At 67.1% G+C, this 57,093-nt stretch carries 51 protein-coding genes, 1 pseudogene and 1 riboswitch (2 of these 53 cut by a window edge); of the genes and pseudogenes, 34 read left to right on the top strand and 18 right to left on the bottom strand.

The genetic code is table 11. The features are described 5' to 3' along the window. The 5 genes in view from paaA to paaE are tightly spaced (at most 5 nt apart) and all read left to right on the top strand, a layout consistent with a single transcriptional unit that may run on beyond the window. Nucleotides 1–828 carry the 3' portion of a 1,2-phenylacetyl-CoA epoxidase subunit PaaA gene (gene paaA / locus MF407_RS09105; RefSeq protein WP_239702084.1) on the top strand. Its footprint begins 213 nt before the window's first position, so the window shows 828 of its 1,041 coding nt (coding positions 214–1,041); the start codon falls outside the window, past its left edge; it ends in the stop codon at nt 826–828. Then, entirely contained in the window at nt 825–1,121 is a 297-nt protein-coding gene (gene paaB / locus MF407_RS09100) for a 1,2-phenylacetyl-CoA epoxidase subunit PaaB (RefSeq protein ID WP_129624937.1), read from the top strand. Before paaA ends, paaB begins: the two co-directional genes overlap by 4 nt. Beyond that, entirely contained in the window at nt 1,121–1,900 is a 780-nt protein-coding gene (gene paaC, locus MF407_RS09095; RefSeq protein ID WP_239702083.1) for a 1,2-phenylacetyl-CoA epoxidase subunit PaaC, read from the top strand. The genes paaB and paaC overlap by 1 nt, the downstream gene beginning before the upstream one ends. 5 nt (nt 1,901–1,905) lie before the next feature. Then, nucleotides 1,906–2,400, top strand: coding sequence for a 1,2-phenylacetyl-CoA epoxidase subunit PaaD (paaD, locus tag MF407_RS09090; protein ID WP_345770848.1), 495 nt, complete (start codon nt 1,906–1,908; stop codon nt 2,398–2,400). Beyond that, entirely contained in the window at nt 2,397–3,512 is a 1,116-nt protein-coding gene (gene paaE, locus MF407_RS09085) for a 1,2-phenylacetyl-CoA epoxidase subunit PaaE (RefSeq protein ID WP_239702081.1), read from the top strand. Before paaD ends, paaE begins: the two co-directional genes overlap by 4 nt. A gap of 117 nt (nt 3,513–3,629) precedes the next feature. Here paaE and MF407_RS09080 read toward each other — a convergent pair whose 3' ends face one another. From MF407_RS09080 to MF407_RS09070, 3 genes are read right to left on the bottom strand one after another with little or no spacing between them, the layout of a single operon-like run. Beyond that, the gene (locus tag MF407_RS09080) at nt 3,630–4,793 is read right to left on the bottom strand and encodes a phospholipid scramblase-related protein (RefSeq protein ID WP_239702080.1); all 1,164 of its coding nucleotides are present in this window, start codon (nt 4,791–4,793) and stop codon (nt 3,630–3,632) included. 39 nt (nt 4,794–4,832) lie between these two features. Further along, complete coding sequence (locus MF407_RS09075) at nt 4,833–5,762, bottom strand: dihydrofolate reductase (protein ID WP_129624942.1); 930 nt, start codon at nt 5,760–5,762, stop codon at nt 4,833–4,835. Then, nucleotides 5,759–6,571, bottom strand: a complete 813-nt coding sequence (locus tag MF407_RS09070) for a thymidylate synthase (protein WP_129624943.1) — start codon at nt 6,569–6,571, stop codon at nt 5,759–5,761. The genes MF407_RS09075 and MF407_RS09070 overlap by 4 nt, the downstream gene beginning before the upstream one ends. A gap of 187 nt (nt 6,572–6,758) precedes the next feature. On the opposite strand from MF407_RS09070, the gene dapA reads away from it, so the two are divergent. Next, the gene (dapA, locus tag MF407_RS09065; protein WP_129624944.1) at nt 6,759–7,646 is read left to right on the top strand and encodes a 4-hydroxy-tetrahydrodipicolinate synthase; all 888 of its coding nucleotides are present in this window, start codon (nt 6,759–6,761) and stop codon (nt 7,644–7,646) included. Next, nucleotides 7,643–9,325: a ribonuclease J gene (locus MF407_RS09060; protein WP_129624945.1), complete on the top strand. Its 1,683-nt coding sequence runs from the start codon at nt 7,643–7,645 to the stop codon at nt 9,323–9,325. Before dapA ends, MF407_RS09060 begins: the two co-directional genes overlap by 4 nt. An 82-nt stretch (nt 9,326–9,407) precedes the next feature. On the opposite strand, the gene MF407_RS09055 is transcribed toward MF407_RS09060, so the two are convergent. Then, nucleotides 9,408–10,793: an aminotransferase class V-fold PLP-dependent enzyme gene (locus MF407_RS09055; protein WP_239702079.1), complete on the bottom strand. Its 1,386-nt coding sequence runs from the start codon at nt 10,791–10,793 to the stop codon at nt 9,408–9,410. Between the two features lie 70 nt (nt 10,794–10,863). After that, a riboswitch (SAM riboswitch) is annotated at nt 10,864–10,978 on the bottom strand. A 472-nt stretch (nt 10,979–11,450) separates the two neighbouring features. Between MF407_RS09055 and MF407_RS09050 the strand changes: the two genes are divergently transcribed. The 3 genes from MF407_RS09050 to MF407_RS09040 are packed head-to-tail and all read left to right on the top strand — an operon-like array spanning nt 11,451 to nt 15,483. Continuing rightward, on the top strand, nt 11,451–13,970 hold the full coding sequence (locus MF407_RS09050; RefSeq protein WP_129624976.1) for a DNA translocase FtsK: 2,520 nt from the start codon (nt 11,451–11,453) through the stop codon (nt 13,968–13,970). Nucleotides 13,971–14,008: 38 nt separating this feature from the next. After that, the gene (locus MF407_RS09045) at nt 14,009–14,653 is read left to right on the top strand and encodes an ion channel (RefSeq protein WP_129624947.1); all 645 of its coding nucleotides are present in this window, start codon (nt 14,009–14,011) and stop codon (nt 14,651–14,653) included. Between the two features lie 56 nt (nt 14,654–14,709). After that, nucleotides 14,710–15,483 (top strand): hypothetical protein, encoded by a 774-nt coding sequence (locus tag MF407_RS09040; protein ID WP_239702078.1) that lies wholly within the window; start codon nt 14,710–14,712, stop codon nt 15,481–15,483. On the opposite strand, the gene MF407_RS09035 is transcribed toward MF407_RS09040, so the two are convergent. Both MF407_RS09035 and MF407_RS09030 read right to left on the bottom strand, forming a co-directional pair. Then, on the bottom strand, nt 15,484–16,515 hold the full coding sequence (locus MF407_RS09035; protein WP_129624949.1) for a MauE/DoxX family redox-associated membrane protein: 1,032 nt from the start codon (nt 16,513–16,515) through the stop codon (nt 15,484–15,486). A gap of 21 nt (nt 16,516–16,536) precedes the next feature. Then, on the bottom strand, nt 16,537–17,721 hold the full coding sequence (locus tag MF407_RS09030) for a dipeptidase (protein WP_129624950.1): 1,185 nt from the start codon (nt 17,719–17,721) through the stop codon (nt 16,537–16,539). A gap of 73 nt (nt 17,722–17,794) precedes the next feature. Between MF407_RS09030 and rimO the strand changes: the two genes are divergently transcribed. The 4 genes from rimO to MF407_RS09010 all read left to right on the top strand — a co-directional run bounded on the left by rimO (nt 17,795) and on the right by MF407_RS09010 (nt 20,864). After that, complete coding sequence (gene rimO / locus MF407_RS09025; protein ID WP_239702077.1) at nt 17,795–19,252, top strand: 30S ribosomal protein S12 methylthiotransferase RimO; 1,458 nt, start codon at nt 17,795–17,797, stop codon at nt 19,250–19,252. Further along, nucleotides 19,249–19,950: a CDP-diacylglycerol--glycerol-3-phosphate 3-phosphatidyltransferase gene (gene pgsA / locus MF407_RS09020; protein ID WP_275578221.1), complete on the top strand. Its 702-nt coding sequence runs from the start codon at nt 19,249–19,251 to the stop codon at nt 19,948–19,950. Before rimO ends, pgsA begins: the two co-directional genes overlap by 4 nt. Next, nucleotides 19,950–20,432: a CinA family protein gene (locus MF407_RS09015; RefSeq protein ID WP_129624952.1), complete on the top strand. Its 483-nt coding sequence runs from the start codon at nt 19,950–19,952 to the stop codon at nt 20,430–20,432. Before pgsA ends, MF407_RS09015 begins: the two co-directional genes overlap by 1 nt. A gap of 135 nt (nt 20,433–20,567) precedes the next feature. Further along, on the top strand, nt 20,568–20,864 hold the full coding sequence (locus MF407_RS09010) for a helix-turn-helix transcriptional regulator (protein WP_239702076.1): 297 nt from the start codon (nt 20,568–20,570) through the stop codon (nt 20,862–20,864). Nucleotides 20,865–21,164: 300 nt separating this feature from the next. On the opposite strand, the gene MF407_RS09005 is transcribed toward MF407_RS09010, so the two are convergent. The 6 genes from MF407_RS09005 to MF407_RS08980 all read right to left on the bottom strand — a co-directional run bounded on the left by MF407_RS09005 (nt 21,165) and on the right by MF407_RS08980 (nt 30,135). Continuing rightward, on the bottom strand, nt 21,165–21,941 hold the full coding sequence (locus MF407_RS09005; RefSeq protein ID WP_129624954.1) for a DNA-formamidopyrimidine glycosylase family protein: 777 nt from the start codon (nt 21,939–21,941) through the stop codon (nt 21,165–21,167). A 6-nt stretch (nt 21,942–21,947) separates the two neighbouring features. Beyond that, on the bottom strand, nt 21,948–26,564 hold the full coding sequence (locus MF407_RS09000) for an ATP-dependent helicase (protein ID WP_239702075.1): 4,617 nt from the start codon (nt 26,562–26,564) through the stop codon (nt 21,948–21,950). Between the two features lie 119 nt (nt 26,565–26,683). Then, nucleotides 26,684–27,238 carry a carboxymuconolactone decarboxylase family protein gene (locus MF407_RS08995; RefSeq protein ID WP_239702074.1) on the bottom strand — a complete coding sequence of 185 codons (555 nt, stop codon included), beginning with the start codon at nt 27,236–27,238 and terminating at the stop codon, nt 26,684–26,686. After that, the gene (locus MF407_RS08990) at nt 27,235–28,083 is read right to left on the bottom strand and encodes an SDR family NAD(P)-dependent oxidoreductase (RefSeq protein ID WP_239702073.1); all 849 of its coding nucleotides are present in this window, start codon (nt 28,081–28,083) and stop codon (nt 27,235–27,237) included. Before MF407_RS08990 ends, MF407_RS08995 begins: the two co-directional genes overlap by 4 nt. A 58-nt stretch (nt 28,084–28,141) precedes the next feature. Then, on the bottom strand, nt 28,142–29,167 hold the full coding sequence (locus MF407_RS08985; protein WP_129624958.1) for an agmatine deiminase family protein: 1,026 nt from the start codon (nt 29,165–29,167) through the stop codon (nt 28,142–28,144). A gap of 2 nt (nt 29,168–29,169) precedes the next feature. Next, nucleotides 29,170–30,135, bottom strand: a complete 966-nt coding sequence (locus MF407_RS08980; protein ID WP_239702072.1) for a nitrilase-related carbon-nitrogen hydrolase — start codon at nt 30,133–30,135, stop codon at nt 29,170–29,172. Nucleotides 30,136–30,198: 63 nt separating this feature from the next. Here MF407_RS08980 and MF407_RS08975 point away from each other — a divergent pair, with 63 nt between their 5' ends. The 7 genes from MF407_RS08975 to trpS all read left to right on the top strand — a co-directional run bounded on the left by MF407_RS08975 (nt 30,199) and on the right by trpS (nt 37,165). Continuing rightward, on the top strand, nt 30,199–30,435 hold the full coding sequence (locus MF407_RS08975; RefSeq protein WP_239702071.1) for a DUF3046 domain-containing protein: 237 nt from the start codon (nt 30,199–30,201) through the stop codon (nt 30,433–30,435). A 246-nt stretch (nt 30,436–30,681) separates the two neighbouring features. After that, nucleotides 30,682–31,812, top strand: a complete 1,131-nt coding sequence (recA, locus tag MF407_RS08970) for a recombinase RecA (RefSeq protein ID WP_239702070.1) — start codon at nt 30,682–30,684, stop codon at nt 31,810–31,812. Nucleotides 31,813–32,021: 209 nt separating this feature from the next. Then, nucleotides 32,022–32,531, top strand: a complete 510-nt coding sequence (locus tag MF407_RS08965; RefSeq protein WP_239702069.1) for a regulatory protein RecX — start codon at nt 32,022–32,024, stop codon at nt 32,529–32,531. Nucleotides 32,532–32,709: 178 nt separating this feature from the next. After that, a complete protein-coding gene (gene miaB, locus MF407_RS08960) occupies nt 32,710–34,242 on the top strand; it encodes a tRNA (N6-isopentenyl adenosine(37)-C2)-methylthiotransferase MiaB (RefSeq protein WP_129624124.1) in 1,533 nt (510 codons plus the stop codon). Between the two features lie 39 nt (nt 34,243–34,281). Continuing rightward, complete coding sequence (locus tag MF407_RS08955) at nt 34,282–34,653, top strand: VOC family protein (RefSeq protein ID WP_239702068.1); 372 nt, start codon at nt 34,282–34,284, stop codon at nt 34,651–34,653. 63 nt (nt 34,654–34,716) lie between these two features. Continuing rightward, nucleotides 34,717–35,937, top strand: a complete 1,221-nt coding sequence (locus MF407_RS08950) for an MFS transporter (RefSeq protein WP_239702067.1) — start codon at nt 34,717–34,719, stop codon at nt 35,935–35,937. 157 nt (nt 35,938–36,094) lie between these two features. Then, complete coding sequence (gene trpS / locus MF407_RS08945) at nt 36,095–37,165, top strand: tryptophan--tRNA ligase (RefSeq protein ID WP_239702066.1); 1,071 nt, start codon at nt 36,095–36,097, stop codon at nt 37,163–37,165. 19 nt (nt 37,166–37,184) lie between these two features. Here trpS and MF407_RS08940 read toward each other — a convergent pair whose 3' ends face one another. Beyond that, a complete protein-coding gene (locus MF407_RS08940; protein ID WP_239702065.1) occupies nt 37,185–38,027 on the bottom strand; it encodes a phosphotransferase in 843 nt (280 codons plus the stop codon). Between the two features lie 123 nt (nt 38,028–38,150). Here MF407_RS08940 and MF407_RS08935 point away from each other — a divergent pair, with 123 nt between their 5' ends. Together MF407_RS08935 and MF407_RS08930 are read left to right on the top strand one after the other, a co-directional pair. Continuing rightward, nucleotides 38,151–38,639: a hypothetical protein gene (locus MF407_RS08935; protein WP_239702064.1), complete on the top strand. Its 489-nt coding sequence runs from the start codon at nt 38,151–38,153 to the stop codon at nt 38,637–38,639. Next, on the top strand, nt 38,636–39,622 hold the full coding sequence (locus MF407_RS08930; protein ID WP_170221769.1) for an IS3 family transposase: 987 nt from the start codon (nt 38,636–38,638) through the stop codon (nt 39,620–39,622). The genes MF407_RS08935 and MF407_RS08930 overlap by 4 nt, the downstream gene beginning before the upstream one ends. A gap of 61 nt (nt 39,623–39,683) precedes the next feature. On the opposite strand, the gene MF407_RS08925 is transcribed toward MF407_RS08930, so the two are convergent. Beyond that, nucleotides 39,684–40,853 (bottom strand): RtcB family protein, encoded by a 1,170-nt coding sequence (locus MF407_RS08925; RefSeq protein WP_239702063.1) that lies wholly within the window; start codon nt 40,851–40,853, stop codon nt 39,684–39,686. Between the two features lie 174 nt (nt 40,854–41,027). Beyond that, nucleotides 41,028–41,150: a hypothetical protein gene (locus tag MF407_RS15605; RefSeq protein ID WP_255407401.1), complete on the bottom strand. Its 123-nt coding sequence runs from the start codon at nt 41,148–41,150 to the stop codon at nt 41,028–41,030. Nucleotides 41,151–41,219: 69 nt separating this feature from the next. Between MF407_RS15605 and MF407_RS08920 the strand changes: the two genes are divergently transcribed. The 3 genes from MF407_RS08920 to dapF are packed head-to-tail and all read left to right on the top strand — an operon-like array spanning nt 41,220 to nt 43,298. Next, nucleotides 41,220–41,495 (top strand): acylphosphatase, encoded by a 276-nt coding sequence (locus MF407_RS08920; protein ID WP_129624119.1) that lies wholly within the window; start codon nt 41,220–41,222, stop codon nt 41,493–41,495. Then, nucleotides 41,488–42,414 (top strand): tRNA (adenosine(37)-N6)-dimethylallyltransferase MiaA, encoded by a 927-nt coding sequence (miaA, locus tag MF407_RS08915; protein WP_239702062.1) that lies wholly within the window; start codon nt 41,488–41,490, stop codon nt 42,412–42,414. The genes MF407_RS08920 and miaA overlap by 8 nt, the downstream gene beginning before the upstream one ends. Next, complete coding sequence (gene dapF, locus MF407_RS08910; protein WP_239702061.1) at nt 42,411–43,298, top strand: diaminopimelate epimerase; 888 nt, start codon at nt 42,411–42,413, stop codon at nt 43,296–43,298. The genes miaA and dapF overlap by 4 nt, the downstream gene beginning before the upstream one ends. Here the strand turns inward: dapF and MF407_RS08905 are convergent. After that, a complete protein-coding gene (locus MF407_RS08905; RefSeq protein WP_239702060.1) occupies nt 43,282–43,893 on the bottom strand; it encodes a methyltransferase in 612 nt (203 codons plus the stop codon). The genes dapF and MF407_RS08905 overlap by 17 nt on opposite strands. 102 nt (nt 43,894–43,995) lie before the next feature. Between MF407_RS08905 and hflX the strand changes: the two genes are divergently transcribed. The 3 genes and pseudogenes from hflX (at nt 43,996) to MF407_RS08890 (ending at nt 48,422) form a co-directional block, all read left to right on the top strand. Next, the gene (gene hflX, locus MF407_RS08900) at nt 43,996–45,486 is read left to right on the top strand and encodes a GTPase HflX (RefSeq protein WP_239702059.1); all 1,491 of its coding nucleotides are present in this window, start codon (nt 43,996–43,998) and stop codon (nt 45,484–45,486) included. A gap of 34 nt (nt 45,487–45,520) precedes the next feature. Then, complete coding sequence (panD, locus tag MF407_RS08895) at nt 45,521–45,937, top strand: aspartate 1-decarboxylase (protein WP_239702058.1); 417 nt, start codon at nt 45,521–45,523, stop codon at nt 45,935–45,937. A gap of 128 nt (nt 45,938–46,065) precedes the next feature. Continuing rightward, a pseudogene (locus MF407_RS08890) lies at nt 46,066–48,422 on the top strand (ATP-dependent DNA helicase). A gap of 14 nt (nt 48,423–48,436) precedes the next feature. On the opposite strand, the gene purU reads toward MF407_RS08890, so the two are convergent. Next, nucleotides 48,437–49,303 (bottom strand): formyltetrahydrofolate deformylase, encoded by an 867-nt coding sequence (gene purU, locus MF407_RS08885; protein WP_239702057.1) that lies wholly within the window; start codon nt 49,301–49,303, stop codon nt 48,437–48,439. 87 nt (nt 49,304–49,390) lie between these two features. On the opposite strand from purU, the gene holA reads away from it, so the two are divergent. Together holA and rpsT are read left to right on the top strand one after the other, a co-directional pair. Continuing rightward, nucleotides 49,391–50,350: a DNA polymerase III subunit delta gene (gene holA / locus MF407_RS08880; RefSeq protein WP_239702056.1), complete on the top strand. Its 960-nt coding sequence runs from the start codon at nt 49,391–49,393 to the stop codon at nt 50,348–50,350. A 215-nt stretch (nt 50,351–50,565) separates the two neighbouring features. Beyond that, a complete protein-coding gene (rpsT, locus tag MF407_RS08875) occupies nt 50,566–50,826 on the top strand; it encodes a 30S ribosomal protein S20 (protein WP_129624111.1) in 261 nt (86 codons plus the stop codon). A 233-nt stretch (nt 50,827–51,059) separates the two neighbouring features. On the opposite strand, the gene MF407_RS08870 is transcribed toward rpsT, so the two are convergent. Further along, nucleotides 51,060–52,298, bottom strand: a complete 1,239-nt coding sequence (locus MF407_RS08870; protein WP_239702055.1) for a geranylgeranyl reductase family protein — start codon at nt 52,296–52,298, stop codon at nt 51,060–51,062. A 263-nt stretch (nt 52,299–52,561) separates the two neighbouring features. On the opposite strand from MF407_RS08870, the gene leuS reads away from it, so the two are divergent. The 3 genes from leuS to MF407_RS08855 form a co-directional block, all read left to right on the top strand. Then, nucleotides 52,562–55,432 carry a leucine--tRNA ligase gene (gene leuS / locus MF407_RS08865; RefSeq protein WP_239702054.1) on the top strand — a complete coding sequence of 957 codons (2,871 nt, stop codon included), beginning with the start codon at nt 52,562–52,564 and terminating at the stop codon, nt 55,430–55,432. A gap of 34 nt (nt 55,433–55,466) precedes the next feature. After that, complete coding sequence (locus tag MF407_RS08860) at nt 55,467–56,336, top strand: DegV family protein (protein ID WP_239702053.1); 870 nt, start codon at nt 55,467–55,469, stop codon at nt 56,334–56,336. 91 nt (nt 56,337–56,427) lie between these two features. Then, nucleotides 56,428–57,093: the 5' portion of a helix-hairpin-helix domain-containing protein gene (locus tag MF407_RS08855; protein WP_239702052.1), read on the top strand. It continues 381 nt past the right edge of the window; 666 of the gene's 1,047 nt are visible here — the first part of the coding sequence; its start codon is at nt 56,428–56,430; its stop codon lies beyond the right edge, outside the window.

The following is a 57,093-nucleotide window of genomic DNA, read 5'->3' as shown; positions in this document are numbered from 1 at the left end:
GAGATCATCGGCATGCAGCCGGAGGGCAACTGGATCACCCGCGCTCCGTCGTTGCGGCGCAAGGCGATTCTCATTGCGAAGGTGCAGGACGAGGCTGGTCACGGTTTGTACCTGTACTCCGCAGCCGAGACACTCGGTGTCGATCGCAGCGAGCTGCTCGACAAGCTGCACTCGGGTCGGCAGAAGTACTCCTCGATCTTCAACTACCCGACGGTGTCCTGGGCCGACGTGGGTGCGATCGGCTGGCTGGTCGACGGCGCCGCGATCATGAACCAGGTGCCGCTGTGCCGCTGCTCCTACGGTCCGTACGCCCGCGCGATGATCCGCGTCTGCAAGGAGGAGTCCTTCCATCAGCGCCAGGGCTTCGAGTCGCTGTACACGATGTCGCAGGGCACCGAGCGTCAGAAGGCGATGGTGCAGGATGCTGCGAACCGCTGGTGGTGGCCGGCGCTGATGATGTTCGGGCCGCCTGACACCGGTGAGCATGCCAACGAGGGCCGCACCGCGCAGTCGATGGCCTGGGGCATCAAGCGCTTCGCCAACGACGAACTGCGTCAGAAATTCGTCGACATGACCGTGCCGCAGGCGCAGAAGCTCGGCATCGAACTGCCCGACCCCGACCTGAAGTGGAACGAGGAGCGCGGCCATTACGACTTCGGTCCGATCGACTGGGACGAGTTCTGGCGCGTGCTCAAGGGCGACGGACCATGCAACGAGCAGCGGATGAGCCACCGGGTCACCGCGCACGAAGAGGGTGCGTGGGTGCGTGAGGCCGCCACCGCGTACGCCGACAAGCAGCAGGCACGAACGCAGGGAGCAGTGGCATGACCGATGTCGACAAGCGCGAATGGCCGCTGTACGAGGTGTTCGTCCGCAGCAAGCGCGGCCTGTCACATGTGCACGCCGGTTCGTTGCACGCACCGGACGAGGAGATGGCGCTGCGCAACGCCCGTGACCTCTACACCCGTCGCCAGGAGGGCGTTTCCGTCTGGGTGGTGAAGGCCTGCGACATCAGCGCGTCCAGCCCGGACGAGCGCGACAGCTTCTTCGACCCGGCGGTCGACAAGGTCTACCGGCACCCGACGTTCTACGACGTTCCCAAGGATGTCGAGTACCTGTGATGGAAAAGGTTGCCGCGCAAACGGATTCGACGACCGCTGACTACCTGCTCGGCCTGGCGGATGATGCCTTGATCTACACCCAGCGTCTGGGGGAGTGGGTCTCGCGTGCTCCGCAGATCGAGGAGGACATGGCGCTCGGCAACATCGCGCTCGACCAGCTCGGCCAGGCGCGCGCGCTGCTCACCCGCGCCGGCCAGGTCGACGGCACCGGCCGCGACGAGGACGCTCTGGCCTACCTGCGGGACGAACGCGAGTTCCGCAACGTCCACCTCGTCGAGCGCCCTCGCGGCGACTTCGGTTTCGAGATGGCACGGCTGCTCTGGTTCTCCGCCTACCAGTTCGAGTTGTACTCCGCACTCGTGAACAGCACGGACGAAGTCGTTGCCGGCGTGGCTCGTAAGGCGATCAAGGAGGTCACCTACCACCGCGACCACGCCACCCAGTGGGTGCTGCGCCTCGGCGACGGCACGCAGGAGTCGCACGAGCGGATGCGGGCCGGTCTCGAAGCGGTAGCTCCGTATGTGGCCGAACTCTTCGACGACTCCGAGTCCGCCTCTGCTGCAGCAGAATCCGGCGTCGGCGTCCTGCCGTCGTCGCTGCGCGAAAAGACAACCGCGTACGTTCGCTCCGTGACCGACGAAGCGACCCTGGAGTACGTCGACTCGGCCCGTTTCGCCGCACGAGGCGGGCGCACCGGTGTGCACTCCGAGGCGATGGGCTACCTGCTGGCCGAGATGCAGCACATCCACCGCTCGCACCCGGACGCCACCACATGGTGATGACGATGTCTCGGATCGAGGAGGTCGAAGCGGCGGTTCGCGCCGTACCCGACCCCGAGATCCCGGTGATCAGCCTGGACGACCTCGGAGTCATCCGCTCGTTCGAGGCCGACATCGATGCCGGCGTCGTGCACGTCGTGATGACCCCGACCTACTCCGGTTGCCCGGCCATGGAGGCGATGTCGTCGTCCGTCGCATCGGTGATCGCCCGGAGCGGCTTCGAGCCGCAGGTCAAGATCGTGCTGGACCCGCCGTGGACCACGGACTGGATGTCGGAGTCCGGACGAAAGGCATTGCAACAGTTCGGTATCGCACCGCCTGGTCCGGCGGGCCGCCTGGCAGGGCCGGTCGGTCTGAGGATCGCGCGGCGCACCGTCTCATGTCCCGTGTGTGGCAGCGCGCACTCGCAGGTCGTATCCGAATTCGGTTCGACCGCGTGCAAGGCGTTGCGACGTTGTCTGGACTGCAAGGAACCGTTCGAGGAGTTCAAGCCGCTGTGACCGCACTCATCTCCACACCTACCCGCCGTCGTGCCCAGTTCCACGAACTCGAGGTCGTCGACGTCCAACGCCTGACCCCCAACGCCGTCGCGGTGACCTTCGCGGTGCCCGACGAGTTGGCGGACGACTTCACGTTCGCGCCCGGTCAGCACCTGACTCTGCGCCGCACCATCAACGGCGAGGACGCTCGTCGCTCCTACTCGATCTGCATGTCACGCCCGGAAGCGTTGCGTCGCAAGGTGATTCGTGTGGGATCGGCCGAGGTCGACGGGGGACTGATGTCCACCTGGTTGAACCGCGAGGTCAAGGTCGGCGATCGCATCGACGTCATGACCCCGCTGGGTTCGTTCACCTCTGCGCCGTCGGACACCGAGGCGCGGCACCACGTCGCGCTCGCGGCCGGCTCGGGGATCACCCCGATACTGTCACTGCTGACCTCGACGCTCGAGGAGGACGACGACTCCCGCGTGACGCTCGTCTACGGCAACCGCCGCACCGAGTCGATCATGTTCTTGGAGGAACTCGAGGACCTCAAGAACCAGTACCCCGGACGCGTCCACCTGATGCATGTGCTGTCGCGCGAGCCGCAGGATGTCGAGTGGCTCAACGGCCGCATCGATGCCGAGAAGCTCGAGTTGCTGTTCGGTACGGTGCTCCCGGTCGAGACCGTCGATGACTGGTACCTGTGCGGCCCGTTCCAGATGGTCGAGACCGCACGGAAGATGTTGTCCGACAAGGGTGTCAGTGACGACCACGTGCATCACGAGGTCTTCCACGTGGACGACGGCACCACCCCGCAGCAGCGGGTCGAGGTCGACAGGTCCGCACCGGCCGAAGCAGTCGTCACCGTCAACCTGGACGGTCGCACGACGAAGGTCGAGATGCCGTCCAAGGCCGAGACCATCCTGGACGCCACCCTTCGCGCCCGACCCGACGCGCCGTTCTCCTGCACCGGTGGAGTGTGTGGCACCTGCCGCGCGCGCGTCGTCTCGGGCGAGGTCACGATGGACCGCAACTACGCCCTCGAGCCCGACGAGGTGGCTGCCGGCATCATCCTCGCCTGCCAGTCCCACCCCGTCACCGACGAAGTGACCCTCGACTACGACGCCTGACCTAGACACGCTGGTCGAGTAGTGAGGCAGCGCTAGCGACCGAGCGCGATCGAGACCTGGCGACGGTCAACGAGGACTCAGCCGGAACTGGTTGAGCCTCAGCGGTGCCGCGCGGCCCTAGCCTCGCTCGTCCTGCTTCAACGCTGTGTCGATGGTCAGCGCCGCAGCAATGCACAGCGATTTCAACGGCTCGGGCAGGTCGTAGTGGATGTTCACGGCGTAGTTGTCGGCCGTGGTGAACATCGTGGTCAACAGCCCCTCCCAGGTCTTGGTGACCCGGGCGACCTCGGTGCCATGAGCATCCAGCATCGCGAAGTCCCAGGCCCGCCAGTTCTGGGCGTTCAACGAACCGATCTCCTGGCCGTTCGCCTCGATGCCGAACTTGATCTTGCCGAACATGTTGCGCTGCACCAGGCGTCCGATCTCACGACCCTGCGGGTCCTGCACGATCACCGACGACTTCATGACCTTCGCCGGGCGGGTCAGCTGCAGCAGCACCTGTCCCTGGTTGTCGCGAACCTCGAGCTTGTGGGTGAGGAACTGGTCGTAGTTGGTCATCAGCCGGATAGCCTTGCGCATGCCGCTCTGGCCGACCTGCACGACGGCTCCGAGCGTCGAACCGTCGGCCGCGTAGACCGTGTACTCGTTGGTGATCTCGATGACCTTGCGCTTCTGGCTGACAACGAGAGTCTTCTCGGTGAATACGTTACGACCCGCTTCGGCCGGACGATGACCGGCAGGACCGCTCATCTGCCCGCCGAACGACTGGTCGCCGTACCCCTGGGCGATGCTGTCGTTGAACCGGTTGACCGCACCGACGACCCCCTGTTGGCCGGGCTGCTGGACGTAACCCGGCTGCTGGCTCGCACCGGCGGCGTACGGGTCGTGGGGTGCGTTGCCCGGAGCTTGCGCCGGCGGCGGAGTGCCCCAATTCTGGCCAGGCGCAGCCTGATCCGGGGTCTGGGCGTACGGGTCCTGCGCGTTGGGGGCAGCCTGCGCGTACGGGTCGCGGGGTTGTGCCTGGGCGTAAGGGTCGTGAGCCTGCTGGCCGCCCCCCGATGCCGCGTAGGGGTCCGCCGCCGGCGAGGCGCTCGAGTCGTTGCGGTGGCCCGGTAGACGGACCGAACCGGGTGCGGGCGACTCCCCGAAAGCGGGTTGCGACGACTGAGCCGCGGACGACGCATCCGGGTTCGGTTTGGTGAAGTCGGTCCACTCGTTGCCGTCCCAGAAACGCAGTTTGCGCGGGTCCTTGGGGTCCGGCTGCCAGCCCTTGTCAGTCATTGCGTCATCGTCGCACGAGCACCTACGTGCACGGGTGGGTCACACGAAGATCGGGGGAGCATCCGGTGAACCGAACGCCGCCTTCACCAGCCGCCGGTGCAACGGGATGAACGGCAGCCGGGACGCCTCGTCCACATCGACCCACGCGACCTCGGTCACCTCCTCGGACAGCCCCGGCGTACCCGACACCAGCCGAGCCCGGAAGCACACTCCATAGATCTGCGTATGGGCTGACGCGTCACGGGAACGGATCACGATGTCGGGATCGGTGTACACGCCGATCAGCGACTCGACCTCGACCTGGATTCCGGTTTCCTCGTAGGCCTCGCGGATCGCGGCCTCGGCGAACGTCTCGCCCGGATCGATGCCTCCACCGGGAAGACACCACAACGAGTTGTCCTCGCGGCGGGTGACCAGCAGTCGACCGTCCTGCATGACGGCGACCGAGGCGCCGATCTTCGCGCGGGCACCGCGACCGACGCGATCACCGAGCACCAGCGTGGCGCGCGGAACGGCGCGTTCGTAGGTCACCCAGGCGAACCCGTCCTGCGGATCGCGTGATGTTTCGCGCCACTGCTCGGATGTGAGCGTGGGGAAGTAGGTGTCGCCGTCGACCTCGACGTCGATCTCGGTCAGCAGGATGCGATCGGTGAACGGCAGGGCCTGCTCGTAGATCTGAGCTCCGCCGACGATGAACACGTCGTCGTCGCCGACCATCGCGAGCGCGTGGTCGAGGCTGGACGCGGTCTCCACGCCCTCGCCCGACCAGCCGGCCTGTCGGGTGACCACGATCGAACGGCGGCCGGGCAGGACGCCCATCGCGTCGAAGGTCTTGCGCCCCATGATCATCGGGTGACCCATGGTGGTGCGTTTGAAGTACTTCAGGTCATCGGGAAGGTGCCATGGCATGTCGCCGTCGCGGCCGATCACTCCATTGCGCGACCTCGCCGCGATCATGCTGATCGTCATACCGCGATCGGCGCCTTGATGCTCGGGTCGGCGACGTAACCCTCGAGCGAGATGTCGTCCAACTCGAACGCGTCGATCTCTCGGATCTGCGAATTCAACCGCAGGATGGGCAGTTGCTTCGGCCTCCGGGTCAGCTGCTCGCGGGCCTGATCGAGATGGTTCACATATAGGTGGGCATCGCCCAACGTGTGCACGAAGTCGCCGACCCCGAGCCCGGTCACCTGGGCGACCATGTGGGTCAGCAAGGCGTACGAGGCGATGTTGAACGGGACGCCGAGGAAGACGTCCGCCGACCGCTGATACAGCTGACACGACAGCTTGCGTTCGCCGGACTCCTCGGCGGGGGAGACGTAGAACTGGAACATCGTGTGACACGGCGGTAGGGCCATGTCGTCGACCTCGGCGACATTCCACGCGGAGACGATGTGGCGACGAGAGTCGGGGTTGGTGCGGATCGACTCGATCACCTTCGCCAATTGATCGACGTGCTGCCCGGACGGCGTCGGCCAGGACCGCCACTGGTGCCCGTAGACCGGTCCGAGGTCGCCGTTCTCGTCGGCCCACTCGTCCCAGATCGTGATGCGACGCTCCTGCAGCCACTTCACATTGGTGTCGCCGCGCAGGAACCACAACAACTCACCGAAGATCGAGCGCAGGTGCAGCTTCTTGGTGGTGAGCACCGGGAAGCCCTCGTTGAGGTCGAACCGCATCTGGTGACCGAAGACCGAAAGGGTGCCGGTGCCGGTGCGGTCGTCCTTGCGGGCGCCCTCGCGCATGATTCGGTCGAGCAGATCGAGGTATTGCTGCATGACTCGGACGCTATCAGCGGCCTCGGACAGCAACCGACCGCGAGTTGCGCGGGTGTGACCCAGATCACAATAGGCGTCTGTAACGGATTGCGGCCGGTGTCGATGTACCCGGTGATCGCGTTGCCACCCGGACCCCCGAGCGGGTGGCAACGCGATCGCCATTTCCGCCACCGATAGCCTGGGATCCATGACGAGCAACCCCTTCGGACGCATGATCACCGCGATGGTGACCCCGATGAACGACGACGGGTCCATCGACTACGACGGAGTGCAGGCGCTCGCGAAACACCTGGTCGACAACGGCCACGACGGACTGCTCGTCAACGGCACCACCGGTGAGTCGGCGACGACCACGGACGAGGAGAACGTCGCCACCGTCAAGGCCGTCGTCGAAGCGGTCGGTGACCGCGCTCGTATCACCGCCGGCGTCGGCACCAACGACACCGCACACTCCGTCGCAGCAGCAGAGGCCATCGCCGCCGTGGGCGCGCACGCCGTGCTGATCGTCACCCCGTACTACAACAAGCCTACGCAACCCGGCATCATCGAGCACTTCCGAACCGTCTGTGCCGCAACGGGATTGCCCGCCATGGCCTACGACATCCCTGGCCGCACCAGCATGGCGCTCGCGAGCGACACCATCCGTCGTCTGGCGGAGATTCCGGAAATGCGGGCTGTCAAGGACGCGAAGGGCGACCTTTTCGAGGCGTCCAAGCTGATGGCCGAGACCGATCTGCTCTGGTTCTCCGGCGACGACGTGCTCAACCTGGCCTGGTTGGCGATGGGTGCGTCCGGAGTGGTGAGCGTGGTCGGTCACGTGGCGGGCAAGCAGTTCGCCCGAATGATCGCCGCCGTCGGCACGGGCGACCTGGAGACCGCGCGCAGCATCCATACCCAGCTGATCCCGGCGATCGAGGCCCTGATGAACACCAGTCAGGGCGCGATCATGGCCAAGGGTGCGATGAAGGAACTCGGCATCATCGGCAGCGACCACGTGCGCCTGCCGTTGCTGCCCATCACCGACGAACACCGCGACGTGCTGCGTAACGGTCTGACCCAGGCAGGACTTCTGTGAGCCACCCGCACCCCGAACTCGGCGCGCCGCCGCCGCTGCCCAAGAACGGCGTCCGCGTCGTCGCCCTCGGCGGTCTCGGCGAGGTCGGCCGCAACATGACCGTCCTGGAATTCGAAGGACGCCTGCTCGTCGTCGACTGCGGCGTGCTGTTCCCGGACGACCACCCGGGCGTCGACCTGATCCTTCCGGACTTCGACTACCTGCGGAACCGGCTGGACGACATCGAGGCCATCGTGCTCACCCACGGGCACGAGGACCACATCGGAGCCGTCCCGTACCTGCTGCGTCTGAAGCCGGACATCCCGCTGATCGGCTCGACGCTGACGCTTGCGCTCATCGAGGCCAAGCTCAAGGAACACCGCATCACGCCTTACACGATGGCGGTCAAGGAAGGCGGACGGGAGAAGCTCGGTCCGTTCGACTGCGAGTTCGTGGCAGTGAACCACTCGATCCCGGACGCCCTCGCTGTGTTCGTCCGGACGCCCGGCGGCACCCTGCTGATCACCGGCGACTTCAAGATGGACCAGTTGCCGCTCGACGGCCGCATCACCGACCTGCGCGCTTTCGCGCGGCTCGGTGAGGAGGGCGTCGACCTGTTCCTCACCGACTCGACCAACGCCGAGGTGCCGGGCTTCACCACGCCCGAGAAGGACATCACCCCGGCGATCGAGCGGGTCTTCGCAAAGGCCGAGCGGCGCATCATCGTCGCGTGCTTCGCCTCTCACGTGCACCGCGTGCAGCAGATTCTGAACGCCGCCGAGGCGCACGGCCGCAAGGTCGCGATGGTCGGCCGGTCGATGGTGCGCAACATGGGCATCGCCGCCGACCTGGGCTACTTGAAGATCCCGGACGGCATCCTGGTCGACGCGAAGAAGCTCGGTGACCTGCGCGACGACCAGGTGGTGCTCATCTGCACCGGGTCGCAGGGCGAGCCGATGGCGGCGTTGTCGCGGATGGCGAACCGCGACCACCAGATCGACGTCGGTCACGGCGACACCGTCCTGATGGCGAGCTCGCTGATCCCCGGCAACGAGAACGCGATCTACCGGGTGATCAACGGACTGATGCGACTCGGTGCGAACGTGGTGCACAAGGGCAACGCGCTCGTGCACGTCTCCGGTCACGCGAGTGCCGGTGAACTCCTCTACTGCTACAACATCGTCAAGCCCAAGAACGTCATGCCGATCCACGGCGAATGGCGCCACCTGGTGGCCAACGGTGACCTCGCGGTCGCGACCGGCGTGCCCGAGCGCAACGTGCTGCTGGCCGAGGACGGCGTAGTCGTCGACCTCGTCGACGGTCAGGCCTCGATCACCGGTGTCGTGCCGTGTGGATACGTGTACGTCGACGGTTCACTCGTCGGCGCCACCGACGAGACCATGCTGAAGGACCGTCGCATCCTGCGCGACGAGGGCTTCGTCACGATCATCGTCGTGCGCGACTCCTCGACCGGCCAGATCGTCGCCGGCCCCGACATCCGGACGCGTGGCTTCGCCGAGGACACCGACGTCTTCGACAAGGTGGTACCCAAGATCGAGGACGCGCTCGAAGAGGCCCGCCGCAAGGGTGTCAACGACTCCCACCAGCTGCAGCAGGTCATCCGTCGTGCGGTCGGGGGCTTCGTCGGTGGCAAACTGCGCCGCCGGCCGATGATCATCCCGATCGTCATCGACGCCTGACCTGTCCCGCTGGTTGAGCCGTTCGTGAGCCTGCGAGCGACGCGCCGGAACCACCGGGACGAACGGGGCTAGCGAGTCGATGTCACCAGGGCAGCGGCTCGCTCAGATCACGCGGGTCCTGTGGCGCGCTCCATCCCACACCTTCGGTGTGCACGTAATCCATCGCAGGACCGTGCGCGAGGAGCTTGCGAACACCGTTGATCAGGCGGTCGATGTGGTGCGGCTGCGTGGCAAGACCGATGGATGCACGGACGGCGCAGCCGCCGATGACCTGGTCGCAGAGGCGATGAGCGCAGAACTTGCCGTCCCGCACGGCGATGCCGTATTCGTCCGAGAGCACTTGTGAGACCAGTGAGCAGTCGTAGCCGTCGACGGTGAACGTCACCACCCCGACGTTAGGACGATCGGAACCCAGTACCGAAACCAGGCGGACGCCATCGATGGACTCCAGGCCGTCACGCAACCGCGTATGGAGGACCTGCTCGTGAGCGGTGATGGCTTCGTGATGCTTGGCCAAGGTCGCGCACGCGGCGGCCAGCGCGATCGCGCCGACTGCGTTCGGGGTGCCGCCCTCGTGGCGGGCGGGGCCGACATTCCATTCGACGGTCCGAGCGGTGACGGTGCGGGTCGCTCCGCCGGCGGGTAGGTACGGCTGGGCGTCGTCCAACCAGTTCGAGCGACCCACCAGTGCGCCGGCGCCGTACGGCGCGTATGCCTTGTGGCCGGAGAGCGCGACCCAGTCGACGCCGAGTTCATCGATGTCGACGCGGTGGTGCGGCGCGAGCTGGGCAGCATCCAGAACGGTGCGCGCGCCGAATTCCGCTGCGATGGAGGCTAGTTCGGCGATCGGCCAGATCTCACCGGTGACATTGCAGGCACCGGTGATGACGACGAGCTTGTGGTCGGCCGTGCTGGTCGCGAGTGCACCGGTGAGCAGGTCGAGGGCGTCCTGGGCGCTTGCCGGGATCGGCAGCCGGTGGATGTTGCGTCCCGTCCACGCGAACTGAGCGGCATGGTGGGCCGAGTCCCAGGTGAAGACCTGTGTGCGGCGGGGGAGTGCGTGGGCCAGCAGGCGTAGTGCATCGGTGGTGTTGCGGGTGAAAACGACATGGTCGTGCTCGCGGGCACCGACGAACCTGCCCACCTCGATTCGGGCCTGCTCGAACCACTGAGTCGTCTGTCGGCTGGTGTGGCCGGCACCGCGGTGCACCGACCCGGACACGCGCTGTACGGCGGCGACGGCCGTCTCCACCGAGCGCAGGGCCGGTGCGGTCGCGCCGTGGTCGAAGTTCGCGAAGTCGACGACCGTTCGGTGCACGGTCGGAACCCCGAGTTCGTAATGAGCGGTGAGCGGGATTCCCTGTAGCTGTTCTACCGGCAGCGGCCGGACATTCGCGGGTACGAGGTGAAGCCGGCGGGACTCAACCGCTGGCGGTGCGCAGGTGAGGGTCTTGGTTGCGACGGACATCGGTGCTCCTTCGGTCGTTGGACCGACGAACAGCGGCACCGACCCGAACGGGCGGCGCGGCGGGTACATCGATCCGCGCTTGCCGTAACCCGGTCGGGCTACGGCCCGGTCGTCACCTGGAGCACCCCACCGCGGTGGAGGGTTGCCGCTCAGCAAGCCAGGGCTTGTCGCTGAGTCTCATGACCTGTTCTGGACTATGCCACACGGGGCGGCGTGTGAGCAACCCTCGTCCGAACGTCGCACCGTGTACTGGAACATGCGTACTTCATGGATCCACTGTCGCAACGGTTGACATATTTCGTCCCAGTACAGGCTCAGGTAGGAAGAGCCGACTTGGGCCGCTCCTGAGGAGATCGAACTCGTTGTGTGCCGAGGGTGAGGGGTTTCGAGGAAGGTCGGGAAGACAACAAAATCCACGTTACGCGTGTGCTGCGTGAGATTGATGTGACGGTCGCGTAGCCTCCCGGGGTGGCCACCCGTCAGACCGCATCAAAGTCCACCGCCTCGCGCGGACGTTCGTCGTCCGCGCGTCCGGCGTCCAAGAGCGCTTCCTCCCGGCCCGCTTCCCGTAAATCCACGGGTTCGACAGTCAAAGGCAAGCCGCAGCCGCGCAGCGGCGGACCCTCGCTGCCGATACGCGCCGTCCGCGGCACCTGGATGGGTGTGGCTCACGTCGCCGGCGGCACCGCACGTCGGGTCGGTTCAAGTGCTCGCGATCTCGAACCCGAACTGCGCAGAGACGGAGTCGGATTCACGCTCATCGCCGCAGCGATCATCGTCGCTGCCGTCGAATGGTGGGGCATCGCCGGACTCTTCGGCGACATCGTCCACACCATCACCGCAGGCACGTTCGGTCTGATCTCCCTGGCGCTGCCGGTCGTCCTGCTCGGCCTCGGGGCGCACATCCTGCGCACGCCGAGGGGCCACCACGCCACCAACCGCATCAGCATCGGCCTCGCACTGCTGGCGTTCGCGGTCTGCGGACTCACGAGCATCGCGAAGGGCCTGCCGGACGCGGACCCCCGCGAAGGGCTCGAAACAGCCGGCGGGATGATCGGTTTCCTGGCATCCAGCCCGACGGTTGCCGCTGTCACCACCTGGGGCGCCGTCCCGCTGCTGCTATTGCTCGCGTTCTTCAGCCTGCTGGTGATCACGGCCACCCCGGTGCACCAGATCGGCGACCGTGCGCGACACCTGCTCGACCGCCTGTTCTACGGGCGCATGCTGGAAGAGAACGACGAAGACGGCCCGGTCGACGCCGTCGCGCTCGATCTGCACGGCGAGAACATCGACGGCGGACGCCGCAAGCCGCGCAGTCGCAAGCCGCGTCGCGACGAGAACGGCGACCTGCTCGACGGTGACGAGCCCTACGAGCAAGCAGCGGTCGTCGTCCCCGAGAAGCCCGGGCGCGGCCGTGCGAAGAAGGCCGAACCCGAGGTCTACGACCACGACGAACACGAGTCCGCGGCAAGGCAGCAGGATCCTCCGCAGGACGCACCGACGCCCGCGGGGGAGCAGAAGAACAAGCCGGTCCAGTTGCCGGGTGCACCGCCTGCCAAGCTCGAGGCCCCGCCCACCCAGCCGCTGCCGCAGCGCACCGAACAACTGCTGCTCGCGGGCGACGTGACCTATACGCTCCCCTCCAGCGACCTGCTCGCTGCCGGCCCGCCGCACAAGACTCGTTCGGCTGCCAACGACCGTGTGGTCGACGCTCTCGCCGGGGTGTTCGACCAGTTCGACATCGACGCCCAGGTCACCGGGTTCACCCGTGGCCCGACGGTCACCCGCTACGAGATCGAACTCGGCACCGGCACAAAGGTCGAAAAGGTCACCGCCCTCTCGAAGAACATCGCGTACGCGGTCGCGTCCGCCGACGTCCGGATCCTCAGCCCGATCCCGGGCAAGTCGGCCATCGGTATCGAGATCCCGAACACCGACCGCGAGACGGTCAGCCTCGGTGACGTGCTGCGCAGCAACGCCGCGCGCAGCAACGACCACCCGATGGTCATGGGCGTCGGCAAGGACGTCGAGGGCGGGTACGTCATCGCCAACCTCGCCAAGATGCCGCACATGCTCGTCGCCGGTGCGACCGGTGCCGGTAAGTCCAGCTTCGTGAACTCGATGATCACGTCGATCATGATGCGCGCGACGCCGGACGAGGTGCGCATGGTGCTGGTCGACCCCAAGCGTGTGGAATTGACTGCGTACGAAGGTATTCCGCACCTGATCACGCCCATCATCACGAACCCGAAGAAGGCCGCGGAAGCGCTGCAGTGGGTCGTGCGCGAGATGGACACTCGCTACGACGACCTCGCCGCGTTCGGTTACAAGCACGTGGACGACTTCAACAAGGCCGTCCGCGCGGGCAAGGTGCAGCCGCCGCCCGGTTCGGAACGCGTCGTCCAGCCGTACCCGTACCTCCTCGTCGTTGTCGACGAGCTCGCCGACCTGATGATGGTCGCCCCCCGCGATGTCGAGGAATCGATCGTCCGCATCACCCAGCTGGCCCGTGCGGCCGGTATCCACCTGGTGCTGGCGACACAGCGTCCGTCCGTCGACGTGGTCACCGGTCTGATCAAGGCCAACGTGCCCTCGCGTCTGGCGTTCGCGACCTCGTCGCTCGCCGACTCTCGCGTCGTGCTCGACCAGCCCGGTGCCGAGAAGCTCATCGGTCAGGGTGATGCGCTCTTCCTGCCGATGGGCAGCAACAAGGCGATCCGTGTGCAGGGCGCCTGGGTGCCCGAATCCGAGGTCAAGGAGATCGTCAGTCACATCAAGGGTCAGCTGCAGCCGGCCTACCGTGACGACGTCGCCGTGACGGCTCCCAAGAAGGAGATCGACGAGGACATCGGTGACGACCTCGACCTGCTGCTGCAGGCCGCCGAACTGGTCATCAACAGCCAGTTCGGTTCGACCTCGATGCTCCAGCGCAAGCTGCGCGTCGGGTTCGCGAAGGCCGGCCGCCTGATGGACCTGATGGAGAGCCGCGGCATCGTCGGGCCCTCCGAGGGTTCAAAGGCGCGCGACGTGCTGGTCAAGCCCGACGACCTGCCCGCCACCATGGCACGCCTGCGCGGCGACGAGGTGCCCGACGACTCGGCCTACGACCAGGACATGCCGGTCGAGGAGAGCTCGGACGAGGACGCTTGGGCGCTGACGGAGAACGGACGCCAGTGACCCTGGCGGCACAGAACCCGGGGACGGGCTGTTGGCGCATGCTGCGGGTGCACCCGTGTGGGGTGCTGCTCGGAGTCCAGCTGTTCGGGATCCTGCTCTACCCGTTCCTGACCGGTTCGGTACTGGGTCGCACGGTCTTCTCGGTGTTCCAGTTGCTGGTGCTCACCATCGCGGTCGGGGCCGTCCGGATGACGCCGGCCCTCACCCGGTGGGCGTTGATCGTCGGCGTACCGGCTGTGGTGTTCACCGTGCTGACGTTGTTCTGGCCGGACAACGAAGCGTTCATGGTGGGCTCGGACATCACCCACTTCATCTTCTTCTTCTACACGGCCTACGCGCTCATCCGTTACATGTTCGCCGACGACATCGTCGGGAACGACGAACTGTTCGCCACCGGAGCCTGCTTCACCGTCGTCGCGTGGGGATTCGCCTATCTGTACTCGACGGTCCAGTACATCTGGGGTGCAAGCCAATTCGCGTCGCCTCACAACGGCACGCTGTCGTGGATGGAGTTGCTGTTCCTGTCGTTCACCACGATGACCGGCACCGGATTGTCCGACATCACGCCCATCGGGCCGTACGCTCGATCGGCAGTGATGTTGGAGCAGTTGGCGGGCGTGAACTACATCGCCCTGGTGGTCGCTCGACTGATCGGCATCACGCTCACCCGTTTCCGTCGCTGACCGACGACAGCATCCATCGACACCCATCGACACCCATCGACACCCCGGAGGACACGATGACCGACCAGCGCCCCGACCGTCCGTCCGGTGTTCCCGCTTGGGGCGACGACCGGGACTCCACCAGCGAACTGCCCACCGGGCGTGCGCCACAGGTCAACGGCACCGACAATACCCACGAGTTCGGACGATCGGCAGGGGTGGGACACACGACCGACCCGTACGGGCATCGACCCGCAGCAGCTGATCCGTACTCCGGGCCCGCACAGCCGCGGCCGACCTACGGCGCGGGTGGACCGGTCGGTCGCGAACCCGTCCCGGCGGCCCACGGGCACGCCACGGCGGAGAAGCGCTTCGGCGCCTTCCTGCCGGCTCTGGCCGCCGCGGTCACGACCGTCGCAGTTGCGGCTATCGCAGGGCTGATGATCCGCAACGACGTGCGTCCCGGCGGCTCCGTCGTGGTCCGCGATCTGTGGTCGCACGCCACGTTCTTCGACCAGATGTCATGGGCGTACGACGGCAAGCACGCGTCGGCTCTGATCTTCGGACTCGTGCTGGCAGTGCTCGGTCTCGTGGTGTTCATCGGGACGCTGCTCGCGCTGGCCGGGTCGCGTCGCTCGGCTTCACGCGGCGCCTTGTTCTTCGCCGTGTGGGGGCTTGTTGCCATCGCAGGTTCGATCGCCGGTGTGCTCACCACGTTCGCGGTCAACCGCGACCTCAGCGCTCGAATCACCCAACTGATCGACCTCGGTGCGGGGTTCGGAATCCGCTACGGCTGGATCCCGGCTCTCGTCGCGGTGCTGCTGCGGATCGGTCGCACCAAGAGGTACTGATCAGACGGATTGATCCTGCAGCTGCTGTTCCTGCGCGGCCTCGAACTGCGCCTGCGCTTCGGACAGTTCGGCGTCGATGTCGGCCAGGAACGACTCGATCTCGTCGTACCCGGCGACCGGTCCACCCGCCAGTTGGCCGTCCATGCCCAGCAGGACCGCGGACGGGTACGCCATGCCGAGCGTCCGTGTGGTGATGCCGTTCGGGTCGGTCATCCACTCGACATGCTCGCCGAGGTCGGGCGCGTCCTCGGCCTGCGTACCCGCAGCGATCATCACCACGCGCAGCATCGGCTGCTCGGCTGCCCATGACGGCACGTGCTCCATCGTCCGGATGCACGAACCGCAGCCCAGGCTCACCGACACCAGAAGGACGGGCTTATTCATCGCGATCGAGTGCAGCGCGACCGTTTCGCCGTCGCGGGCGATCAGCGCCCCGTACGGGATCGGCTGACGGACGTAGTCGAACTCTTCGTCGTCCTCGAGCGACTCAGCAACCGGGGTCGTCGCTGCGCTGCCCCCGTGTACGACCAGCCCGGTGAGGGCGACGGCGGCGAGCACGCCGAGCACCCAACCCCATTCGGTTCCACCGAAATCGGTGAAGCGTTCGATCATCGAACCGCCGCGCACGGCGTCCACCAGAGCGAGCGCGGCCGCACCCACCAGCAGGACGTTGCGGACCACGGTGCGTTTGTCGATCTCGCCGAGGCCGAGCTTGCCGAAGCAGCCGCAGGTGACCGGCTCGTCGAACCCGAGGGCGCGGACGACGACCACGAGGTATGCGACGAACAACACCAGAGCGAGCGCGGCCACGACCACGTACAACGGTGAAGGCACGAGCAGCAGCGCTGCGGCGAGCGCGAACTCGGCGTACGGCAGCAGCTGCGGCGCCTTCATGGAGCGCAGTGCGTCCGGCAGCCGCAGGCTGAGGAAGGCGTCCTCGGTCGTGCGCGGGTCACGAACCTTGAACGCGGCACTCACCACCAACGCGAGCACGAGCAGCAGTGCGGCGACGATCCAGGGGGCCGAAGGCATGAGGACGATTCTAGAGCGGGATCAGTGGTCGAGTTCCCCGATCGTCTTCAAGGACGGTGGGCGGGTCTGCTGTTCGTCCCTGGCCACAGCCTCGACGTCCCGCATCACCCGCAGGACATTCCGGCCGGCTACCTTTGCGAGGTCGTCGTCCGACCAACCCAGCTCGGCCAGCGCCACGAACAACGCGGGGTAGGTGGAGACGTCCTCCAGCCCGTCGGGCAGTCGGTCGACACCGTCATAGTCACCACCGACGCCGATGTGATCGACGCCGACCGCCTCGCGCAGGTAGGTGTAGTGGGCGACGACGTCGCCCAGCGTGGCCACCGGCTTCGGGTGCTGCTGCGCCCGCTGTTTGTTGAACTCGGTGAACTTGATGTGGTCCTTGGGGTCCACACCCTCGGCAAGTGCGGCCTCGCGGGACTCGGCCCGCCAGTCGGCGCACGCCTGGGAGACGAAGTCGGGCACGAACGTCGCCATGATCACGCCGTTCTTCTGCTTCAACGTGGTCAGGACGTCGTCGGGTGCGTTGCGTGGACTCGAGCACACGGCGTAGGCGCCGGAGTGCGAGAAGATCACCGGCGCGGTAGACGCGGCGAGCGCATCGCGCATGGTGTCGGCCGACACGTGCGACAGGTCCACCATCATGCCGATTCGGTTCATCTCGCGAACCACCTCGACGCCGAACGCGGTGAGCCCGCCGTGCACCGGCTCGTCGGTCGCGGAGTCGGCCCACGGGTTGTTGTCGTTGTGCGTGAGCGTCATGTAGCGCACGCCCAGGACGTACAACATCCGCAGCGTCGCCAGCGAACTGTCGATCGACTGACCGCCCTCGGCGCCGAGCAACGAGGCGATGCGCCCCGAGGCGAAGACGCGCTCGACCTCGTCGGCGGTGCGGGCGAGCCCGAAATCGTCGGAATAGCGCGCGACCATCTGATGGACCGCGTCGATCTGCTCGAGGGTCGCGGTAACTGCTGTGCCGCCGGGCAGGTTCGACGGCACGAACACCGACCAGAACTGTGCTCCGACGCCGCCCTTGCGCAGCCGGGGGATGTCGGTGTGCCCGCGTCCGCTCAGATCGCCGGCGATGTCGTGCTTGTCGAAGTCGTAGCCGGCTTCCGCACGCGCGTGCCACGGCAGGTCGTTGTGGCCGTCGATCAGCGGGTGTTCGCGCAGCAGTGCGGCGATACGTTCAGCGGTGTTGGACATGGACCCATGCAATCACGGCACCACCCGCGGAGGGTCGCTGGTCGACGCGTCCGGGACAACTACAGTGAGCGTCATGACTTCCCGAAGTGTGGCCGTGGTGACCCTCGGGTGCGCCCGCAACGAGGTCGACTCCGAGGAACTGGCCGGACGCCTGTCCGCGCAGGGCTGGACGCTGGTCGACGATGCCTCCGCCGCCGACGTCGCCGTCATCAACACCTGTGGATTCGTCGAGCAGGCCAAGAAGGACTCGATCGACGCGTTGCTCGAGGCCAACGACCTCAAGCAGACCGGTCGCACCCAGGCCGTGGTGGCGGTCGGTTGCCTGGCCGAGCGGTACGGCAACCAGCTTGCCGAGCAGTTGCCCGAAGCGGACGCGGTCCTCGGGTTCGACAGCTACCAGGACATGTCCTCCCACCTGACCTCGATCCTGGCGGGGGAGCGTCCGGCATCGCACACGCCGGGCGACCGGCGCAAGCTGCTGCCGCTGTCACCGGCGGCGCGTCAGGGTTCGGACGTCGCCGCTCCCGGCCACGGTGACATGCGGCGTCCCTCCGACGTCAGCATCGAGTCGCCGGTCGCGGCACCGCGGGTGATCCGAGCCCGTCTGGACGGACGTCCGTGGGCTCCGCTGAAGATCGCCAGCGGGTGCGATCGCCGGTGCGCGTTCTGTGCGATCCCGATGTTCCGTGGCGCGTTCGTGTCGCGTCGTCCGGCGGACGTACTGGCCGAAGCGCGCTGGCTCGGGCAGCACGACGTCCGCGAGATCTTCCTGGTCAGCGAGAACTCCACCTCCTATGGCAAGGACCTCGGCGACCTGCGTCTGCTCGACACGATGCTGCCCGAACTCGTTGCCGTGGATGGTCTTTCGCGAGTTCGCGTCTCCTACCTGCAGCCGGCCGAAATCAGGCCCGACCTGCTCGATGTGATGACCTCGACGCCCGGCGTCGTCCCGTACTTCGACATCTCCTTCCAGCACGCCAGTGGTCCGTTGCTGCGCAAGATGCGCCGGTTCGGTGACGCCGAGTCGTTCCTGGGCCTGCTGGAGCAGGTGCGGCACCGTTCGCCGGAGGCAGGCGTCCGATCCAATGTGATCGTCGGTTTCCCCGGTGAGACCGAGGACGACGTCAATGTGCTGGCCGGCTTCCTGTCGGCGGCCCGGCTCGATGTCACCGGTGTGTTCGGCTACTCCGACGAGGACGGCACCGAGGCCGAGACGTACGACGCGAAGCTGCCGCAGGACGAGATCGACGATCGCGTGGAGCACATCCGCTCGCTGGTCGAAGAACTCAACCACCAGCGTGCCGCCGAGCGCATCGGTCAGAACCTCGAGGTGCTCGTCGAGCAGATCGAGGACGAGGACACCGGCGAGATCGAGATTCGTGGACGGGCTGGACAGCAGGGTCCGGACGTCGACGGCGAAACCGTGCTGACCTGGCCGGACGCCCGCAAACTGCCCTCGATCGGCGACATCGTGACGGTACAGGTGGTCGACACGATCGGCATCGACCTCGTCGCGGAGCCGACCGGATGACCGAACCCACCCCGCGCCGCGGCAAGGACGCCCGGCCGCGCGACTGGCGTGAGTGGCAACCGCTGCGAAGTCCGGACGGCACGCCGATCCGGCTGCACGCGCCCGAGCTTCGACCCGACCCGGCCGACATTCCCAGCCAGGACGTCAGCAACTGGAACATCGCGAACGTCCTGACGATGCTGCGGATCGCGCTCGTGCCGTTGTTCGGATGGTTGCTTCTGACGCAGGACGGCGACAACAACGCCTACCGCTGGGGCGCGTTCGCGGTCTTCGTCGCCGCGTCGATCACCGACCGCATCGACGGTGAGATCGCACGTGCTCGCGGGTTGGTCACCGACTTCGGCAAGATGATGGACCCGATCGCCGACAAGGCCCTCATGGGCATGGCGCTGGTCGGACTCTCGATGATCGATCGGGTGCCGTGGTGGGTGACGATCGTGATCCTGGTGCGCGAGATCGGCGTAACCCTGTTGCGCCTGTGGGTGATCCGGCACGGGGTGCTCCCGGCCAGCCGCGGCGGCAAGCTGAAGACCTTTCTGCAAGCAGTCGCGATCGGATTCTTCGTGCTCCCGTACGCCGGCGCGTTCGTCGTCATCGCCTGGATGGTCATGGCCGCCGCTGTCGTGGTCACCGTCGTGACCGGCGTCGACTACGTCTTCCGCGCGCTGTCACTGCGGCGGACGGCGAAGGCGGCCTGATGCTTCCCAGCGAGACGCAACTGGTCGCCCGCCTGACCGGGCTGGGACAGACGATCGCGGTCGCCGAATCGCTCACTGCCGGAATGGTCGCCGCGACTATCGCCTCCGTCCCGGGCGCCAGCGTGGTGCTGCGCGGGGGCGCGGTCACCTATGCGACCGACACCAAGACGTCGCTGCTCGGCGTCGACGAAGAACTGCTCGCGCGCGGGGGAGCGGTGCAGGCGCAGGTCGCCGAACAAATGGCTTCCGGGGTGCGCACGGTGTTCGGTGCCGACTACGGGCTCGCGACCACCGGGGTCGCCGGGCCCGATCCACAGGACGGCGTCGAGGTCGGTGTCGTGTTCATCGCGATCGCGACGCCGGACGGTGTGATGAGCGACCGCCTTGACCTGGACGGCGATCGCGAACGGATCCGTCGCTCGGCCACCACCGCAGCGCTTCGGCTCGCCCTTGCGCATCTGGGGCACGGGGATGTGGAATGACCGGCCCGGGATGTGAGTTGTCAGTCTCATGGGTTCACCCTGTACACCAGCGTTCGGAATGGCCGCGCACGGTGATGGTGCCTGCGGTTATCGTGGACTCGTTCACCCGTTCGGTTCGTTGAATCAGGAGTCGTCATGATCTTGCTGCGTCAAGAACTCGGCGACGTTCTGCGTGAGCTGCGCCAGGAGCAGGGACGTACCCTGCGCGAGGTGTCCGCCGAGGCCAAGGTCTCGCTCGGCTACCTCAGCGAGATCGAACGCGGCGAGAAGGAAGCATCCTCGGAGTTGCTCGCCCACATCTGTGATGCGCTCGGTATGCCGTTGTCGCAGACTCTTTCGTTGGTCTCGCAGCGTGTTGCCGGTGTCGAGGCGCTGACCGCTCCGGTGCCGCTGCCGGTCAAGACCGACCGCGCCGTCGTCTCCGCCGCCTGAGCTTTTCGTATCGCGTCACCTTGGTTTCGGCACGCGAGGATTCGCAAGCTCATCCTCGCGGCTCAACCAGCGGGTGTGGTTGGGGCTCAGTCTTATTCGCCGGCGCCGGAAGCCGGGATCGCGTGCTGGGAACTGGATTTGTTCGCTGGTTGAGCCATGCGGATGAGGAACGAATCCGCATGCGCCGAAACCTGGTGAGATGTGCTGGGACTCGGCCGGGCCTGGATTTGTTCGCTGGTTGAGCCATGCGGACGAGGGACGAATCCGCATGCGCCGAAACCTGGTGAGGTGCGCTGGGACTCAGCCGTGGCTCGGATTCCGTTGGCATGACGGGCAATAGGTCAACTGTCTTGCCTGCGGAGCGTCGCCGATCATCCCGATCCGCAGCTTGGCTCCGCAACGCGGACACGGCCAGCCCTTGCGCTCGTACGCCTGCGGCACGTGACGGCCTTCGCCGATCGCGTCGTGCAACATCCGGTGGGCGATCTGCAGAACATCGCGGATGACGCCTTCGTCCAATCGATCGACCGGCAGCCACGGGTCGACGCCTCGCTCGAACAGCGGCTCCGTCGTCCAGATGGTGCCGAGTCCGGCGAGATTGCGTTGATCGAGCAACGCTGCGCCGATCGGCCGTCCGCCGTTCGCCCGCAACCGACGTAGTGCCTCATCCTCGTCCCAGTCGGCGCCCAGGATGTCGGGACCCAGGTGCCCGACGAGCCGGTGCTCGTCGCGCGTGCGGACCAGGTCGAGCATCCCCAGTTTGCGTCCGACACAGGCCTTCTCGGCTGTCGCGACGAGCGCTCGAATGTCGTCATGTGCCGCGAACCGAGGACTGACCCGCGGCGTGGGAACCACCCGCCACGAACCGTCCATCCGCAGGTGCGAGTGAAGCGTCCACCCGGAGTCGATGCGGTGCAGGATGTGCTTGCCACGCGGCACGACCTCGATCGTTCGACGACCGCGCAGCTCGACCTCGGGCAGCCGACCCATGCGTAGATCGACGCCGACGAGTTCATCACCGCGCAGCGCCCGGTCGAGTCGGCGCGCGGTGCGCCAGACGGCGTCTCCTTCAGGCATCGGCACTCATCGGCGCAGCCGCAGGCCCTTGGGTGTGGTGTGGAATCCGTTGTCGGTCAACGCCGTTGCCAACGGATGACTCGAACTCAACGCCGCAGTGCCGTCGATCGAGTGGACGCTGAGGTCGGCCAGGCGTCCGCTGCGGACGATCTCGGCCAGTGCCTTGGCGACTGCGTCGGCGTGGGTCGGTGTGTCGTCCCAGGTGAGCACTGACCGTCCGCCGCGCTCGATGTAGGCGATCAGTTTCCCGTCGACGAGAGCGACCAGCGAACCCGACTTACGCCCGGGTTTGTGGCCGGTGTCGCCCTCGCGCGGCGGCCAGGCGAGCGCGGCCCCGTAGGCGTTCGCCGGGTCGGTGGCCGCGAGCACCAACGCAGGAATGGTCTTGGCCGGCGCGACGTCCCAAGGGTTACGAGGGGTGACCTCGTTCGCCGGCCGCGCACGCAGTCTATCGATGGCGCCCGTGCCCGCGAACTGGGCGGCCCCAAGACCTTCGACGAAGTACCCGCGTCGCACCTTTCCGCGCTCCTCCGCGGCAGCGAGTACCCGGTAGATCTCGGCGAAACCGCCGGAGATCCCTTCTGCGACAACGCTTCCGCGCGTCACGATGCCGTAGCGGTCCAGCAGGACATCGGTGGTCGCCAACGACCGCTGGGTTGGGTTGAGCTCGAACTGCGGCAGCACCCACCACCTTCCGACCATGGTCGGCGTGGTGATGGGTCGGATGGCGGACGAGGGTCGGGCCAGGCCCGTGCGCAGGCCGGCGCTTCGTCCGTACCGTGACCGGCGCGGACCTGCCGTGCGGCTGCGGTGCGTCGTCCGACCTCCACCCAGCAGGGCTCGCACCGGCGCGAGCGTGTCTCCGGTGATCCGCCCGGCCCAGGCGAGTTGCCACATCGCCTCGGCGATCTGACTCTCGCCGCCCTCGACGGCAACGCCGACCGCGGAGAAGAAGTGGGCGCCACCACCGGCCATGGCGTCCAGGACGGCGCGCTGCAGGTCGTCGAGTTCGCCCTCGTCGGGTGCCCCGAGAGTTGCGTCGAGCTGGTCGCCGAGGTGCAGACTGATCCACCCGTCGTCACCCGGCAGGGAGCCGTGCCCCTGCCAGACCACTTCGCCGGCCGTCATCAGCTCGTCCAGCATTCCGGCCGTGTAGCGCTCAACCCGTGCAGGTAGGACAAGCGATTCGAGTGCGGAGGCCGGCACCTTCGCGCCGGCCAACTGCTCGACCGCTCGGAGCACGCCGTCGAGCCCGCGTTGGCCGGTGCCGACACCCTGCCAGGGCGGGAGGAAGCGAGCGAAGTCGGTGGCCGCGACGGGCTCGACCTCGGAGCGCAGGGCTGCGAGCGAGCGGCGCTTGATGATGCGCAGCACCTCGGCGTCGCAGAAGTCGGACAGGCCGTCGCCGGTGCCGAGCGGTCGCAGTTCTCCTTCGACGATGCGTCCGCGGTGCACCAATCGCTTGAGCGTGTCGTGCACGACGGCGCGGCCCAGACCGAACGCCTGGGCGGCGTCGGACGCCGTGAAGGGGCCGTGGGTGCGGGCATACCGGGTGATCAGGTCGGTCAGCGGGTCGTCGGCGGGTTCGAGGAAGGCAGCCGGGACACCGGTCGGCAGGGCAGCGCCGAGGGCGTCCCGCAGCAGCGCAGCGTCCTCGACCGCTGCGAAGCGTTCGGTGTCGCCCCAGCGCACGACGATCAGCCTGCGGTCGGCGACCAGAGCGTCCAGGATCTCGTCGAGGTCGGTCACGTCGGGACGAGTACGCGCGCGAATCTCGTTGCGGGTCAACGGTCCCAGTGCGCGGGCGAGATCGGCGACATCGTCGGCGTGCCGCGCCTGTCGGCTCTCGGTGAGTCGTTGCAGGTCGGCCTCGGTGGTGGCGACGACGTCGCTGTCCAGCAGGTCGCGCAGCGCAGCGCCCTCACCGTGACCGAGCAGGTCGGCCAGCAGTGACGGGTCGAGCGCCAACGCGGCCGCACGCCGTTCGGCCAGCGGGGAGTCGCCCTCGTACAGGAACTGCGCGATGTATCCGAACAGCAGGCTCTTGGCGAACGGGGACGCGGTCGGCGTCTCGACCGTGACCGTGCGCACCGTGCGCGACTGGATATCGCGCATCAGCGCGGTGAGCCCGGGTACGTCGAACACGTCCTGGACGCACTCGCGCACGGCCTCGAGCACGATCGGGAACGACGGGTACTGGCTGGCCACCTCCAGCAACTGAGCCGATCGTTGGCGCTGCTGCCACAACGCCTGCCGGCGTCCCGGGCGCTGCCGGGGAAGCAGCAACGCGCGTGCGGCGCATTCACGGAACCGGGAGGCGAACAACGCCGAGCCGCCGATCTGGTCCGTGACCATGCGCGAGACGTCGTCGGGGTCGAGCACCAGCACGTCGGTCAGATTGTCGTTTTCTCCGTCGCCCATCTCCATGTCGAGCAGGCGAAGCACGATGCCGTCGTCGGCATGCATCGCCTGCACCTCGACGCCGTACCGCTCGCGCATGCGTGCCGCGATGCACAATGCCCAGGGGGCGTGGACGGGTGCGCCGAAGGGGGAGTGGATGACGACCCGCCAGTCGCCGAGTTCGTCCCGGAAGCGTTCCACCACAACCGTTTTGTCCGTCGGCAGGTGGCCGGTGGCCTCCTGCTGTTCGCGGACGTAGGTGATCAGGTTGTCGGTGGCCCAGGTGTCGAGTCCGGCCTGTGTGACTCGCTCGCGGGCGCCTTCGTCGGGCAGCGAACCGACCTCGCGGACGAACTTGCCGACGGCCTGGCCGAGTTCGGCAGGACGTCCGAGCGCGTCTCCGCGCCAGAACGGCAGGCGTCCCGGTTGGCCGGGTGCGGGCGTGACCAACACCTGGTCGTGGGTGATGTCCTCGATCCGCCAACTGCTGGTGCCCAGCGTGAACACATCTCCGACGCGCGACTCGTAGACCATCTCCTCGTCGAGTTCACCGACCCTGCGTCCGGGACCTTCACCGCCGGCGAGGAAGACCCCGTACAACCCACGGTCGGGAATCGTGCCGCCGCTGATCACTGCGAGTTGCTGCGCACCGCGGCGGGCACTGAGCGTGTCGGTGGTGCGATCCCACACGATGCGTGGCCGCAGTTCGCTGAAGTCGGTGCTCGGGTAGCGTCCGGCCAGCATGTCGAGCACGGTTTCGAGTGCGGTGCGTGGCAACGCCCCGAACGACGCTGAGCGGCGGACGAGTTGCTCGAGATCGTCGACCGGCCAGTCGTCCATCGCGCACATGGCCACGATGTGTTGAGCCAGTACGTCGAGCGGGTTGGCCGGGATCTTGAGTTGCTCGATGGTGCCGGCGCGCATGCCCTCGACGACGACGGCGGTCTGAACGAGGTCGCCGCGGTACTTGGGGAACAGCACCCCGTGGGAGACCGCGCCGACCTGGTGTCCGGCGCGTCCGACACGCTGCAGTCCGCTGGCCACGCTGGGCGGTGACTCGACCTGGATGACGAGGTCGACCGCGCCCATGTCGATGCCGAGTTCGAGGGACGACGTCGCGACCACGGCTGGCAGGCGTCCGGCCTTCAGGGCGTCCTCGATATCGGCCCGTTGTTCCTTGCTCACCGAACCGTGGTGCGCGCGGGCGAGCACCGCCGCCGCGCCGTGACTGCTGCCCGCCTGACCCATCAATTGGGCTGGGGGAGACGAGGATTCATCGTCCAGCGCGATGTCGTTGCGGTCGGCCCAGATCTCGTTGAGGCGGGCGGTCAAGCGTTCTGCCAGGCGCCGCGAGTTGGCGAACACCAGCGTCGAGCGGTGGCTGCTGATCAGGTCGACCATCCGCTCCTCGACGTGCGGCCAGACGGACGCCGAGCGCGTGGGGTCGTCCGGACCGGTGAGGTCGGAGGGCTGGTTGTCCAGGTCGGCGAGATCGGGCACGGGGACGACGACCTCGAGCTCCCATTCCTTGGTCGACGGCGGCTGCACGATGGTGACCGGACGCCCGCCCGTGAGGTAGCGACCCACTTCCTCGACCGGACGGACCGTCGCCGACAGTCCGATGCGCTGCGCCGGCTTCGGCAGGAGCGCGTCCAACCGGTCGAGTGAGACCGCGAGGTGCGCACCGCGTTTGGTGCCCGCCACCGCGTGCACCTCATCGACGATCACCGTCTCGACGCCACGCAGGGATTCTCGTGCGGCCGAGGTCAGCAGCAGGAACAACGACTCCGGGGTCGTGATCAGGATGTCGGTCGGACGTCGAGCGAACGCACGGCGGTCGGCCGCTGCAGTGTCTCCGGATCGCACCGACACGCTCACCTCCGGTTCGGGGAGCCCGAGCCGGGTTGCGGCGTGCTTGATGCCGACCAGAGGTGCCCTCAGGTTGCGTTCGACGTCGACGGCCAACGCCTTCATCGGGGAGATGTACAGCACCCGACAGCGTTCGAGCGGGTCCTCCGGCGGCGGCGTCGCGGCCATCCGATCGATCGCCCACAGGAACGCCGAGAGCGTCTTGCCCGAGCCGGTCGGTGCGACGACGACGGTGTGCTGGCCCGAACTGATCGCATCCCACGCGCCCTCCTGGGCGGCGGTCGGCGCGCTGAACGACCCCTCGAACCACGCACGGGTGGCAGGGGAGAAGCGTTCGGTGATCGGGGAGTTCATCGCCGCTCAGTTTCCCACGCAGCACCGACAGACCGACACTTCCCACCGAGTGGCCGGGCTATGAACTGGTGGTCGGGCTATATCCCGGCCGCTGATTCATAGCCCGGCCACTCGGTGAGTCAGGCCTTCGGGTCTGGGCTGACCCGAAGCGTCTGCAGCGTGGTCGCGAGCATGTCGTAGTGCCCGACCAGCAGGAGGAACTCCACACACTCCTGTTCGGTGAGCGTGGCCTGCAGGCGTGACCACTGTGCGTCGTCGAGGTCACGCTCGGCGAGCAGTGCGTCCGCCGAGTCGATGAGCACGGCTTCGCGTTCGTTCCAATGGGGCGATGAATCCTGTTGCAGCGCATCGATATCCGCGGCCGTGACGCCGACTCGGACGCCGAGACGCTGGTGGTGTGCCCACTCGTACGCACTCCCGCGGCGGTTCGCGACGCGCAGGATGACCAGTTCGCTCTCGCGGCGCGGGAGCGAACCGAACGGCATCAGGCGGGCCGCGAAGTGCAGCCAGCCCCAGTACAGGCCCTTGGCTCGTCCGAGGGTGGTGAAGATCGCCGGCGGCTTCGTGCCGGTGACCTTGCCGGCGATCCGGCTCATCGCGAACGCCGGCGCACCGAGCTCCTTCAGGGTGCCGGGCGAGATGCGGGCGACCGCCGATTTCGCATCCGTGCTCACGAGGTCACCTTCTTTCGCTGGAGGGTCGTGAGTTCCGCGTTCTCCTCGCGGGCGATCTGCAGGGCGAGGCCGAGTTCGGGAAAGCCGCGCAATTCCATGACCCGCTGGGCAAGCATCCGCGCGGGCAGGATCGCAGCGATCCAGCGAGGTGCACAGATGCGTCGCGAACGGTTCTTGATGCCGCGGTCGAGGGCGTCGATCGCGCTCTTGAGCGGCGCGACACCGAGGATGGTCCCCCCGCCCGTCAGTGTGGTGGCGGCCTTGGTCCCGAACCCACGTGAGGTCATGTCGGTGTCGATCTCGGCGAAGTAGGCGACACCGACCTTCGCGCCGGTGGGCTTGAGCTCGATCCTCAGGGTGTTCCCGAGCGCTTCGACGGCGGCTTTGGACGCGTTGTACGCACCCATCATCGGTGCGTGTGCGGCAGCGGCCAGCGACGCGGTTGCCACGGCGTACCCGCCGGGGTGGCTGATGTGCGGTGCGGCAGCGCGCAGCGTCCAGTAGCAGCCCATCACGTTGACCTCGATGTGCGCGCGCATGACCTCCGGGTCACCGCCGTCGAACGGCAACTGCGAGGCGATGCCGGCGTTCGCGACGACGACGTCGAGTCCACCCCACATGCGGGCGACCTCGTCGATCGTGTCGGTGACCTGGTCCTGGTCGGTGACGTCGACCTCGCGCCAAATCGAGCCAGGACAGCGGGCTGCGGTTTGCTCGAGGATCTCCGCTTCGATGCCGAGGAGCGCGACCTTCGCCCCCTGTGCGGCGAGTCGTTCCGCCAGGGCGGCACCGATGCCTCGCGCTGCTCCGGTGATCAGAACACGTCGACCTTCGTGAGCACTCATTCGGCCACGCTAGTTGATCAAGTGACCCAGTTCACGTGGCCGCGTCCGGGGTATGAGATCAGCGCGGGACGGACGGCTGTTGCTGGGTGATGCAGTGGATCCCGCCGCCGCGGGCAAAGATCTCGCGGGCATCGACCCCGACGACCTCGCGGCCCGGGTACACCCGACGCAGCACGTCGAGCGCGCGGTCGTCGTGCTCGTCGTCGAAGGTGCAGGCGATGACACCCCCGTTGACGACGAGGTGGTTCACGTAGCTGTAGTCGACGGGTCCGTCGTCGTCGAAAAGCGTTGCGGGAGCGGGGATTCGCTCGACCGTCAGAGTTCGCCCGGCGGCGTCGGTGCTGTTCTCCAGGAGCGCGATGATCTCGCGGCTGACCTGGTGATCGGGATGGTCGGGATTCTCCTGGTGGTGCACCAACACCACGCCGGGGCAGGTGAAGGTCGCGACGATGTCGACGTGGCCGCGGGTGCCGAACTCGTCGTAATCGCGGGTGAGCCCACGAGGCAACCAGATGCATGTCGAGGCACCGAGGCAACGAGCCATCTCGGCCTCGATGTCGGCCTTGGACGCCTGCGGGTTGCGACTGGGATCCAGTTGCACCGTCTCGGTCAACAGCACCGTGCCTTCGCCGTCGACGTGGATGCCGCCGCCCTCGTTGACGATCGGCGAATCGACGACCGTGGCGCCGGCCTGCTCGCCGACCCGACGACCGACACCGGCGTCCTTGTCCCAGCTGGCCCACGCCTGCGCGCCCCAACCGTTGAACACCCAGTCGACGGCACCGAGCTCTCCGTGTTCGCCGAGTACGAAGGAGGGGCCGATGTCACGCATCCACGCGTCGTCCAGCTCGGCTTCGTGCACAACAACGTTGTCGTGCAACAGGTCTCGTGCAATGCCGAGGGCGTCGGTCGTGGCGAGCATGTGGACGGGTTCGAACCGGGCGACGGCGTTGGCGACGTTCGCCCAAGTGCGCCGGGCAGCCTCGGCCTCCGCGTCCGTCTCGCCGAGTGTGTATCCCTGGCTGGGGAACGCCATCCAGACGCGATCGTGCGGCGCCCATTCGGCGGGCATTCGCCAGGTCATCGTCACGCGTTCGGGTCGGCGCGGACGTGTTCGGGTTTGATCGGTTCGGCCAGCGACGCGTACGTGTCCGGGCGACGGGTCGACAGGAACGGGAACAGGTCGATCCAGTCCTTGCCCTGGGCCAGGTCGAGATCGGCGACCAGGACGGCCTCGGTGTCGCGCGGTGCTTGGACCAGGACGCGACCGTAGGGGTCGGCGATGAACGATGAGCCGTAGAAGGTGATCAAACCCTCGCTGCCGGTGCGGTTGGGCACGACGACGAACACTCCGTTGGCGATCGCGTGGCCGACGATGGTGTGTTGCCAGAGCGGCTGGGTGTCGAACTCGGGGTGATCCGGCTCTGATCCGATCGCGGTCGGGTACGCCAGCAACTGCGCTCCACCGAGGGCGTAGGAGCGTGCGACCTCGGGGAACCACTCGTCCCAGCAGGTCGGCATGCCGAGCTTCACCGACGGATCGTCAAGTGTGACAACGGGATAGGCATTGTCCGATGGTCCCGGACGGAAGTACTTGTCCTCGTAGTAGCCCGCGGTGACCGGGATGTGCGTCTTACGGGTGCGGGCGACGAGTTCGCCGTCGGGGGAAACGAGGATCGCGGTGTTCAGGCCGCGGCCGTCCGCCTCGGGCGCCTTCTCGAACAGCGAGGCGTGCACATATACGCCGAAGTCCTTCGCCGCCTTCGCCGCGAAAGTGAAGGTCGGGCCGTCGCCGAGGCTTTCTGCGGTCTGGTCCGGCGCACCTTCGGGCAGGGTGTCGGCCGGGTAGCGAGAAAGAGTCAGTTCGGCAAGGAACACGACCTGGGCGCCCGCCTTCGCCGCCTGCTCGATGCCGCCCCGCAACGCCTGCTGCAGTTCGCCTGCGTCCTCGCGCCAGTGGTGCTGCACCAGGGCGACACGCACGGGTGCGGCGGCGGGTTCGTCGACACGGGCGAGGGAGACTGGCACCTCGGATGCTGTGATCAACTGCATGGTCCGAGAGTATGGCCGACGCCTGCCGGAACTTTCACATCGAAGCTTTGCGAGACTTGTCGAATGCGGATGAGCGAGTTCTGGCAAATGGTCGAGGAGGAGTTCGGCGACGGTTACGGTCGCGTCCTGGTCGACTCGCATGTGCTCGGCGAACTCGGCTACCGCACCGGCGCGGACGCGCTCGCCGACGGTACGCACCCCAAACATGTCTGGCGGGCGCTGTGCATCGAGATGGACGTGCCGAAGGAGCGCTGGCTCGGCCGCGACAAACCGATCCGTGAGGGTGGCCGCGCCGACTGAGTGGACTGCTTCGTCCGCAGCCGGCCGCGCGACACGCGGGAACCATCTTCGTACGCGTGTTCGACCTCGTGGCGTAGGGTTGTCCACAGGTGCCGATCCAAGGTCACTTCGTCCACAGGCGTGCGGATGGGAGCGGTGGTTGTCGGTGGTGCCACCTAGCGTCTGACCTCATCCGAACACACACGCAGGTTCCGGACGGTCGCCGGTAGGCGCGTTCACCACGAGATTCAATGAGGAGCACCGCTCATGGCAGCAGCAACAGGCACCCGGCTCGACCCCACCGACAACTCGCACAAGATCAAGTCGCTCGACGCCGTCATGGCCCAGATCGAGAAGGCCCACGGCAAGGGCTCGGTCATGCGCCTCGGCGACGACATCCGTCCGCCGATCGAGGTCATCCCGACCGGTTCGATCGCACTCGATGTCGCGCTCGGCATCGGCGGTCTGCCCCGCGGTCGCGTGGTGGAGGTCTACGGCCCGGAGTCCTCCGGTAAGACGACGGTCGCGCTGCACGCGGTGGCGAACGCGCAGAAGAACGGCGGTATCGCCGCCTTCATCGACGCCGAGCACGCGCTCGACCCCGAGTACGCCAAGAAGCTCGGCGTCGACATCGACTCGCTCCTGGTCAGCCAGCCCGACACCGGTGAGCAGGCGCTTGAGATCGCCGACATGCTGATCCGCTCCGGTTCGCTCGACATCATCGTCATCGACTCCGTCGCGGCGCTCGTGCCGCGCGCCGAGATCGAGGGCGAGATGGGCGACAGCCACGTGGGTCTGCAGGCCCGCCTGATGAGCCAAGCGCTGCGCAAGATCACCGGTGCCCTCAACAACACCGGCACCACCGCGATCTTCATCAACCAGTTGCGCGAGAAGATCGGCGTCATGTTCGGCTCGCCCGAGACCACCACGGGTGGAAAGGCGCTGAAGTTCTACGCGTCCGTTCGCCTCGACGTGCGTCGCATCGAGACCCTGAAGGACGGCACGGACGCAGTCGGTAACCGCACGCGCGTCAAGGTCGTCAAGAACAAGGTGTCGCCGCCGTTCAAGCAGGCCGAGTTCGACATCCTCTACGGCCAGGGCATTTCCCGAGAGGGTGGGCTGATCGACATGGGTGTCGAGCAGGGCTTCGTCCGCAAGGCCGGCGCCTGGTACACCTACGACGGTGACCAGTTGGGGCAGGGCAAGGAGAACGCTCGCAACTTCCTCAAGGACAACCCCGACATGACCGACGAGTTGGAGCGCAAGATCAAGGAGAAGCTCGGCGTCGGTCCGAGGACCGAGGAAGAAGCCGAGTCGGTTGCCGAGCCGGTCGACCTGACCGCCGGCACCGGTAAGTCCGGCAAGCCGGTGCTCAAGGACGTCTCGGTCGACTTCTGATCGGTTCGATGAATCCTTTCGACCGACAGTCGAGTCCGCCGGATTTCGTTGATCCGGCGGACTCGGCCGCATCGGTACCCGTCGATGAATCCCCTTGGGGTGAAACGTCGCCCGACGACACCGAATCGCCTGCACGCGGTCCGCGGCAACGACGAAGAGGCGGACATCGCCGGCGCGGTGCCGGCGGCGACCAGGAGCGCCGACGACAGGTGCCCGCTCCCGAACAAGACCCGGACGCCAACCCGTACGACGTCGCGAAGACGATCGTGCTGCGTCAGCTCACGATGGCCCCGCGCAGCCGGAAACAGTTGGCCGACAAGCTTGCTCAGCGCGGGTGCGACGAAGACATCGCGAACGCGGTCCTCGACCGGATGACCGAGGTAGGGCTGATCGACGACGAAGCCTACGCCCGGATGCTGGTGCGTTCGCAACAGGCCGGCCGTGGCCTCGCCAAACGTGCGCTCGCCCAGGAACTGCGCAAGAAGGGCGTGGATGACGAGATCACCCGAGCCACGTTGGACGAGGTCGATCCCGAGGAGGAGAAGGAGCGCGCCCGCGCGCTCGTCGCCAAGAAGATGCGTTCGATGCACGGGCTGGAAGCCACCGTGCAGACCAGACGGTTGGCCGGCATGCTCGCCCGCAAGGGCTACTCCTCGTCGATCTCCTGGGCAGTGATCCGTGAGGCGATCGCCACGGCGCCCGAGCATGAGCGCGACTGAGTTCGCCGGGATGCGCGCGTCGGGCACGCTCGTGTGGAGAACTCGAACGCGACCGAGGGAACGCCTCTAACCTCGCGCCATGCGAGTCCGGAACCCCAGCGCCTGGATCTGTTCGGCGGTGGCCACACCGACGCTGGGATTCGGCCCCACCCCGCTGACGCCGTACCCTTGATCGGTCATGACGAACGCGGCGAAGACCTACGAAGTGCGCACCCACGGGTGCCAGATGAACGTCCACGATTCCGAACGGATCAGTGGCCTGCTGGAGTCCGCGGGCTACGTCGACGTTGCGTCGGTGTCGTCCGACACTCGTCCCGATGTCCCCGACGTCGTCGTCTTCAACACCTGCGCGGTCCGTGAGAACGCCGACAACAAGTTGTACGGATCGCTCGGCCACCTGCGTCCGTGGAAGGACATCAACCCCGACCTGCAGATCGCCGTCGGTGGTTGTCTGGCCCAGAAGGATCGTGCCTCCATCGTCGATCGCGCGCCCTGGGTGGACGTGGTCTTCGGCACCCATAACGTCGGCGCGCTGCCGGTGCTGTTGGAACGCGCCCGGCACAACGCTGAGGCCCAGGTCGAGATCCTCGAATCGCTCGAGACCTTCCCCTCCACGTTGCCGACACGCCGCGATTCCGCGTACAGCGGTTGGGTGTCGATCTCGGTCGGCTGCAACAACACCTGCACCTTCTGCATCGTCCCTGCCCTGCGCGGCAAGGAAAAGGACCGCCGTCCGGGCGAGATCCTCGCCGAGATCCAGGCGCTGGTAGATCAGGGGGTCGTCGAGATCACCCTGCTCGGGCAGAACGTCAACAGCTATGGCGTGGAATTCGGTGACCGTCAGGCGTTCAGCAAGTTGCTGCGTTCCTGCGGCGACATCGAAGGGCTCGAGCGAGTGCGGTTCACCTCACCGCACCCGGCGGCCTTCACCGACGACGTCATCGATGCAATGGCCGAGACCCCGAATGTCATGCCGTCGTTGCATATGCCGCTCCAGTCGGGTTCGGACAAGGTGCTGCGTGAGATGAAGCGCTCGTACCGATCGGCGAAGTTCCTCGGCATCCTCGACCGGGTGCGCGACCGCATCCCACACGCTGCCATCACCACCGACATCATCGTCGGGTTCCCGGGCGAGACCGAGGCCGACTTCGAGGAGACGATGCGCGTCGTCCGCGAGGCCCGCTTTTCCTCGGCGTTCACCTTCCAGTACTCCATCCGGCCCGGCACGCCGGCTGCGACGATGCCCGAACAACTTCCGAAAGCCGTTGTGCAGCAACGGTTCGACCGGTTGCTGCAGTTGCAGGAGGAGATCTCCTGGGCCGAGAACCGCAAGATCGAGGGCCGCACCATCGAGGTGCTCGTCGCGCCGACCGAGGGACGCCGCGACAGCCGGACCGGGCGCATGTCCGGTCGCGCGGAGGACAACCGCCTCGTCCACTTCGCAGTGCCGACCGGGGAGGGCGCCGAGCTGCCGCGTCCGGGCGACTTCGCCACCGTCGACGTGACCTACGGTGCCGGGCACCACCTGATCGCCGACGGTGTGCTGGGCGGCGGAACGTTTTCCGTCCGCCGCTCCCGAGGAGGTGACGCGTGGGAGGCGTTGCAGGAAGGCAAGGCCGACGGCGCGACCGTCAAGCCCAAGGTCGCACTCGGCATGCCCTCGATCGGACAACCCGCACCCGTGCAGGTTCCTGCCTGCGGTATCGACTGACCCTTCGGGTTGTCGGTGCCGTACGGCACGGTGAGATACATGACTACTCCGAAGATCACCTTCCGCACCGTCGCCATCGACACTCCTGACCCGAACAAGCTCGCTCGGTTCTACTGCGATCTGACCGGCGGGAAGATTCTGCGGGCCGACGACGAATGGGTCGAGACCGAGCACAATGACGGCCACCGGCTGTCCTTCCAGCTCGCTACCGACTTCGTCGCCCCCACCTGGCCCGACCCGAAGGTGCCGCAGCAGATGCACCCCGACTTCTACGCCTGCGAGTACGGCCCCGCACACGAGCACGCGCTGTCGCTCGGGGCGAAGCTGCTCGAGGACGAATCGGGCCACGAAGGCTTCCGCGTGTACGCCGACCCGGACGGGCATCCGTTCTGCATCTGCCTCGACGGTTGACCCACCGCACCGCGACTCGACCCGTCCGCCGATGTCGCACCCACGAGGTGGACACTGGCAGGCGTGAGTTTTCAGGGGTACCGGCGCGGCGACGTCGGCTACCGCAACATCACCCTGGCTCTGTTCGCGGCCGGCATGGCGACCTTCGTGGCGATGTACTCGGCTCAGGCCGTCCTGCCGGAACTGTCGGACGAATTCTCCGTCGGCCCGGCGACCTCCGCTCTCGCGATCTCGGCCACCACCGGGTTGTTGGCGCTCGCGATCATCCCGGCCAGTGCGCTGTCCGAACGATTCGGACGCGTCCGGGTGATGGCCTTCGCAGCGCTGGCCTCCGCGCTGCTCGGATGCCTCATGCCGCTGGCAGCTTCGATGGAAGTCCTGTTGCTGCTGCGCGGCTTGCAAGGCCTGTGCCTCGCCGGGGTGCCCGCCACCGCGATGGCCTACCTCGCAGAGGAGGTCGACGCCGAACATCTCGGTAGCGCGATGGGGCGCTACATCGCCGGCACCACTGTCGGCGGTCTCAGCGGACGGGTGCTGGCCGCTCTCGTGTTGGACCACGCGAGTTGGCGATGGGCGCTCGAAGCAGCCGGTATCGCGGCCCTCGCGTTCACCGGGCTGTTCCTGTGGCGGGCGCCGGCGTCCCGGTTCTTCGTGCCACAACCTGTCGGTCTACGCGCGACCACTACGAATGTTGTCGGCCACCTGCACAACGCCCGCCTCGTCGCGTTGTACGTGACGGCGTTTCTGCTGATGGGTGGATTCGTCGCGGTCTACAACATGATCGGATTCCGTTTGAGCGCAGCGCCGTTCGGACTGCCGCAGTCCGCCGTCGGGCTGGTGTTCCTGCTCTATCTGGCGGGTACGGTCTCGTCGGCCGCCGCGGGACGATTGGCCGACCGTTTCGGGCGCAAGACCGTCCTCGTCGTCGCTGAGCTGGTGGCGGTGATCGGACTACTGATCACGCTGCCGGCGAACCTGCCCGCCGTACTCGGGGGAGTCCTGCTGTTCACAGCAGGCTTCTTCGCAGCGCACTCGGTGGCCAGCGGTTGGGTCGGCGCAACCGCCGACGCACACCGCGCCGAGGCGAGCGCGCTCTATCTGTTCGCCTACTATCTCGGGAGTTCGGTGCTCGGCGCTCTGGCCGGTCTGTGGTTCGCGGCCGACGGCTGGGCGGGCGTCGTCGTCTACGTCGGCGTGCTGTTCGCGCTGGCGCTTGCACTGGCCGTGAACATTCCGTTGCTGCGAAGGCGACGCGCGGCTACTCGTGCGTCGGGCGTATCCTGATCCGCATGTCGAACACTTTCGCCCAGGGGTGGTGGCCGTCCTCCTAGGCGGCCGCGTCGACATACCCACTTCATTCGCGCCGCCTCGCACGAGGCGGCGTTTCGCATGCGCGAGCGTCTCGACGGGCGGGGCGGCTGTTTCGATCAGGAGCAGAACCATGTCAGACGAATCCTTCGAGGCCGCCCGGGTCCGCAGCAACACGGTGCAGGCGGTGATCGACGGTCCCGACTCACCGGCCCGCCGAAAGCTGCGGGTGCTCACCGGTGACCGACCGACGGGCCCGCTGCACGTCGGTCACTACCTCGCCAGCATCCGCAACCGGGTCGAGTTGCAGGACAAGGGAATCGACTCCTTCGTCATCATCGCCGACTACCAGGTGATCACCGACCGGGACGCCGTCGGTGAGTTGGGGACGAACGTCTTCGGCTGCGTCCTGGACTACCTCGCCGCCGGCATCGATCCGGCACGGACGACTATCTTCACCCACTCCGCGGTGCCTGCGCTCAACCAACTCATGCTGCCGTTCCTGTCGTTGGTGACCGACGGCGAACTTCGCCGGAACCCGACGGTGAAGGACGAACTCGCGGCCACCGACGGGCGTCCGATGTCCGGCCTGCTGTTGACCTATCCGGTGCACCAGGCGGCCGACATTCTCTTCTGCCATGGGAATGTGGTGCCGATCGGCAAGGACAACCTGCCGCACGTCGAGCAGACCCGGGTGATCGCACGTCGCTTCAACAACCGGTACGCCGGTGGCGAGACGGTGTTCGCCGAGCCGGACGCTCTGCTCACCGAATCGCCGCTGTTGCTCGGGCTGGACGGCACCAAGATGAGCAAGTCGAAAGGCAACACGATCACCCTCGCGATGACGGCGGACCAAACCGCTGCCGCCGTCCGGAAGGCACGCACCGATTCCGAGCGGGTGATCACCTACGAACCTGATCGCCGTCCCCAGGTTGCTTCGTTGTTGGAGATCGCCGCAGGGTTCGACGGTCGTGCGCCCGGTGAGCTCGCTGCGCAGATCGGGGACGCAGGTGCAGCCGGGCTGAAGAAGCTCGTCACCGATGCGGTCAACGAAGGACTTCGCGACCACCGTTCGCGCCGAGCCGAGTTGGCTGCCGATCCCGCGTACCTGCACACCGTGTTGCGTCAGGGGAACGAACAAGCGAACGCGGTGGCAGATGCCACGCTCGCGACGGTCCGTGCAGTGATGCGGATGAACTACTGACGGGTGCTCGGGTCCTCGCTCAGGAGTATGCGCGCAGTGCGTCCGCGATCATCCGATGACCCTGGGCTTCGAAGCCCTCGTCACGTACCTGGAAGGCCCAGGCGGCCGTGCCGATCGCCTCACGGATCAGCATGCGGTGCCACGCGTCCGGCTCGCGTGGATCGCCGCCGTACCCGTCGAGAAACGCGGTTTCGAGATCGCGACGCCCGACGAACTGCTGGGTCGCCAAGCGTGCGAAATCGCTTGCGGCAGGACGGTGCTCGGCGCGTCCGAAGTCGATGATCCGGATCGTGCTCTCGTCGTCCAGCCAGTTGCGCGGCTGCCAGTCACCGTGCGTCGGGACGAGGGTCACCGGGGGAGTCGGCCACGACGCAATGACTTCCCGCAGCCTTGTCTCGGTGATGGGCTCGATGCGGTGCGGCTTGTCGAGCCAGGCGAGGGCCTTCTTCCGCAGTGCTTCTTCGTATCCGATGTCGACCTGTGAAGTGCTGGAATGGATGCGGGCAAGGAGCGCGCCGGCCTGCCGGTAGGTCTCGGGCTCCGATTCGCTCGCCGTGTTCTCGACGAGTTGTCCGGGAAGGTATTGGGTCACGAGCAGGCGTGCGTCGGCGTCCTCGTGGAGCAGCACGGGCGCGTGACCTGTCGACGCGAGCACGGGCACCCACTCGCGATGCGCTGCGATCTCTCGCACCAGGTGATGGTTGTCCTGGCCGGACGCCTTGATGATCACCCGTCGCCCGTCTGCTGTGACGCCCTCCTGGACGACGGTGTCGACCAGCCCCCAGCTGTGGTCCCGGACGATCTCGATGCCGGGGCACCATGATTCGAGGAGCAGGTGCTGTTCGGCGCTGAGGGTCGACATGTCGGCCAGCCTACGAAGCGGCCGGAAGATTGGAGAATCCGCGCACCCTCGGTGGATCCGCGCACTTTGCACCCAGTGCGTCAGGCTGTTGTGAGACAGCTGGGTGGGGAAAGGATTTCCCTGATGGTTTCTGATGAGGTGCCGTTTCGTCCGTCGCGTCATGCGGCTTTCACTGATGAGCAGCGGTGGGCTCTGCTGCTGGAGCATGACCAGTGCCTCGAGCGTGGTGCGAAGGCCGCGTTCCTGCGTAGGGTCGGTGTCACGCCGTTCTCGATCAAGAAGTGGTCGATGTGGCGGGACGCTGGCCGGTTGGTCGACCCGGCCACCAAAGAGCCAACGACGGTAGCGAGGCACGTGTTGAAATATGACGAACGCGTTGAGCTGGAACGGTTGCGGCGTGAGAACCAGCGGTTGCAACTAGAACTGGAGCAATCGCAGTCCGCGGTGGAACTGCTGGGAAAAGCTGCCGCGCTCTTGGAGGGATTGGCCAAGAGCGCGGGCCCCAACCAGGAGGAACCACCACCCCGCCCGGGGATGCCGGACTGGTTGAGAGACCCCGATACTTCGAGGTTGCCGCCGATACCGTCACGGCCCTCGGCTATGCCGGAGTGAGCATCGTCCAGGGTTGTGCCTGGCTGGGGATCGCTCGGTCGTCCTACTACCGATATCTCAATCCGCCCCCACGGATCGGGGTGGTGGTGCCCCACACGGAACGGGCGTACCCCAACCGTGTCACCGCTGCCGAGGCGAAGGCCGTGGTGCAGGCCCTCAACACGGTCGAGTTGGCAGGGTTATCGATCCGGCAGGCACACTTCGAACTACTGGATCAGGGCGTGTACCTGTGTTCGTTGCCCTCGATGCACCGCATCATGCGTCGCGAAGGGCAGTCCAGTGATCGCCGCCGGCACACCGCGCACCGCGGGTACGGTGCACGGTCCACTCCCCGGTTGCACGCCACCGCCCCGGGACAAGTGTGGTGCTGGGACATCACCAACCTGCCCGGTCCAGGACGGATGAGTTTCAAGCTGTACTCGATGATCGATCTGTACTCGAGGTACGTGGTCGGGTACCGCGTCGAGCACGTCGAGGACCACCGGTTCACCCAGGAACTGTTCAACAACGCGTTCACCGCCCAGCAGGGCACACCGCAGGTCATCCATGCCGACAACGGTGGCGTGATGCGAGCCGGGACCGTGCGAGAACTGCTGGCCACGATGCACGTCCACGCCTCGTACTCACGCCCTCGGGTGTCGAACGACAACGCGTTCGCCGAGGCGTTGTTCAAAACGGTGAAGTACGACCTGGACTACCCCGAAGAGTTCGACTCCTTAGAACACGCGCGGCAGTGGAGTGCCGAGTTCTTCGACCGGTATAACACCCGCCACCACCACGCCGGCCTCGCCGGACACACCCCGGCCCGAGTCCACCACGGCACCTGGAGCAGTACCCACGACCAGTGGGCAACCACCAAAGCCGCCTACGCCGCCAAGCACACCGCCCGGCACCACAAACCGCCGATCACGCACATGCCCCCAGACACCGTCTGGATCAACAAACCCAACACACCCAACCCACAGCTGTCCCAAACAGCTTGATTCATTCCGTGCAAGGTGCGCGGATCACCGCAGGGTGCGCGGATTCTCGTCCCGGGGAAGGTCAGTCGCCCTTCACATTGACGATCTGCCGCAGCGTGTGCCGCACCTCCACCAGGTCGGCGGCGTCCGCCATCACCTGGTCGATGTCCTTGTACGCCTGCGGGATCTCGTCGATGAACGCGTCGGTGTCCCGGTACTCGATGCCGACCATCGCCTCCTGGAGCTGCTCCCGGGTGAAGGTCTTGCGGGCCTTGCTCCGCGAGTACTCCCTGCCGGCACCGTGCGGGGAGCTGTTGAGTGACAACGGGTTTCCCTTGCCGACCACGACGTAGGACGCGGTGCCCATGGAGCCCGGGATCAGGCCCGGACGACCCGCCTCGGCGTTGATCGCACCCTTCCGGGACAACCAGACCTGCTTGCCGAAGTGGGTCTCCTGCTCGGTGTAGTTGTGGTGGCAGTTGATGCGTTCCTGCTGCTGCACCGGCACACCCATCCAGTACTCCAGCTGGGTGATCACCCGGTCCATCATCTCCTCCCGGTTCAGCAACGCGTAGTGCTGTGCCCACCGCAACTGCCGGATGTAGGCCCAGAACTCGTCCGTGCCCTCGACCAGGTATGCAAGGTCGTTGTCCGGCAACGAGATCCACCACTTCTGCGCCAACTGCTGGGCGACCTTGATGTGGTGTGACGCGATCTTGTTGCCGACGCCCCGCGAACCCGAGTGCAGGAACAGCCAGACCCGATCCTGCTCGTCCAGGCTCACCTCGATGAAGTGGTTGCCAGAACCCAACGAGCCCAGCTGCAGGTCCCACTTGCCGGCGTACTTCGCCGGGTCGAAACCTGCGTCCGTCGCCATGGCCGCGAGCTCGTCGACCCGTGCCTGGGTGTGCTCGCGCGAGATCTTCCGGTTGACGCCGCCCGCCGACAGCGGGATCGACCGCTCGATCTGCTTCCGCAGCTTCGACAGGTCACCCGCCATGTCGGCCTTGGTGAACTGGGTCCGCACCGCGATCATGCCGCAGCCGATGTCCACACCGACCGCCGACGGGATGATCGCTGCCTGCGTCGGGATGACCGAACCGACGGTTGCTCCCCGGCCCAGGTGTGCGTCCGGCATCAGCGCGAGGTGCGGGAAGATGAAGGGCATCGACGCCGTCAGTTCTGCCTGCTCGCGCGTGTTGTCCTCCAGGATGCTTGCCCAGTTCCAGAGCCGCTCGTTGATCTTCTGCATGGTCGTACTCCCTTCGTTCTCATCCCACACTCATCAGGTGTGCGTGGGTGTGTTCTTCGTAACCGAGGATTGACGTCCGGATGCCGTCGAATGATGCATCGAATGCGAATGTTGTTGTCGGACAACGAGCAATGCCCGGTGGCGGACCACCGGGCATTGCTCGTCGTATCGACGTCAGTCGATCCTGGACGAATCATCGTCGGTGGCGCCGAACTGCTTCAGGCAGCCCGAATTGCCCTCACGCTCTTGGCGGCGAGGGCTGAGGCTCCCATCCAGGGTCAGCGCCGTGATCGACATGCCGGGAAGTCTGGGCCCGCCGTCGTGTCCTGTGCAACCGATTAATCGGCGAGTTCTAGGCTGATCGCCATGTTGCGAGCGGTACAGGTGCGCATCACCGGACGCGTCCAAGGGGTCTTCTTCCGTGCCTCCTGCGCCGAGTACGCCCGACAGCTGGGGGTGCGCGGATGGGTGCGCAATGAGCCGGACGGCACCGTGCTGGCTCACTTCGAGGGCGGCTGGAACTCGATCGAGGAGATCGTGCAGTGGTGCCGCAAAGGTCCGCGACGAGCCGACGTCACAGACGTCGAGGTGACCAAGGTGGCGCCCATCGGAGCCGACGGATTCGACGTCGACCGTGAGTGATTCAGGAAACCTGATCGCCGTCATCGGTCCGACCGCGAGCGGCAAATCGGACCTCGGCGTCGCGCTCGCCGAAAGACTCGGGGGAGAAGTTGTCAACGCCGACGCGTCACAGCTCTACCGCGGAATGGACATCGGCACGGCGAAGATGCCGCTCGAGCAGCGGCGCGGAGTGCCGCACCACCAGCTGGACGTCCTGGAGGTGACCGAGGAGGCGAGTGTCGCTGCCTATCAACGTGATTCCCGGCGTGACATCGACAGCATCCTCGATCGCGGACATGTCCCCGTGCTGGTAGGCGGCACCGGGCTCTACGTCCGTGCGGCGCTCGACGTCCTCGACATCCCACCCACCGACCCCGGGGTACGGGAACACTTCGAGCGGCGGGTCGCTACCGAGGGGATTCTGGCGCTGTACTCCCTACTGAGACAACGGGATCCGAATGCAGCGGCCAACATCCTGCCGAGCAACGAGCGCCGTGTGATCCGTGCTCTGGAGGTCATCGAGCTGACCGGTCGCCCGTTCAGCGCGACCATGCCGAGGCGCGAATTTCTCCGTCCCACAGTGATGCTCGGACTCGATGCCGATCGCGGCGTGCTCGACCAGCGCATCGACCGGCGCACGAGGGGGATGTGGGACGAGGGTCTGGTCGACGAGGTGCGAGCACTCGACGCAACAGGGCTCCGGAACGGACGGACCGCGAGCCGGGCGATCGGATACGCGCAGGTGTTGCGGCAACTCGACGCCGAACTCACCGAGGCTGAAGCGATCGAGGACACCGCACGTGCCACCAAGCGACTGGCCCGGCGGCAGTTCTCCTGGTTCCGGCCCGACCCGAGGATCACCTGGTTGCCGCACGACGCGTCCGACCTGGTGGACTGTGCGCTCGAGGTGATCGCGTCCTCGCGCACAATGGACGCGTGACCACCATCGACTTCGTCAAGGGCCACGGCACGCAGAACGACTTCGTTCTCGTGCCCGATCACGAGGGACGCCTCGACCTCACCCCGCAGGAGGTGACCTTCCTGGCCGATCGCCGGGCCGGCATCGGTGGCGACGGAGTGATCCGGGTTGCTCCGATCGGGGCGGCACCCGACGACGTCCGCGAGCAGTGCCCGGACGCGCGATGGTTCATGGACTACCGCAACAGCGACGGCTCGGTCGCGGAGATGTGCGGCAACGGCACCCGTGTTTTTGCGCGGTACCTGGTCGACGCCGGCCTCGAACGCGCGGATGTCTTCGAGATCGCGACGCGGGCCGGTCAGAAGCGGATCACCCGGTTCGGTGACGGTTTCGCCACCGACCTCGGGCCGTGGCGCTTGTCGCGGGAGGTCGAGGCCCAGGAGCGTGGAATGGATTCCGTGGTCCAGGTGCACGGGGCACCCGACCCGCTGCCCGCGCTCAGCCTCGACCTCGGCAACCCGCACACCGTGGTCGCGCTCCCGCCGTCCATCGACCTCGGCGCCCTTGACCTGACCCGTGCTCCGCAGGTCGACCCGCACCCCGAGCACGGCACGAACGTCGAGTTCGTCCGCGCGATCGAACACGCCCACATCTCCATGCGGGTGCACGAACGCGGTGTGGGCGAGACGCTGAGCTGTGGCACCGGCGCAGCTGCTGCGGCGCTCGCGATCTGGTGGTGGGGCGGTCGTCCGTCCGATCAACTCGACTGGCTCGTGGATGTACCGGGAGGACGTCTCGGCGTCCAGATCGCGGGTGATCGGGTGGCGCTGTCCGGACCCGCCGTTCTTGTCGCCCTCGGCACCGTCGAGCTGCCGGACCCGGTCGGGGTCAGTGACGGTGCGTGACGCGCAGGATCCGGAAGCCCCGGACGCTGGTGAACCGATCGGCGACCAAGCCGTCGAGGTTCTCGTTCAGCCATTTCTGCAATGAGTCCGAACCGAGGTTGCGCTGCACCACCAGATAGGCCTCGCCGTCGTCCGACAGTCGCGGCAACCAGGCGCGCAACAGGTCGTGCAACACCGCCTTGCCGACCCGGATCGGCGGGTTCGACCAGATCAGATCGAACCGGACGTCCGCCGGCACCTCGTCCGCAGTGGACACCCGAATGTTCCTTAGCCCCAACGATTCTGCGTTGAGTCGAGCCAGATCCATCGCACGCTCGTTCACGTCCACCGCATGCACGATCGCGGCCGGCGAATACAACCCCAGGCTCAGAGCCATCGGTCCCCAACCGCACCCGAGGTCGAGGAAAGTGCCGGACGCCGGGGGCTGCGGAGCGTGCTGCAGCAGCACCGAGGTGCCTTGGTCGATCCGGTCGGGCGAGAAGATTCCCGGCGCAACCTGGACGGCGTGTGTCGAACCCGCCAACGGGACGTTGATCGTCCTGCGCTCGTCAGCGCTGGCGGGTTCGGCGCTGAAGTAGTGATCGGTGCCTGACATCGGTCCCAACCTATCGGCGGGGTAGCGATGTGCATCCGGACGCCTGACATTTGGCATAAAGAACTCGCTCGAACGGTTGAAGCTTGCGACACTGAGGGGAACATGACTTCGCAACACGATTTCTTCAACCGCCGCGCCGATGCGCTCGCCGACTCCGAGTTCGACGTCCAGTACGACCAGGACGGCTTCTTGCTGGAGGACGGCACCGAGCACCGCGACGGCGACCAACTCGACCGCGCCGAACGTGCGGCCCTTCGCCGTGTGGAGGGCCTGTCGACCGAACTGCAGGACGTCACCGAGGTCGAGTACCGCCAGCTGCGTCTGGAGCGCGTGGTGCTCGCCGGCGTCTGGACCGAGGGAACCGTCGAGGACGCCGACAACTCGATGCGTGAACTCGCCGCCCTCGCCGAGACCGCGGGTTCGACCGTGCTCGCCGGTGTGATGCAGCGTCGCAGCAAGCCCGACCCGAGCACCTGGATGGGATCGGGCAAGGCCGCCGACCTGCGCGCGATCGTCATCGCCGAGGGCGCCGACACCGTCATCGCCGACGGTGAGCTCAGCCCCGGCCAGCGGCGTGCCCTGGAGGACGTCGTCAAGGTGAAGGTCATCGACCGCACGGCGCTGATTCTCGACATCTTCGCCCAGCACGCGAAGTCCAAGGAAGGTAAGGCGCAGGTCGAGCTCGCCCAGCTGCAGTACCTCCTGCCGCGACTTCGTGGTTGGGGTGAGTCGATGTCCCGGCAGGCGGGTGGTCAGGCCGCCGGCGGCCAGGGCATGGGTTCGCGAGGCCCGGGTGAGACGAAGATCGAGCTCGACCGCCGCCGCATCAACACCCGCATCGCCAAGCTCAAGCGCGAGATCGCTTCGATGAAGACGATCCGTGACACCAAGCGCCACGGCCGCAAGGCGAACGAGGTGCCGTCGGTCGCGATCGCCGGTTACACCAACGCCGGCAAGTCCTCGATCCTCAACCGGCTCACCGGTGCCGGCGTCCTGGTGCAGAACCAGCTGTTCGCCACCCTCGACCCGACCGTGCGTCGCAGCGAGACCGCCGACGGACGTCCGTACACCCTCGCCGACACCGTCGGATTCGTGCGCAACCTGCCGCACCAACTCGTGGAGGCGTTCCGTTCGACGCTGGAGGAGGTCGGCGAGTCCGACCTGCTGTTGCACGTCGTCGACGGGTCACACCCCGACCCGCAGGCGCAGATCTCCGCGGTGCGTGAGGTGCTTGCCGAGGTGGGCGCGACCGACGTCAAGGAGGTCGTGGTCGTCAACAAGTCGGACGTCGCCGACCCCGAGGTGGTCGACCGGCTGTTGCGCTCGGAGAAGTACGCGATCGCGGTGTCCGCTCACACCGGCGCCGGGTTCGCCGAGTTGCTCGAACTCATCGATCGTGAGTTGCCGCGCCCGCAGATCCGGGTCGAGGTGCTGCTGCCCTACTACCGCGGCGACCTGCTGAGCCGGTTGCACGACGAGGCCGACGTGATCAGCAGCGAGCACACCGGCGAGGGCACCCACGTGCACGCGAAGGTGAACCCTTCGCTGGAGTCGGCGCTCGAGGAGTACCTCGTCCGGGTGGCTGCCGAGTAAGAGGCCTGCCACCGGTAGGCCACAATGGCGAACCATGCAGCGATTCATGCTCCACAGCAAGATCCACCGTGCGACGGTCACCCAGGCCGACCTGCACTACGTGGGTTCGTTGACGATCGACCGTGACCTGATGGACGCGGCCGACCTCCTTCCGGGTCAGCAGGTCGATGTCGTCGACGTCGACAACGGCAACCGCCTCACCACGTACGCGATCGAGGGTGAGCGGGGCACCGGCATCCTGTGCATCAACGGTGCCGCGGCCCGCTTGATCAGTCCGGGCGACACCGTGATCGTCATCGCGTACGCCGCGATGGACGACGCCGAGGCCCGTTCGTTCGAGCCGAATGTCGTGTTCGTCGACAAGCAGAACCGCATCGTGCAGGTCGATCATGACCCGGGCGACGTGCCGGAGGGCTTCGGACTGTCGACCTCTGCGGTCACCCACCGCTGACCTTCCTCGACATCCCCATGCACACCCCCACGGACGCGCCCATGCACACCCCCACGGACGCGCCCGGTGTTTCCACAACCGGCGCGTCCGATGTCGTCCGCACCGGACACCAGACCTAGGCTTGCAGGATGCCGGCCTCCAATTCGACGTCCTCCTCGAGCTCGATCGATTCGTTGATGGAGGCCGCAGTCGCGGCTGTGGGTGGAGCGCCCCGTCCGGGGCAGCAGCAGATGACCGAAGCGGTCGCCAAGGCGTTCGACGACGAGCATCACCTGCTCGTCCAGGCCGGCACCGGCACCGGTAAGTCGCTGGCCTATCTCGTGCCGTCCATCGTGCACGCCAACGCGACCGGCAAGCCCGTCATCGTCGCCACCGCGACGCTCGCGTTGCAGGCGCAGATCGTCGGGCGCGACCTGCCGGTGCTCGCCGAAGCCCTGCGTCCGGTGCTCGGCCGGCGCCCCACCTACGGACTGGTCAAGGGGCGCCGCAACTACCTGTGCCAACACAAGCTCGTCGGTGGTTACCCCGACGACGAAGAAGACAGCCTGTTCAGCACCGGTGCGGTCGACCAGCAACTCGGACGCCTGGAGAAGGAGATCGTCCGACTGCGTGAATGGGCCGGCGAGACCGACACCGGTGACCGCGACGATCTCGTGCCAGGCGTCAGCGAACGCGCTTGGCGTCAGGTGTCGGTCACGGCCCACGAATGCCTCGGATCGACCTGCCCGATGGTGCAGGAGTGCTTCGTGGAGAAGGCCCGCGCCGAGGCCAGGGACGTCGATGTCGTCGTCACCAACCACAGCTTCATGGCGATCGACTCCTTCGAGGGCCGCCAGATGCTGCCCGAACACGACGCGCTGGTCGTCGACGAGGCGCACGAACTCGTCGACCGGGTCACCTCCACCATCACCGACGAACTAACCGCGGGCATGGTGGCGAGCGCGGCGAAGAAGGCTGCCCGGTACGCCGACACCCAGGAGCTCGCCGACACCGGCGTCTTCCTCGGGGAGTCCTCGATCAGCTGGCCGAGGGACGTCTGCTCGGGCTGCCCGACAACCTGGCGCTCGCCGTCCAGCGCGTGCACGACAGCGCACGCAGCCTGTCCTCCGACCTCAAGCCCGACAAGCCGGCCGACAACGACGGCCCCCGACAGATGGCACGGGCCGCGGTCGACGAAGTGCTGGAGAACGCCGCACGCCTGCTCGAAGCACGTGAACTCGACGTCGCCTGGATCAGCCGCAGCGAGTACCGCGGCTCGGCACTCAATGTCGCACCGATGAGTGTGGCGATGCTGGTGCGCGACAAGATCTTCGGCGATCGCACGGTCGTGATGACCTCGGCCACGCTCGAACTCGGTGGATCCTTCGACTCAGTGGCCGGCACGCTCGGCCTGCGTGGTGAGGGTTCACCGGCCTGGGAGGGTCTGGACGTCGGCTCGCCGTTCGACTACCCGCAGCAGGCCATTGCCTACGTCGCCAAACACCTGCCGCCGCCCGGCCGCGACGGCACCTCCGACCAAGCGATTGACGAGATCGAGACCCTCATCCGGGCCGCCGGTGGACGCACGCTCGGGCTGTTCTCCTCCGTGCGCGCCGCGAAGGCGGCGACCGAGGCGATGCGCGAACGGTTCGGCGACGAGTTTCCGGTCCTGTGCCAGGGCGACGATCAGATGGGCACGCTCGTCAAACAGTTCGCCGCCGATCCGAAGACCTGCCTGTTCGGCACTCTCACCCTCTGGCAGGGCGTCGATGTGCCCGGTTCGGCCTGCCAACTGGTGATCATCGACCGAATCCCGTTCCCGCGTCCGGACGATCCGATCACCTCGGCGCGCTCGCAGGCGATCGCCGAACGCGGCGGCAACGGCTTCATGGCGGTGTCGGCCACCCACGCTGCCTTGCGTCTGTCACAGGGGGCCGGACGCCTGATCCGGCGCTCGAACGACCGCGGCGTGGTCGCGTTCCTGGACAACCGAATGGTCACTGCGCGGTACGCGGGCTTCCTGCAGAAGTCCCTCCCGCCGTTCTGGCCGACGACCGACCGCGACCTCGTGCTGCGTGCGCTCAAGCGACTGGACGAAACCGCCGACGCTCCGGTGGCGCCGGCGAAGAAGCCTGTGCCGCCTGCCGCCTCCAAGCCCGACGTTCAGGAGCGCTTCGACGCCGAAGCCGGTCGGGTTACGTCCACCGACGCCGGCGACTACGACGAACTCGTGTTCACCGATGACGAACCGGCCGACGCCGTGGAGACCCCGGAACGGCAGGCCGCCGAGGAACACCCGGCGCCCGAACCGCTGCCGGCGGTGCCGGCCGAGACCGATGTCGTCGTCGAACCGGCCCCTGCTCAGGGCGGGGAATGGACCAGCGACGACGACGAAGAGTTGTCGGACGGTGTCTCACTCGGCCTCGATGTCGATGAACTGGCCGACCATCTCGACCGGCCGGTGGCCGAGGTCGAGGCACGCCTGAAGAAGCTGAACCTCGGCTGACGACCAGCCGTCGGTCAGCGCAGGACGACGGTGCTCGAGCCGTTGAGGAACACCCGGTGCTCGGCGTGCCAGGTGAGAGCGCGCGCCAAGACCTGCGTCTCGACGTCCCGACCGGCCACGACCATGTGGTCGGGGGAGTAGGTGTGGTCGATGCGGGCCACGTCCTGCTCGATGATCGGGCCCTCGTCCAGATCCGGCGTCACGTAGTGCGCGGTCGCACCGATCAGCTTCACGCCGCGGTCGTGCGCCTGGTGATAAGGGCGAGCACCCTTGAAGCTGGGCAGGAACGAGTGGTGGATGTTGATCGCACGGCCCTCCAAGGTGCGGCACAGGTTGTCCGACAGCACCTGCATGTAGCGGGCGAGCACCACCAACTCGACGTCGTACTCCTGGACGAGTTCGAGGATGCGCGTCTCCGACTGCGCCTTCGTCTGCGCCGTCACCGGGATGTGGTGGAAGGGGATGTCATGGGTGGCGACGGTCTTCTGGAACGTCAGGTGGTTCGATCCCACCGCGACGATCTCGAGCGGCAACGAACCCACCTGCTGCCGGAACAACAGGTCGTTGAGGCAATGGCCGAGTTTGGACACCAGCACCAGTGCCCGGATCGGCTTACCGGCCGGCCACAGGCCCCATTCCATGCCGAATTCAGTTGCCACTGAGGTGAACCCGTCCTGCAGCGTGTCCAGTGAGTGCTTCTCGCACCGGAACACCAACCGGATGAAGAAGCGCCCGGTGGACGGGTCCTCGAACTGTTGGCACTCGTTGATGTTCGCGCCCTGCTCGACGAGGTAACCGGTCATCGCGTGGACGATCCCGGGTCGGTCGACGCACGTCGCGGTGAGGACGAAGTCGGACGGGTCGGACGGGTGGGTGCCCACAGTTGCTCCTACGGAAGGGTGAAGCCCCGAAGATAGGTCATCGCAGCGGTGAGGACGGTGTCGGACCAGGGTGAAAGAGTGTGCCCCATGAGTTCAGTGCCCCCGCTCGTGCTGATCAGCGGCCCCGAACAACTGCTTGCCGATCGCGCCCTGCGCAGCACCATCGACCTGGTACGCGAGACCGAGCCCGACGCGGAGGTGGTGCGAATCGACGCCGCCACCTACGAGCCGGGCGAACTCATGCTGCACATCAGCCCGAGCCTGTTCGGCGGGCTGAAGATCGTGGTCGCACGCGACCTGGACGAGGCCGGCGACGAACTGATCGACGAAGTCACCGCGCTCGCGAAGGCCCCGATGGACGGCGCCGTGCTCGTCGCTATGCACAAGAGCGGAAACCGCGGCAAGCGTGCGCTGGACGCACTCAAGAAGGGCGGCGCACGGGTCATCGAGGCGCCGGCGATCAAGTCCGATCGCGACAAGGCCTCGTTCGTCAGCAACGAGTTCCGCGCTGCTCGGCGCAAGGTCACTCCCGAGGCGGTGCAGGCGCTGTTGGACGCCGTCGGCAAGGACCTCGGCGAACTCGCCGCGGCGTGCGCACAGCTGATCGCCGACACGACCGGCGTCGTCGACGAGGAGCAGGTCGACGAGTACTACGGCGGCAAGGTCGAGGCGACCGGCTTCAAGGTCGCGGAGACGGCCGTCGCCGGCAACGCGGGGGAGGCGCTGCGCCTGTTGCGGCACGCGCTCGCGTCGGGTCTCGACCCGGTCCCGATCGTCGCGGTCCTCGCCGGACAGCTGCGTCAGATCGCGAAGGTCGCCTCGGCCGGCAACGGATCGTCCGCGGCGGTCGCCCGTGACCTGAGCATGGCCCCGTGGCAGGTCGACCGTGCACGCCGGTCGGCCCGCGGCTGGGACGGCGACCGGCTCGGCCGCGCGATCCAGGCCGTCGCGGCCGCCGACTTCGACGTCAAGGGTGGCGGACGCGACCCGGTCTACGCCGTCGAGCGGGCCGTGCTGACGATCTGCCGCGAGCGAACGGCACGCTGACGACGGGTAACGGCAGGTGAGCCGCGCCCGACCCGCGATTTGAGGGGATCACCGGCAGGCGTGTAGATTTGCTTCTTGCGTGCGCGTATTGGTCGTGCGCGCTCGCAGCAGTACCAACGCACCGAACTCGCCAGGGTCGTCCCCACGCCCCATCCGTTCCGGTGCGTCGTCGCCCTCTACGACAACCATCAGACCGAACTTTAGGAAGAACTTTCGTGGCAAACATCAAGTCGCAGATGAAGCGGATCAAGACCAACGAGATCCGCACCGAGCGCAACAAGGCCTACAAGTCGGAGCTTCGCACCTGGATCCGCAAGACCCGTGAGGCCGTTGCCGCCGGTGACGCCGACAAGGCGAAGGACGCCCTCAGGACCGCCGGCCAGAAGCTGGACAAGGCCGTCTCCAAGGGTGTCATCCACAAGAACCAGGCCGCGAACAAGAAGTCGGCGCTCACCAAGCAGGTGAACAGCCTCTGATTGCGGCTCCTTCGCAGTTCAGGCCCGTAGCAGGCGCTCGGCTTCTGCTACGGGCCTGATGCGTCCCGCCGCGTGAGCCTTGCGCTGTGGTCGCCTGGGTGCCACCACTGGGAGGCAGGGCCACCGTTCGTAGCAACGAAGCCCCGCACCGAACAGGTGCGGGGCTTCTGCGTCGGTCATCCGAAAGTCCGCAGGACTCGCGGGTCAGCGCGCGGGTCCTGCGGACTCTCGGGTCAGCTGAACGGCGGGCGGGCGTCGATGGCGACCGAGCGACGTCCGGCCCAACGCCAGATACGGGCCGCGCGGTCGCGGTCCTGCTCGGTGACCAGGTTGCCCATCCAGCGCAGCGCCAGAGTCATCAGGAAATCCGAGCGCATGCCGACCGGGCCGAGCGCAGTCAACAGCTTGGGGTTGCTGAACACTCCGGCGAGCCGGCGGGCCACGGAGAACGCCTCGCCGTAGTGCTCGGTCAGCAGCGCCGGCCATGCGGTTTCGAGCGGGTCGCCGGCGACGAGCATGTCGGCGATGAAGCGACCGGTCTCCAGGCCGTAGTCGATGCCCTCGCCGTTGAGCGGGTTGATGCACGCGGCGGCGTCGCCGATGAGTGCCCAGTTCGGGCCGGCGACGTTCGACACCGCCCCGCCCATCGGCAGCAGCGCGGACGTCGGGTTTCGCAGTTCGCCGGACAGGCCGAACTCGTCGCCGATGGTGTCGGCGTACACCTTCATCAGTGGCTTGATCGCCACGTCGGCCGGACGTTTGGATGTGGCGAGGGTACCCGCACCGAGGTTGACCGAACCGTCGCCGAGCGGGAACACCCAGCCGTATCCGGACAGAATCTGGCCTTGCTCGCCACGGAGCTCGAGGTGGGAGGAGATCCACGGGTCGTCGCTCATCGTCGAGGTGACATACGAGCGGCCGGCGACGGCGTACACGGTGTCGCGGTGCCATTCGCGCCCGAGCACCTTGCCGAGCGGGGAGCGCACACCGTCTGCGACGACCAGCCGCTCGCACTCGATCTCGAAGGTGCCCTCGGCGCCGCGGAAGGTGACGGCGCGGACTCGTCCGCCGTCCAGTCGAGTGTCGATCGCCCGCGCACCCTCGACCCCGACCGCGCCTGCCTTCAGGGCGGTGGTGCGGAGGTGGTCGTCCAACTCGGTACGCGGAACGGCCGATCCGCGGTCGGGCAGACCTTCGACCTGCGGCCAAGGCAGTTCGAGCCGCTGCCCGAACCCGTGTGCCCGCAGACCCTGGTTGACGGTGTGCGCGAAAACCCAGTCGGTGAGTCCGAGACGGTGGAGTTCACCGATCGCGCGAGGGGTGAGCCCGTCACCGCAGGTCTTGTCGCGGGGGAAGACCGCCGCGTCGGCGAGGACGACGTCCAGGCCGTAACGGGCGGCCCAGGTGGCCGCAGCCGAACCGGCGGGGCCGGCCCCGACGACGAGGACATCAGTGTGTGTCGCAGCGGGCATGGCAGCGATTCTCTCAGGGCCGTCGCGCGGTGCCAATTCGGCGTCGAACCGGCAGTGCCTGCTCCCGGGGCGGCAGGTCTCGCAGCTGCGATATTCTCTGCTGCATGCATCGCCTGCTTCTGCTTCGAACGCCGCGCTGAACAGACCGGACCTCAGCGCGGCCGCCCCTTGCCTGATGAGCGAGGGGCTTCTTGTTGGCACGGTTCGGTGCCGCAGAACGCGACACGGCAGACAACGAGCAGACGAAACGACGTGAGGGCACCATGAGCGACAGCAACCAGAGCGACACCCCGAAGTTCCGGTACACCGCGCAGACCGCCGGTGAGATCGAACGCCGCTGGCAGGACCGGTGGGAGGAGCAGGGCACCTTCCAGGCGCCTAACCCGAGCGGCCCGTGGGCCGACCCGTCCGCCGACGGCAAGCAGAAGTACTTCCTGCAGGACATGTTCCCCTACCCCAGCGGCGCGGGCCTGCACGTCGGCCACCCGCTGGGCTTCATCGCGACCGACGTCTGCGCGCGCTACCAGCGCATGACCGGCAAGAACGTGCTGTACACGATGGGCTTCGACGCCTTCGGCCTGCCGGCCGAGCAGTACGCGGTGCAGACCGGCCAGCACCCGCGCAAGACCACCGAGGACAACATCGTCACCTACCGGCGACAGCTGCGGCAGCTGGGGTTGTCGCACGATCTGCGCCGCTCGTTCGCGACGATCGATCCCGAGTACTACAAGTGGACGCAGTGGATTTTCCTGCGCATCTACAACTCCTGGCACGACGAGCGCGCGGGCAAGGCCCGACCGATTGAGGACCTGGTCTCGGCCTACGAAAGCGGTGAAATCGCCACCCCGAGCGGTGCGGCCTGGGCCGACCTGTCGGACGCCGAGCGCATCGCAGCCGTCGACGCACGCCGTCTGGCGTACAAGAAGGAAGTGCCGGTCAACTGGGCGCCCGGTCTGGGCACCGTCGTCGCCAACGAGGAGGTCACCAACGAGGGCCTGACCGAACGCGGCGACATGCCGGTCTTCCGGCGCAACCTGTCGCAATGGATGATGCGCATCACGGCGTACGCCGACCGCCTGATCGACGACCTGGACCGGCTGGACTGGCCCGAGTCGATCAAGGCCATGCAGCGCAACTGGATCGGGCGCTCGCAGGGTGCGGCCCTGCGCTTCCCGGTCAACGGCATCGACGCGTCCATCGAAGTGTTCACCACGCGTCCGGACACCATCTTCGGCGCCACCTTCATGGTGCTGGCCCCCGAACACCCGTTGGTCGACGCGATGACCCCCACGACGTGGCCCGAGGGCACCAAGCAGGCCTGGACCGGCGGCCACGGCGATCCGCGCACCGCGGTCGCCGACTACCGGCTGGCCGCCTCGCGCAAGAGCGAGGTCGAGCGGCAGGCCGACGAGAAGACCAAGACCGGAGTGTTCACCGGCACGTTCGCGACCAACCCGGTGACCGGGCGGCCGGTGCCGGTGTTCATCGCCGACTACGTGCTGATGGGTTATGGCACCGGCGCGATCATGGCCGTGCCCGGTCAGGACGAGCGCGACTGGGCTTACGCGTCCGCGTTCGACCTGCCGATCGTGCGTACCGTGCAGCCGTCCGACGGCCATCCCGACGACCAGCCTTTCACCGGGGACGGCGCGGCGATCAACTCTGCCAACGAGCTAATCTCCTTGGACGGCTTGGGAGTAGCCGACGCCAAAGCGAAGATCATCCAGTTCGTCGAAGCCGAGGGCATCGGCAACGGCACGATCAACTACAAGCTGCGCGACTGGCTGTTCAGCCGGCAGCGCTACTGGGGCGAGCCCTTCCCGATCGTGTACGACGAGTCCGGTGCGGCGCACTCGGTGCCGGAGTCGATGCTGCCGGTGCAGTTGCCCGAGGTCGCCGACTACTCGCCCAAGACCTACGAACCTGACGACAAGGACTCCATGCCCGAGTCGCCGCTGTCGCGCGCGACTGAGTGGGTCAACGTCGAGCTGGACCTGGGTGACGGACCGAAGACCTACCGCCGCGAAACCGACACGATGCCCAACTGGGCCGGATCCTGTTGGTACGAAATGCGATACACCGACCCGGAGAACACCGAGCGCTTCGTCGACCGCGAGTGCGAGGAGTACTGGATGGGTCCCGGGCGCGGCGCGGGCGAGGGCAGGCCGAACGACACCGGTGGCGTCGACCTGTACGTCGGTGGCGTCGAACACGCGGTGCTGCACCTGCTGTACGCCCGCTTCTGGCACAAGGTGTTGTTCGACCTGGGCGAGATCACGTCCGAGGAACCGTTCCGCCGTCTGTTCAACCAGGGCTACGTGCAGGCGTACGCGTTCCGCGACCACCGCGGCCAGCCGGTCCCAGCAGCCGAGGTGCAGGAGACGACCGACGCCGACGGCACGACCTACACCTGGAACGGACAGGTCGTCACCCGCGAGTACGGGAAGATGGGCAAGTCGCTGAAGAACGTCGTCACGCCCGACGAGATGTGCGACCAGTACGGCGCCGACACCTTCCGCATCTATGAGATGTCGATGGGTCCGCTGGACCAGTCGCGTCCGTGGGAGACGCGTGCGGTCGTCGGGTCGCAGCGCTTCCTGCAGCGGCTGTGGCGCAATGTCGTCGACGAGGAGACCGGGCAGGTGCGGGTCGTCGACGGTGAGCCGGACGAGGCGACGAAACGCTTGCTGCACAGGACGATCGACGGCGTCGGTCGCGACTACTCGCAGCTGAGCTACAACACTGCGGTCGCCAAGCTGATCGAACTGAACAACGCACTGACCAAGCTGGACGACGTGCCGCGTGCCGTGGTCGAGTCGCTGGTGCAGATGGTTTCACCGATGGCCCCGCACATCGCCGAGGAACTGTGGCAGCGCCTGGGCCATACCTCGACGATCACGTTCGAGCCGTTCCCGCAGGCCGACCCGGCGTTGCTGGTCGACGACACCGTCACCTGTGTCGTGCAGGTGCTGGGCAAGGTCCGCGACCGGCTGGAGGTCGCGGCCGACGTCAGTGACGCCGACCTCGAAGCGGCCGCGCTGGCGAGCGACCGTGTGCGAGCGGCCATGGGGGACAAGCAGGTTCGCAAGGTCATCGTGCGGGCCCCGAAGCTGGTCAACGTCGTCGTCGGATGATGAACCAGCGTCGGCGGGTAGGGGAGGAGATGCGATGACGATCGCGGTCGTGACCGACTCCTCCGCCTACCTGCCCACGCATGTCGCGGTGCGCGGACGCGTGTTCGTGGTGCCGCTGCACGTCGCGGTCGACGGTGTCTCACACGACGAAGGCGTCGACGTGAGCGCATCCGACGTCGCAGCAGCGCTGCGCGAGCACCGTCCGGTCTCTACCTCAAGGCCGTCGCCGGGTGCGTTCCTGGAGGTCTACGAGGACCTCATCGCGCGCGGCGTCGACCAGATCGTCTCGATCCACCTGTCACGACAGATGTCGGCCACCCTCGCGTCGGCCGAGATCGCCGCGGCGTCCTGCGATGCCGACGTCCGTGTGATCGACAGCGAATCCATCGGAATGGCAATGGGGTTCGCAGTCCTTGCCGCAGCGGGTGCAGTCGACGAAGGCGCGACGGTGGACGAGGTGGAACGCATCGCCTGCGACGTCGCGGCGAGGTCGCACACCTACTTCTACGTCGACACGCTGGAATACCTGCGGCGCGGCGGACGCATCGGGCGGGCCTCCTCGCTGGTGGGGTCGGCCCTGTCCATCAAACCGCTGCTGACCCTCACCGACGGCTACATCGAGCCCCTCGAGCGGGTACGCACCACGTCCAAGGCGTTGGCACGGTTGAAGAGCCTCGCCCGGCAGGCTGCGGTCGAACTCGATTCCGGCGACGGAGTTGACGTCGCTGTGCACCACCTGGATGCGCTCGAACGAGCCGAGCAGCTTGCCGAAGATCTTGCGGAAGCGGTGCCGGACGCCCGTCGAGTGTTGCTGGTCGAACTCGGTGCCGCCGTCGGTGCGCACGTGGGCCCGGGCACGATCGCGGTGGCGGTGGCTCCGCGCTGTCGCGCTCCGGGCGCCTGATCCTCCACAGCCCTTCTCCTGCGGCGCAGTTCTCCACAGGCTGAGCATCGGCCGGCGACGCGTTCTGCGAAGCCGACCTAACGTGCCTGGCATGTCACGCAACCAGCCACCCGATCGACTCGCCGCGATCCTCGCCGAACTCGACGAAGGTCGGCGGACGCCGTGGCTGCCGGACGAGGACGATCTGATCGACCGTCGTCCGCTGTGGCCGGCGCTGCCCGGCCGTCGTCGACGTGCTGCGGCGACACACATTCCGGACCGCCGGGGCCCGGGAACCGATGGCGATCTCGACGACTTCGACGCTTCGGGGATGGAGGGCGAGACGGTCGAGGACGAGCCGCGTAGCCGGGCCGATCGGCGTCATCAAGGTCTCGGAGGCGGGAACCGGCGCGACAGCGAACGGGTCAGTCCCCACACCCCCTTGTTCCGAACACCGTTGCCCGACACCGAGGTCGACACACATCCCGGTCGCGCCGCTCTGATCGGAGCCCTCGTGGTCCTGTTGGTGGCGGGGGTCGTGTTCGGCGTACGGGTGTTCTCGGCCCGGAGCGCGGCCGAGCCCGTGCCACTCGCGCCCGCCGCCTCAACAGCTGTGACAACGACCGGCTCGGCCGCTGCTACCGCACCGGGTGGGAGGGGAGGTCAAGCACCGTACGCCACCTCGGCCGCCGCAGTTTCGCCGACGAGCCTCCTGGTTCACGTGGTCGGTCAGGTGCAGCGTCCAGGCGTGGTACGGCTCACATCAGGGTCCCGGGTC

Origin of the sequence: Yimella sp. NH-Cas1, assembly GCF_022359705.1 — a bacterium.
In the GTDB taxonomy this organism is placed as follows: domain Bacteria; phylum Actinomycetota; class Actinomycetes; order Actinomycetales; family Dermatophilaceae; genus Yimella; species Yimella lutea.
This window is presented reverse-complemented; position numbering and strand designations above follow the sequence as displayed.

What these genes read in the sequence shown, in the direction of transcription:
- paaB (WP_129624937.1), top strand. Translation starts at nt 825, where the DNA reads ATGACCGATGTCGACAAGCGCGAATGGCCGCTGTACGAGGTGTTCGTC.
- paaC (WP_239702083.1), top strand. Translation starts at nt 1,121, where the DNA reads ATGGAAAAGGTTGCCGCGCAAACGGATTCGACGACCGCTGACTACCTG.
- paaD (WP_345770848.1), top strand. Translation starts at nt 1,906, where the DNA reads ATGTCTCGGATCGAGGAGGTCGAAGCGGCGGTTCGCGCCGTACCCGAC.
- MF407_RS09080 (WP_239702080.1), bottom strand. Translation starts at nt 4,793, where the DNA reads ATGACTGACAAGGGCTGGCAGCCGGACCCCAAGGACCCGCGCAAACTG.
- MF407_RS09075 (WP_129624942.1), bottom strand. Translation starts at nt 5,762, where the DNA reads ATGACGATCAGCATGATCGCGGCGAGGTCGCGCAATGGAGTGATCGGC.
- MF407_RS09070 (WP_129624943.1), bottom strand. Translation starts at nt 6,571, where the DNA reads ATGCAGCAATACCTCGATCTGCTCGACCGAATCATGCGCGAGGGCGCC.
- dapA (WP_129624944.1), top strand. Translation starts at nt 6,759, where the DNA reads ATGACGAGCAACCCCTTCGGACGCATGATCACCGCGATGGTGACCCCG.
- MF407_RS09055 (WP_239702079.1), bottom strand. Translation starts at nt 10,793, where the DNA reads ATGTCCGTCGCAACCAAGACCCTCACCTGCGCACCGCCAGCGGTTGAG.
- MF407_RS09050 (WP_129624976.1), top strand. Translation starts at nt 11,451, where the DNA reads ATGGGTGTGGCTCACGTCGCCGGCGGCACCGCACGTCGGGTCGGTTCA.
- MF407_RS09045 (WP_129624947.1), top strand. Translation starts at nt 14,009, where the DNA reads ATGCTGCGGGTGCACCCGTGTGGGGTGCTGCTCGGAGTCCAGCTGTTC.
- MF407_RS09040 (WP_239702078.1), top strand. Translation starts at nt 14,710, where the DNA reads ATGACCGACCAGCGCCCCGACCGTCCGTCCGGTGTTCCCGCTTGGGGC.
- MF407_RS09035 (WP_129624949.1), bottom strand. Translation starts at nt 16,515, where the DNA reads ATGCCTTCGGCCCCCTGGATCGTCGCCGCACTGCTGCTCGTGCTCGCG.
- MF407_RS09030 (WP_129624950.1), bottom strand. Translation starts at nt 17,721, where the DNA reads ATGTCCAACACCGCTGAACGTATCGCCGCACTGCTGCGCGAACACCCG.
- rimO (WP_239702077.1), top strand. Translation starts at nt 17,795, where the DNA reads ATGACTTCCCGAAGTGTGGCCGTGGTGACCCTCGGGTGCGCCCGCAAC.
- pgsA (WP_275578221.1), top strand. Translation starts at nt 19,249, where the DNA reads ATGACCGAACCCACCCCGCGCCGCGGCAAGGACGCCCGGCCGCGCGAC.
- MF407_RS09015 (WP_129624952.1), top strand. Translation starts at nt 19,950, where the DNA reads ATGCTTCCCAGCGAGACGCAACTGGTCGCCCGCCTGACCGGGCTGGGA.
- MF407_RS09010 (WP_239702076.1), top strand. Translation starts at nt 20,568, where the DNA reads ATGATCTTGCTGCGTCAAGAACTCGGCGACGTTCTGCGTGAGCTGCGC.
- MF407_RS09005 (WP_129624954.1), bottom strand. Translation starts at nt 21,941, where the DNA reads ATGCCTGAAGGAGACGCCGTCTGGCGCACCGCGCGCCGACTCGACCGG.
- MF407_RS09000 (WP_239702075.1), bottom strand. Translation starts at nt 26,564, where the DNA reads ATGAACTCCCCGATCACCGAACGCTTCTCCCCTGCCACCCGTGCGTGG.
- MF407_RS08990 (WP_239702073.1), bottom strand. Translation starts at nt 28,083, where the DNA reads ATGAGTGCTCACGAAGGTCGACGTGTTCTGATCACCGGAGCAGCGCGA.
- MF407_RS08985 (WP_129624958.1), bottom strand. Translation starts at nt 29,167, where the DNA reads ATGACCTGGCGAATGCCCGCCGAATGGGCGCCGCACGATCGCGTCTGG.
- MF407_RS08980 (WP_239702072.1), bottom strand. Translation starts at nt 30,135, where the DNA reads ATGCAGTTGATCACAGCATCCGAGGTGCCAGTCTCCCTCGCCCGTGTC.
- MF407_RS08975 (WP_239702071.1), top strand. Translation starts at nt 30,199, where the DNA reads ATGCGGATGAGCGAGTTCTGGCAAATGGTCGAGGAGGAGTTCGGCGAC.
- recA (WP_239702070.1), top strand. Translation starts at nt 30,682, where the DNA reads ATGGCAGCAGCAACAGGCACCCGGCTCGACCCCACCGACAACTCGCAC.
- miaB (WP_129624124.1), top strand. Translation starts at nt 32,710, where the DNA reads ATGACGAACGCGGCGAAGACCTACGAAGTGCGCACCCACGGGTGCCAG.
- MF407_RS08955 (WP_239702068.1), top strand. Translation starts at nt 34,282, where the DNA reads ATGACTACTCCGAAGATCACCTTCCGCACCGTCGCCATCGACACTCCT.
- trpS (WP_239702066.1), top strand. Translation starts at nt 36,095, where the DNA reads ATGTCAGACGAATCCTTCGAGGCCGCCCGGGTCCGCAGCAACACGGTG.
- MF407_RS08940 (WP_239702065.1), bottom strand. Translation starts at nt 38,027, where the DNA reads ATGTCGACCCTCAGCGCCGAACAGCACCTGCTCCTCGAATCATGGTGC.
- MF407_RS08935 (WP_239702064.1), top strand. Translation starts at nt 38,151, where the DNA reads ATGGTTTCTGATGAGGTGCCGTTTCGTCCGTCGCGTCATGCGGCTTTC.
- MF407_RS08925 (WP_239702063.1), bottom strand. Translation starts at nt 40,853, where the DNA reads ATGCAGAAGATCAACGAGCGGCTCTGGAACTGGGCAAGCATCCTGGAG.
- MF407_RS15605 (WP_255407401.1), bottom strand. Translation starts at nt 41,150, where the DNA reads ATGTCGATCACGGCGCTGACCCTGGATGGGAGCCTCAGCCCTCGCCGC.
- MF407_RS08920 (WP_129624119.1), top strand. Translation starts at nt 41,220, where the DNA reads ATGTTGCGAGCGGTACAGGTGCGCATCACCGGACGCGTCCAAGGGGTC.
- MF407_RS08905 (WP_239702060.1), bottom strand. Translation starts at nt 43,893, where the DNA reads ATGTCAGGCACCGATCACTACTTCAGCGCCGAACCCGCCAGCGCTGAC.
- hflX (WP_239702059.1), top strand. Translation starts at nt 43,996, where the DNA reads ATGACTTCGCAACACGATTTCTTCAACCGCCGCGCCGATGCGCTCGCC.
- panD (WP_239702058.1), top strand. Translation starts at nt 45,521, where the DNA reads ATGCAGCGATTCATGCTCCACAGCAAGATCCACCGTGCGACGGTCACC.
- holA (WP_239702056.1), top strand. Translation starts at nt 49,391, where the DNA reads ATGAGTTCAGTGCCCCCGCTCGTGCTGATCAGCGGCCCCGAACAACTG.
- MF407_RS08870 (WP_239702055.1), bottom strand. Translation starts at nt 52,298, where the DNA reads ATGCCCGCTGCGACACACACTGATGTCCTCGTCGTCGGGGCCGGCCCC.
- leuS (WP_239702054.1), top strand. Translation starts at nt 52,562, where the DNA reads ATGAGCGACAGCAACCAGAGCGACACCCCGAAGTTCCGGTACACCGCG.
- MF407_RS08860 (WP_239702053.1), top strand. Translation starts at nt 55,467, where the DNA reads ATGACGATCGCGGTCGTGACCGACTCCTCCGCCTACCTGCCCACGCAT.